Source organism: Bradyrhizobium sp. Rc3b, from assembly GCF_900114915.1.
GTDB lineage: Bacteria > Pseudomonadota > Alphaproteobacteria > Rhizobiales > Xanthobacteraceae > Bradyrhizobium.
In genome coordinates this window covers 229,570-287,240 of sequence record NZ_FOUS01000006.1, presented here as the reverse complement: position 1 = coordinate 287,240, position 57,671 = coordinate 229,570, and the positions used below count along the sequence as shown (strand labels likewise).

42 protein-coding genes (1 of these 42 running past the window's edge) are annotated in these 57,671 nt (G+C 65.5%); 21 read left to right on the top strand and 21 right to left on the bottom strand.

What is annotated here, in order from left to right; all coding sequences use genetic code 11:
* The 3 genes from BM190_RS16270 to BM190_RS16260 form a co-directional block, all read left to right on the top strand.
* On the top strand, positions 1-24 hold the end of the coding sequence (locus tag BM190_RS16270; RefSeq protein WP_177237104.1) for an alpha/beta fold hydrolase. It extends 936 nt beyond the left edge of the window; the window shows 24 of its 960 coding nt (coding positions 937-960); its start codon lies beyond the left edge, outside the window; it ends in the stop codon at positions 22-24.
* A gap of 251 nt (positions 25-275) precedes the next feature.
* On the top strand, positions 276-1,232 hold the full coding sequence (locus BM190_RS16265) for an ABC transporter substrate-binding protein (RefSeq protein WP_161499992.1): 957 nt from the start codon (positions 276-278) through the stop codon (positions 1,230-1,232).
* A gap of 245 nt (positions 1,233-1,477) precedes the next feature.
* Complete coding sequence (locus BM190_RS16260; RefSeq protein ID WP_092256520.1) at positions 1,478-2,458, top strand: ABC transporter substrate-binding protein; 981 nt, start codon at positions 1,478-1,480, stop codon at positions 2,456-2,458.
* 216 nt (positions 2,459-2,674) lie between these two features.
* On the opposite strand, the gene BM190_RS16255 is transcribed toward BM190_RS16260, so the two are convergent.
* Genes BM190_RS16255 through BM190_RS16245 form a run of 3 tightly spaced genes read right to left on the bottom strand, consistent with a single transcriptional unit; the run spans position 2,675 to position 6,132 of the window.
* Entirely contained in the window at positions 2,675-3,259 is a 585-nt protein-coding gene (locus BM190_RS16255; protein ID WP_092256516.1) for a DUF1254 domain-containing protein, read from the bottom strand.
* On the bottom strand, positions 3,256-3,834 hold the full coding sequence (locus BM190_RS16250) for a DUF1214 domain-containing protein (RefSeq protein WP_018315808.1): 579 nt from the start codon (positions 3,832-3,834) through the stop codon (positions 3,256-3,258). Before BM190_RS16250 ends, BM190_RS16255 begins: the two co-directional genes overlap by 4 nt.
* 9 nt (positions 3,835-3,843) lie before the next feature.
* Positions 3,844-6,132 (bottom strand): transglycosylase domain-containing protein, encoded by a 2,289-nt coding sequence (locus tag BM190_RS16245; protein ID WP_092256514.1) that lies wholly within the window; start codon positions 6,130-6,132, stop codon positions 3,844-3,846.
* Positions 6,133-6,426: 294 nt separating this feature from the next.
* Between BM190_RS16245 and BM190_RS16240 the strand changes: the two genes are divergently transcribed.
* Entirely contained in the window at positions 6,427-6,942 is a 516-nt protein-coding gene (locus BM190_RS16240; RefSeq protein WP_018315810.1) for a YcgN family cysteine cluster protein, read from the top strand.
* 163 nt (positions 6,943-7,105) lie between these two features.
* Positions 7,106-8,689, top strand: a complete 1,584-nt coding sequence (locus BM190_RS16235; RefSeq protein WP_092256511.1) for an MDR family MFS transporter — start codon at positions 7,106-7,108, stop codon at positions 8,687-8,689.
* 105 nt (positions 8,690-8,794) lie between these two features.
* Here the strand turns inward: BM190_RS16235 and BM190_RS16230 are convergent, their stop codons facing one another.
* The 3 genes from BM190_RS16230 to BM190_RS16220 form a co-directional block, all read right to left on the bottom strand.
* Positions 8,795-10,495, bottom strand: a complete 1,701-nt coding sequence (locus BM190_RS16230) for an alpha/beta hydrolase (protein ID WP_177237103.1) — start codon at positions 10,493-10,495, stop codon at positions 8,795-8,797.
* A gap of 27 nt (positions 10,496-10,522) precedes the next feature.
* Positions 10,523-14,083: a GAF domain-containing protein gene (locus BM190_RS16225; protein WP_092256508.1), complete on the bottom strand. Its 3,561-nt coding sequence runs from the start codon at positions 14,081-14,083 to the stop codon at positions 10,523-10,525.
* A gap of 86 nt (positions 14,084-14,169) precedes the next feature.
* The gene (locus tag BM190_RS16220; RefSeq protein ID WP_283806121.1) at positions 14,170-15,846 is read right to left on the bottom strand and encodes a thiamine pyrophosphate-requiring protein; all 1,677 of its coding nucleotides are present in this window, start codon (positions 15,844-15,846) and stop codon (positions 14,170-14,172) included.
* 481 nt (positions 15,847-16,327) lie between these two features.
* Here BM190_RS16220 and BM190_RS16215 point away from each other — a divergent pair, with 481 nt between their 5' ends.
* Positions 16,328-16,999 (top strand): type 1 glutamine amidotransferase domain-containing protein, encoded by a 672-nt coding sequence (locus BM190_RS16215; protein ID WP_092256502.1) that lies wholly within the window; start codon positions 16,328-16,330, stop codon positions 16,997-16,999.
* A 620-nt stretch (positions 17,000-17,619) separates the two neighbouring features.
* On the opposite strand, the gene BM190_RS16205 is transcribed toward BM190_RS16215, so the two are convergent.
* From BM190_RS16205 to ku, 6 genes are all read right to left on the bottom strand, one after another.
* Entirely contained in the window at positions 17,620-20,373 is a 2,754-nt protein-coding gene (locus BM190_RS16205) for a beta strand repeat-containing protein (protein ID WP_092256496.1), read from the bottom strand.
* A gap of 1,255 nt (positions 20,374-21,628) precedes the next feature.
* On the bottom strand, positions 21,629-23,224 hold the full coding sequence (locus BM190_RS16200) for an MBL fold metallo-hydrolase (protein WP_092256492.1): 1,596 nt from the start codon (positions 23,222-23,224) through the stop codon (positions 21,629-21,631).
* Positions 23,221-24,780 (bottom strand): thymidine phosphorylase family protein, encoded by a 1,560-nt coding sequence (locus BM190_RS16195; RefSeq protein ID WP_092256489.1) that lies wholly within the window; start codon positions 24,778-24,780, stop codon positions 23,221-23,223. Before BM190_RS16195 ends, BM190_RS16200 begins: the two co-directional genes overlap by 4 nt.
* A gap of 215 nt (positions 24,781-24,995) precedes the next feature.
* Positions 24,996-25,160: a Flp family type IVb pilin gene (locus tag BM190_RS16190; protein ID WP_018315817.1), complete on the bottom strand. Its 165-nt coding sequence runs from the start codon at positions 25,158-25,160 to the stop codon at positions 24,996-24,998.
* Positions 25,161-25,449: 289 nt separating this feature from the next.
* Complete coding sequence (locus tag BM190_RS16185; RefSeq protein ID WP_018315818.1) at positions 25,450-25,686, bottom strand: hypothetical protein; 237 nt, start codon at positions 25,684-25,686, stop codon at positions 25,450-25,452.
* A 57-nt stretch (positions 25,687-25,743) separates the two neighbouring features.
* Positions 25,744-26,739, bottom strand: coding sequence for a non-homologous end joining protein Ku (gene ku, locus BM190_RS16180; RefSeq protein ID WP_092256486.1), 996 nt, complete (start codon positions 26,737-26,739; stop codon positions 25,744-25,746).
* A 236-nt stretch (positions 26,740-26,975) separates the two neighbouring features.
* Here ku and BM190_RS40440 point away from each other — a divergent pair, with 236 nt between their 5' ends.
* From BM190_RS40440 to BM190_RS16115, 14 genes are all read left to right on the top strand, one after another.
* Entirely contained in the window at positions 26,976-27,131 is a 156-nt protein-coding gene (locus BM190_RS40440; protein ID WP_018315820.1) for a hypothetical protein, read from the top strand.
* Positions 27,132-27,361: 230 nt separating this feature from the next.
* A complete protein-coding gene (locus tag BM190_RS16175; RefSeq protein ID WP_018315821.1) occupies positions 27,362-28,027 on the top strand; it encodes a response regulator transcription factor in 666 nt (221 codons plus the stop codon).
* Between the two features lie 94 nt (positions 28,028-28,121).
* Positions 28,122-29,498, top strand: a complete 1,377-nt coding sequence (locus tag BM190_RS16170; RefSeq protein ID WP_018315822.1) for an ATP-binding protein — start codon at positions 28,122-28,124, stop codon at positions 29,496-29,498.
* Between the two features lie 160 nt (positions 29,499-29,658).
* Positions 29,659-31,059, top strand: a complete 1,401-nt coding sequence (locus BM190_RS16165; RefSeq protein WP_092256484.1) for a hypothetical protein — start codon at positions 29,659-29,661, stop codon at positions 31,057-31,059.
* A 100-nt stretch (positions 31,060-31,159) separates the two neighbouring features.
* The gene (locus BM190_RS16160; RefSeq protein WP_028143006.1) at positions 31,160-31,429 is read left to right on the top strand and encodes a hypothetical protein; all 270 of its coding nucleotides are present in this window, start codon (positions 31,160-31,162) and stop codon (positions 31,427-31,429) included.
* Between the two features lie 131 nt (positions 31,430-31,560).
* Positions 31,561-32,670 (top strand): c-type cytochrome biogenesis protein CcmI, encoded by a 1,110-nt coding sequence (gene ccmI / locus BM190_RS16155; protein ID WP_092256895.1) that lies wholly within the window; start codon positions 31,561-31,563, stop codon positions 32,668-32,670.
* 37 nt (positions 32,671-32,707) lie between these two features.
* The gene (gene ccmE, locus BM190_RS16150) at positions 32,708-33,235 is read left to right on the top strand and encodes a cytochrome c maturation protein CcmE (RefSeq protein WP_028143008.1); all 528 of its coding nucleotides are present in this window, start codon (positions 32,708-32,710) and stop codon (positions 33,233-33,235) included.
* Positions 33,232-35,214 (top strand): heme lyase CcmF/NrfE family subunit, encoded by a 1,983-nt coding sequence (locus BM190_RS16145; RefSeq protein ID WP_018315827.1) that lies wholly within the window; start codon positions 33,232-33,234, stop codon positions 35,212-35,214. The genes ccmE and BM190_RS16145 overlap by 4 nt, the downstream gene beginning before the upstream one ends.
* A 4-nt stretch (positions 35,215-35,218) precedes the next feature.
* Positions 35,219-35,701, top strand: a complete 483-nt coding sequence (locus tag BM190_RS16140) for a cytochrome c-type biogenesis protein (protein ID WP_092256481.1) — start codon at positions 35,219-35,221, stop codon at positions 35,699-35,701.
* Between the two features lie 105 nt (positions 35,702-35,806).
* Complete coding sequence (locus BM190_RS16135) at positions 35,807-37,150, top strand: methyl-accepting chemotaxis protein (RefSeq protein WP_092256479.1); 1,344 nt, start codon at positions 35,807-35,809, stop codon at positions 37,148-37,150.
* Positions 37,151-37,371: 221 nt separating this feature from the next.
* Positions 37,372-38,949 carry a Do family serine endopeptidase gene (locus tag BM190_RS16130; RefSeq protein WP_092256476.1) on the top strand — a complete coding sequence of 526 codons (1,578 nt, stop codon included), beginning with the start codon at positions 37,372-37,374 and terminating at the stop codon, positions 38,947-38,949.
* A gap of 274 nt (positions 38,950-39,223) precedes the next feature.
* Positions 39,224-39,904 carry a response regulator transcription factor gene (locus BM190_RS16125; protein ID WP_038947105.1) on the top strand — a complete coding sequence of 227 codons (681 nt, stop codon included), beginning with the start codon at positions 39,224-39,226 and terminating at the stop codon, positions 39,902-39,904.
* A complete protein-coding gene (locus BM190_RS16120; protein WP_092256474.1) occupies positions 39,888-41,348 on the top strand; it encodes a sensor histidine kinase in 1,461 nt (486 codons plus the stop codon). Before BM190_RS16125 ends, BM190_RS16120 begins: the two co-directional genes overlap by 17 nt.
* Positions 41,345-44,329, top strand: coding sequence for a bifunctional [glutamine synthetase] adenylyltransferase/[glutamine synthetase]-adenylyl-L-tyrosine phosphorylase (locus BM190_RS16115; RefSeq protein WP_092256471.1), 2,985 nt, complete (start codon positions 41,345-41,347; stop codon positions 44,327-44,329). Before BM190_RS16120 ends, BM190_RS16115 begins: the two co-directional genes overlap by 4 nt.
* Here the strand turns inward: BM190_RS16115 and BM190_RS16110 are convergent.
* From BM190_RS16110 to BM190_RS16090, 5 genes are read right to left on the bottom strand one after another with little or no spacing between them, the layout of a single operon-like run.
* On the bottom strand, positions 44,289-44,519 hold the full coding sequence (locus tag BM190_RS16110; RefSeq protein WP_018315834.1) for a formate dehydrogenase subunit delta: 231 nt from the start codon (positions 44,517-44,519) through the stop codon (positions 44,289-44,291). The two genes, BM190_RS16115 and BM190_RS16110, sit on opposite strands and share 41 nt — an antisense overlap.
* Positions 44,509-45,336 (bottom strand): formate dehydrogenase accessory sulfurtransferase FdhD, encoded by an 828-nt coding sequence (fdhD, locus tag BM190_RS16105; protein ID WP_018315835.1) that lies wholly within the window; start codon positions 45,334-45,336, stop codon positions 44,509-44,511. Before fdhD ends, BM190_RS16110 begins: the two co-directional genes overlap by 11 nt.
* A 4-nt stretch (positions 45,337-45,340) precedes the next feature.
* On the bottom strand, positions 45,341-48,226 hold the full coding sequence (fdhF, locus tag BM190_RS16100; RefSeq protein WP_092256468.1) for a formate dehydrogenase subunit alpha: 2,886 nt from the start codon (positions 48,224-48,226) through the stop codon (positions 45,341-45,343).
* A 10-nt stretch (positions 48,227-48,236) separates the two neighbouring features.
* Positions 48,237-49,793, bottom strand: coding sequence for a formate dehydrogenase beta subunit (locus BM190_RS16095; protein ID WP_092256465.1), 1,557 nt, complete (start codon positions 49,791-49,793; stop codon positions 48,237-48,239).
* Positions 49,790-50,266, bottom strand: coding sequence for a formate dehydrogenase subunit gamma (locus BM190_RS16090; RefSeq protein WP_018315838.1), 477 nt, complete (start codon positions 50,264-50,266; stop codon positions 49,790-49,792). The genes BM190_RS16095 and BM190_RS16090 overlap by 4 nt, the downstream gene beginning before the upstream one ends.
* Before the next feature lie 225 nt (positions 50,267-50,491).
* Between BM190_RS16090 and BM190_RS16085 the strand changes: the two genes are divergently transcribed.
* On the top strand, positions 50,492-51,385 hold the full coding sequence (locus BM190_RS16085) for a LysR family transcriptional regulator (RefSeq protein WP_018315839.1): 894 nt from the start codon (positions 50,492-50,494) through the stop codon (positions 51,383-51,385).
* A gap of 3 nt (positions 51,386-51,388) precedes the next feature.
* On the opposite strand, the gene BM190_RS16080 is transcribed toward BM190_RS16085, so the two are convergent.
* From BM190_RS16080 to BM190_RS16065, 4 genes are all read right to left on the bottom strand, one after another.
* A complete protein-coding gene (locus BM190_RS16080) occupies positions 51,389-53,719 on the bottom strand; it encodes a PAS domain-containing sensor histidine kinase (protein ID WP_092256462.1) in 2,331 nt (776 codons plus the stop codon).
* A gap of 226 nt (positions 53,720-53,945) precedes the next feature.
* Positions 53,946-55,319 (bottom strand): cation-efflux pump, encoded by a 1,374-nt coding sequence (locus BM190_RS16075; protein ID WP_092256459.1) that lies wholly within the window; start codon positions 55,317-55,319, stop codon positions 53,946-53,948.
* Between the two features lie 205 nt (positions 55,320-55,524).
* Positions 55,525-56,496 (bottom strand): quinone oxidoreductase family protein, encoded by a 972-nt coding sequence (locus BM190_RS16070; RefSeq protein WP_092256456.1) that lies wholly within the window; start codon positions 56,494-56,496, stop codon positions 55,525-55,527.
* A gap of 25 nt (positions 56,497-56,521) precedes the next feature.
* The gene (locus tag BM190_RS16065; RefSeq protein WP_092256453.1) at positions 56,522-57,517 is read right to left on the bottom strand and encodes an NAD(P)H-dependent flavin oxidoreductase; all 996 of its coding nucleotides are present in this window, start codon (positions 57,515-57,517) and stop codon (positions 56,522-56,524) included.
* Positions 57,518-57,671: the final 154 nt, after the last annotated feature.

Sequence of the window (57,671 nt, the reverse complement as noted above, 5' to 3'; positions counted from 1 at the left end):
ACCGCGCCGCTGAGGACCGCATAGCGTATCCTGTTGCAATGCGGGCGTCCCGGAAGTGGCCCTCAACCGCACAAGGCTGAGGCCATTGTGGTGTCGGCTATCCGCGGCAGACCGGACGCGGGGCCATGCCCACTTCGAACTGGTGACCCACACCAGACATCACCAACGTTTCAATCCACCATTTCAACGGCTATGATGGCAAGCGCGCGCGCTGCCGAAATTGGAAATGCACCATCAGAGCGATCATGAGTGGGCGCCGGTGTTTTATAGCTTTAATGGGAGCGGCCATCCTCGTCGCGCCGCTCTCGACACGCGCGCAACAGCCGGCCACACCGGTCATTGGATTCCTCAACAACTTGTCGCCTGGTGCGATCGCCCGCCCCGTAGCCGCGTTCCGCGAGGGCCTGAAGGAAGCCGGCTTTATCGAAGGCCACAACCTCGTGATCGAATATCGCTGGGCCGAGAATCACAATGATCGTTTGCCCGCGTTGGCTGCCGATCTGGTCCGGCGCCAGGTTGCGGTGGTTGTTGCGACCGGCGGTGGCGCCTCGGCGCTAGCCGCGAAGGCTGCGACCACCACAATTCCGACCGTGTTTTCCTCAGCCACTGATCCTGTCGAGCTGGGCCTCGTTGTCAGCCTAAACCGACCCGGCGGAAACGCCACCGGCGTTTATGTGATGACCAACTCTTTGGAAGCCAAGCGGCTGGGCCTGCTGCACGAACTGGTGCCAAACGCCGCGACCATCGCCATGCTGGTCAATCCGGGCACTCCCGGCGCCGACAGCCAGTTGACGGAAGCAAAGACGGCTGCGCAAACCCTCGCGCGGGAGATTCACGTTCTAAGGGCACACAACGAGCCGGAGCTCGACAGGGCCTTCGCGATCCTGGCCGAGCACCATACCGACGCTCTCCTCGTCGCGGCCGATCCGTTCTTCAACGCTCACCGCCAGCAGATCGTCACAATGGCAGCCCGCTACGCCGTTCCCGCAATCTACGAGTTCCGGGAGTTTGTGGTGGCCGGCGGCCTGATGAGCTACGGGATCAGCCTGGCCGACGCGTACCGGCAGATTGGACTTTATACCGGCAAAATTCTTCAGGGCGCCAAGGCCGCTGACTTGCCGGTTATGCAGCCGACCAAATTCGAATTGGTCATCAATCTCAAGGCCGCGAAGGCGCTGGGCATCACTGTCCCGCCGATGCTGCTCGCCCGCGCCGACGAGGTGATCGATTAGGGGAGTTGTTGCTGCGGTGCACGAGTCAGCTTGTGGCCGTTGCTGATCTCAGCCCAGAGCTGCGTCGATGTCCGCTTCATAGAGGTGACCCGACCAAGGTCTTCTGGCTGCCGAAGGCAGCCTTTGACCCATTGCGGGCATATCTTCGCGCCGCTTTGCGATGCAATATTGCACTCACCAAGTGCCACCTCTGTCGAGAACTGATATACTGCACCGCGTCGTCCTCAAGTTGTGATGAGGGTCGAATGAAGCGGCGGGAGTTCATAGCGGCCGCTGCGGCGTTACTCGTTTCGTCACGGGGTTTGCGGGCGCAGAGCAGACGCTATCGACTTGGCTTTCTCGCTGTAGGTGACGGAAGCGCGCGGACGCTCAATCAAACCGAACTGGCGTTGTTTGATGGGCTGCGAAACCACGGTTGGATAGACGGAAGAAATCTGATTATCGATTATCGTTTTTCCCAACCTCCGGATCGACTGCCCGCTTCAGTTGCCGATCTGATTGCCCTCAGTCCCGATGTGCTCATCGTCGCGGCACCGCAGGCAACCAAGGCCCTGAAATCGGCAACTGCTACCATTCCCATCGTATTCGTAGCTGTGGCTGACCCTGTGGGACTTGGCCTCGTGCAAAGCCTAGCGCGTCCCGGCGGCAACATAACGGGACTTGCGACTTACGTGCCGGGGGATTTTGTCGCAAAACGAATAGAAATCCTGCGGGAACTGGTGCCTGGTGCCTCGCGGTTTGCAATCCTGGCCAATCCAGGCAACCCGATGCATAGGCTGTTGTTAGCCGACGAGGTACCCAGTACGGCCCGCAACCTGGGTGTGGCTCTGCCGATAGTTCAGGCGATCACGGCCGAGGAGCTTGATGTGGCCTTTGCCTCGGCTGCCGCCCAGCGCGCTGATGCTATCATTGTTTTTGGTGATACTCTGACCGTTGTCGAGGCCCCCCGAGTCGTCGCGCTCGCGGCGAAACATCATCTGCCTGCTGTTCATTTCTCCCGACAATTCGCCAATGGGGGATTGATCGTCTACGGGCCCGATATCGCCGATCTGTTCCGCCGTGCAGGCGGCTACGTCGATAGGATACTTAAAGGCGCCAAACCGTCCGATCTGCCGGTAGAGCAGCCGACTAAATTCGAGTTCGTGATCAACATGAAGACTGCCAGAGCACTCGGCCTCAGCGTGCCGACCTCATTACTGCTTCGCGCTGATGAGGTGATCGAATAGAGATCCTATTTGCTGCGATGCACGAGTTTCTTGTTGGCCCCAAAAGCGAAGTTCAGTCGCGGCCACTTTCGCGCCGCTGTTGGACGCTGAGCCGACATTTGGGCGCCGGGCGCGCTTAGGAGCCCACGCACAAGCCCAATGATCTCAACGTCCCCGCTACTGTGCATGGGGTTGTTTTTCAGCTTTTTGTTTTGAGGGCCACCTAACCAGCCGCGCTCAGCGCCGGCCGCGCGGGGCCTCGGCCTTGGCGGGCTGTTCGGTCTGCGGGCCGCAGCTCGCGGCTGCAAGCGTCGCCTGCGCTTGCGGCATCAGGCCGGGCTCGGGGGCGAGCGCTTTCATCACGATCAGGCCGGTTGTGCTGGGGGAGTCGATGATCAGGCGGTCGGCCGCAGTGACCTCTTCGTCCTCGGGCAGCTCGTTGTGCTGCGCTTCCGTCATCAGGTCGAGCTCGATCACCTTGCGGCCGGCCGAGCGGTCGTTGATGGCGTAATAGGCGATCTCGTTGCGGGTGTAGAACGACACCGAGGTGTAGGCCTGGCTCACCGGCACCGTCAGCTTGATCGGCCCGCTTGTGAGGTCGTAGCGGCAGATCGCCAGCGCGAAGGCCGGGTCCATGAACGGCATCGGTGAAGTGTTGGGATCGGCGAGGGGAAGCTGGCTGACGCCGTTGAGCTTCGTCATCGGCGTCAGCCGCGAATAGGCATCCTGCGTCGCGATCCGCGGCAGCGCCAGCACGCTGACGAGGTGGACCACGAGGCCCAGCACCACGCCGGCAACGACGGTGAACAAGAGGCGGATCATGAGCAGCCCACCGTCGAAATCGTCGGCATCGGCGCATCGCGCTGGGTGCGCGTCGCAACGCCGACCGGGGTGTCGTAGAGGCGCAGCATCAGCGCGTAGCGCTCGATGCCGCCGGTCGGCAGCCAGTTGCCGGCGCGCGAGCGCGAAGCGATGCGGATCTCGAACGAGCCGTCGGACTGGCGCACGATCTCCTGGCTGGTGAAGCCGTAGCGGGCCAGCGAGTTGGCGACGAGGTGGCCTTTGCGGTCGTACAGCGTCAGCGTCCAGAACCGCGCCGGCGGCGTCACGCCGGAGACGATTACGTCGCAGCGGCCGTCGAGCGCCTTCTTCTTGTCGTCGGTGGTCGCGGTGAAGGCGACGCCGTCGCCGGTGCCGATCGGCAGCTCGCCGTTGCGCACGATGGTGGCACGCGAATAGGGATCGACGTCGGCGGTGCCGGTGCGCGGCCGCGCGGTCCAGGCGCCGATGGTCAGCGCGCCGATCTCGGTGCCGCGCGTCGTCGTCATCCAGGTTGCGCCGAGGCCCACCACCGTCGCGAGCAGAAGGGCCGTCAATGTGATCAGGATCAGCCGCACTTGTTTCGATCAGTTCTTGCGCGGGGCGGAGGCGTTGGCATTCTCTTCCGCATAGTTCTGCGGGAAGGCGAGCGCGCTCGTCGCCGAGGGCGGCCTGGCCGCCTTGGTGTCGGCATCCGCCGATTTCTTTGCCGTCTTGGCGGCGTCATCCAGCAGCTTCTCGACCCGCACCAAAATGTCGGCGCCGCGCTTGGTCAGCACCGGCGGAGGACCCGGCTTGGTCTCCAGCACCTTCGGCGCCGCATTGGCCTGCGCGTTGCTCACGTGCTGCGGCGGCAGCTTCTGGCCCATGCCGATGCCGGGGATTTCCCGGACCTCGACGCCCTGATGCGCCGCGAGCATGATGTCGTGCCAGGTCTGCGCCGGCAGCGAGCCGCCGGTCATGCGGTTGGTCGGCGAGTAGTCGTCGTTGCCGTACCAGACCGCGCAGGTGAAATTACCAGTGTAGCCGACGAACCAGGCGTCGCGATACGCATTGGTCGTGCCGGTCTTGCCCGCGGTCGGAATGCCGTCGAGCGCGGCGCGGCGCGCGGTGCCTTCGCTGACGACGTGGCTCATCATGCCGGCCATGTCGGCGGCAACGGAGGCGGGGATCGCCTGCCGCGGCTTCGGGCCGTCGCGGTCCCAGCGCCAGACGAGGTCGCCGGCGCCGGTGCGCACTTCGAGCACCGAATGCGGCGTCACCGCCTTGCCGCGGTTGGGGAAGGTCGCGTAGGCGACCGCGTGCTCGAGCACGGTGACTTCGTCCGAGCCGATCGGCAGCGACGGCGTGTCGGGCAGCGGCGCCTTGAGGCCGAAGCGGCGCGCGACCTCGACGATCTTGGCGCGGCCGATCTTGGCCGGGTTCGGCGCCTTCGGCTGCTCCTTCTGGCCGATCGCGATCGACAGCTTCACCGGCACCACGTTGATCGAGCGCGTGATCGCCTGCGTCAGCGTCACCGAGCCGGAATACGAATGGCCATAGTTCTGAGGGCACCAATTGCCGATGCAGACCGGGCCGTCGACCACGATCGAGTTCGGCGTGAACCCGTTCAGCAGCGCGGTGGTGTAGACGTAGGGCTTGAACGAGGAGCCCGGTTGGCGATAGGCGTCGGTGGCGCGGTTGAACTGGCTGGCGCCGTAGTCGCGGCCACCGACCATGGCACGAATGCCGCCGTCGAGATCGGACACCACGGTCGCCGCTTGCGTCGCGTGATAATCGCGGCCGAACTGGCGCAGCTGGTTCTCGACCGCGTCTTCGGCGGCCTTCTGCACGTTGGTGTCGATGGCGAGGCGCACCACGAAGACGCGCTCGGTGTACGACTTCGGGAAGGTCTCGACCAGCTTGCGCATCTCGTCGAAGGCGTAGTCGAGATAGTAGTTCGGCGAGGCCTCGTCGCGGCGATCGACCGCGAAGGCCGGATTGCGGCGGGCGCCGAACACCTGGCCCTCGGTCATGAAGCCGGCATCGACGAGGTTGTCGAGCACGACGTTGGCGCGGGCGCGGGCGGCGGGCAGGTTGATGTGCGGTGCGTATTTCGTCGGGGCCTTGAACAGGCCGGCGAGCATCGCGGCTTCGGCCAGCGTCACGTCGCGCGCGGATTTGTTGAAGTAGAAATGCGCCGCGCCGTCGACGCCGAAGGTGCCGCCGCCCATATAGGCGCGATCGAGATAGAGCTTGAGGATCTCGTTTTTGGTCAGGCGCCATTCCAGCCAGACCGCGAGGAAGGCCTCGTTGACCTTGCGCTCGATGGTGCGCTCGTTGCTGAGGAACAGGTTCTTGGCGAGCTGCTGGGTAATCGACGAGCCGCCCTGGCGGACGCCGCCGGCTTGCGCGTTGGTGACGAGTGCGCGCGCGGTGCCGGCGATATCGATGCCGAAATGCTCGTAGAAGCGGCGGTCCTCGGTCGCCAGCGTCGCTTTGATCAGCACGTCCGGAAAGTCTTCCAGCGGGATCGAGTCGTTGTGCTTGATGCCGCGGCTGCCGATCGGGTTGCCGTAGCGGTCGAGGAAGCTCACGGCGAGATCGGATTTCTTCAGCCAGTCCTCGTCCGCGGTCTCGCGGAAGGCGGGGATGGCGAGGGTGAGCATCACCACCAGGCCGCCGAGGCCGAGGGTTGCTGCCTCCGACAGCGGCTCGATGAACACCCAGCGCTTCCAGCGTCCGACATAGAAGCGGTCCATGAAGGTCGAGTAGCGCTCGTAGAGCTCGCGGATGCCCTTGGCCGAGGAGAACAGCGAGGAGTCGATGCGCGCATCAAGGTCCAGGAAGAAATTCCGGACCTTCTGCTTCCAATGCGGTGGTATGATCTGGCGCACCTAGAACCCTTGAGGCTTGGTTCGAAAGCGTTCAAGCACCCGGCCGGGGGCGGCATCGAGACGTCTTGAGGGAATGTTGCGGCAAACCCAAGGCGCCCGGCCAGCATCCGAGGGACTTGCTGTTCCTTCTAGCCGAGCGGGGCCCATAAACCAATGGTCAGGCTCGCGATTTTGAACAACAGGCCTAATTGACCCCGGGTCATTACGGGCCTCAAAGGCGCCTTGCTTGCACCACCCCGGCCGCACGCCCTAGATGGCTTAAGCCGTAGCTCTTTCGAACCTTTGTTGAGGCGCATGACCGCAGTTCCCAAACGACCTTCAGGCCAGGAAGGATTCTTCTGGAAAACCAAGACGTTGGAAGAGATGTCGGCGGGCGAATGGGAAAGCCTGTGCGACGGCTGCGGGCGCTGCTGCCTGAACAAGCTCGAGGACGAGGACACCGGGCAGATCTATTTCACCCATATCGGCTGCAAGCTGCTCGATGGGATGAGCTGTGCCTGCAAGGACTATCCGAATCGCTCCGACAAGGTTCCTGACTGCGTCCGCCTAACCCCGGCCAATGTCCGCACCCTGAACTGGCTGCCGCCGAGCTGCGGCTACAAGCTCGTCGCCGAGGGGCGCGATCTCTATTGGTGGCATCCGCTGGTCTCCGGTGATCCCAACACCGTGCATGACGCCGGCGTCTCCGTGCGCGGCCGGGTCGAAGGCAGCGAGGACGAGATCCCGGACGAGGAGCTCGAGGACCACATCGTGCAATGGCCGGCCCTGCTGCCGAAACGGGCCCGCCTGAAGCGACGTCCGAAGGACTGAACCGTCGTCAGGTCTTGCGCGGTGATCACGTCTTCGGGATGGCCCGGGGGCGGGATGCACCCATGCGCCGCGGCGTCTGCCTGGGACAAACTTTGCTGTCTACATTGGGCTGCATAGAACGAATCCTTTGCGGCGTTGCGCCGCCCCACGACGTCCGAGCGAGATGAACAAGTTCGACCGGCAGAGCAGTTCTGCCGACATCCAGACTTTGCCTGACGATATCGCCGAGGAGCTGTCCCGGCTTCCGAGCGAAGTCATCAGCGTCGATGACGCGCCCTCCATCGCGCCGCCGGTGCCGCTGTCGCAGGACGAGGTCCGCACCATCGTCATCAGCTTGATGCTGACGATGTTCCTGGCGGCGCTCGACCAGACCATCGTGGCGACCGCGCTGCCGACCATCGGGCGCCAGTTCCAGGACGTCTCCAATCTCTCCTGGGTCATCACCGCGTATCTGCTCGCTTCAACGGCGGTGGCGCCGGTGTTCGGCACGCTCAGCGACATCTACGGCCGCCGCGTCATGATCATCATCTCGCTCAGCCTGTTCGTGGCGGGCTCGGTGCTGTGCGCGATCGCACCGAACATGCCGATGCTGATCCTGGCGCGCGGCCTTCAGGGGCTCGGCGGCGGCGGCATCATGCCGGTCGTGCAGACCGTGATCTCGGACGTCGTCTCCCCGCGCGAGCGCGGCCAGTACCAGGCCTATTTCTCCAGCGTCTGGATGGTTGGCGGCATTTTGGGCCCGGTCATCGGCGGCGTGTTCGCCGAGCATCTGCACTGGTCGATGATCTTCTGGATCAACCTGCCGCTCGCGGCTGCGGCGATCGTGATGCTGCTGCCGAAGATGAAGAAGATCCCGGTGTTCCACCGCAAGCGCAAGGTCGACTGGCTTGGCGGCGTGCTGTTGATGGCCTCCGCCGTCGTCTTCATGCTGGTGCTGACCTGGGGCGGTTCGCGCTACCCCTGGCTGTCGCCGACCGTGCTGGCGATGGTGGGCGGCGCCGTCGCGCTCGCGGTCAGCTTCGTCTGGCACGCCCGGCGGGCCGACGAGCCGTTCCTGCCATTGAAGCTGCTGACTGGATCGGTGGCGCCGTTCGCGCTGACCGCCGGCGGCTGCGGGCTCGGGGCGATCACCGGCCTCACCGTGCAGCTGCCGCTGTATTACGAGTCGGTCTACCATTTGAGCGCAAGCGAGGCCGGCCTCGCGCTGATCCCGCTCGCGGCGGTCTCGACCGTCGGCGCGGCCGTCGCCGGCCGCACCATGGCCCGTGCCAAGCACTACAAGCGCGTCGCGATCATCGGCACCTCCTGGGCCGCGCTGTGCGGCCTCGGCCTCACGCTCACCACCCTGCCGCTGTGGGGCTTGCTGACACTGATGGCGGCATTCGCGCTCGGGCTCGGCACCACCTTCCCGGTGTGCGTCGTCTCGCTGCAGAACTCGGTGGCGCGCCCGCAGGTCGGCACCATCACCGGCGCGATGAACTTCTTCCGCTCGCTGATGTCCTCGTTCACGGTCGCCGCGTTCGCCGCGATCCTGCTGATCGCGCTCGGCATCGACGTGCCGCTCGCCGGCGAGCACCACGCCGCAGGCGCCGTCGCTATCCCCGCTGACGACATGCGCCACGCCTTCCGCTACGTGTTCGGCGCCGCCACGGCGTTGATGACCATCGCCGCGCTGTGCCTGATCGCGATGGAGGAGCGGCCGCTGGCCGGTCCCGCCACGGCGCAGCCGGTGGAGATGGCGGAGTAGGCGCCTAAAGCGCGATGCGATGAGGATGAATCGTCATCGCGCTTTAGGTTGTTGTTTAAGCATGATCTCTTCGGAAAACCGCTGCGCACTTTTCCGGATCATGCTCTAGCCGCCGCGATCGGGATCGTCGTCGGCATTGCCCGCGCCCGTCTTCCGCGCTTTCGCCGCAAGCTGCTCTTTGAGCTGCGCCAGCGCGCCGGCGGACCAGTCATGGACATCGGTCACTGCGATCCAGGCATCGACATAATGCTCGGGCGCGTAGACATGGCCAAAGCCCATCGGCGTGTTGGTCGCAACCGCCATGTCGAGGGCGAGCTGGAGCATCGTCACGATCGGATACCAACGCAGCTCCGGTGACACGTCCGGCCCGCGCGGCGCGCTCATCCAGGCCGGGGCCTGGTAGGCATCGCGATAAGCGAAGAACGTGATCGCGTCGCTGGCATATTGCAGGTAGACGACGCGCATCGGACCCCACGGCGCGTCTGCGGGGACCGTCGGTCCGTTCTGGTTCATGAAGCGCACGAAGCGGTTGTCGCGGAATTCCGGCAGCCACGCCGGCGATCCCGGATTGCGGTTCGCAGTGATCGAGCGCCAGAAGCGGCTCTCGAACGGCGCCCCGCTCCATAGCGCGCCGGCGATGGGATCGCCGATCATCTCGAACAGCTCCGCGGATTTCTCCGAATTCATGGCCCCAAGGCTGAGCCCGTGCAGATACAGTTTCGGCCGCCTGTCCTTCGGCAGCGTCGTCCAGTAGCCGTAGATCTCCGCGAACAGCGCGCGCGCCGCCTCCGCGCCGTATTCGGGCTGAAACAACAGCGACATCGGGCTGTTGAGATAGGAGTACTGCATTGCGACGCTGGCGACGTCGCCATGGTGGAGATATTCGACGGTGTCCATCGCAGCAGGGTCGATCCAGCCGGTGCCGGTCGGCGTGACGACGATCAGGATCTTGCGATCAAAACCGTGCTGGCGCTTGAGCTCCTCGAGTGCAAGCCTGGCACGCGCCTGCGCGGTGGCGCCGCCGGCGAGGCCCACATAGACCCGGATCGGGTCCTGCGCCGGCCTTCCGCTGACGGCGCTGATCTCGGTTGCGTTCGGACCCGAGGCAATGAAGCGGCGCCCCATGCGCCCGAGCTCTTGCCACTTCACCAGTGATGCCAGGCTTCCGGTCCGACCGGGATCAGTCGGCTGCGGCCGCTCGGGCTCGAGCAGGACGTCGAGTTCGCGGAAGGAGGAGTCGAGTGCGCGAAACGCCGCGTTGATCAGGACATTGCTGGCGATCGACCAGAACAGCAGGCCCGCGGCGAGCACGCCGATGACGTTGGCGAGCTTCCGCGGAATGACGCGCCTCGTATGCTCGGCGAGGAAGCGGGCGAGGAGCGTGAACAGCCGCCCCAGCACCAGCAGCACGACGAAGGTTATCAGGGCGATGATGCAGACCTTGAGCGGATGCGCGGTCTCGACCGGCGCCATCTTCATCACGGCGCGGATCGAGTTCTGCCATTCGGCTGCTCGCCACAGAAAGACGATGACGACGAGCAGGCAGGCGGCTGCCGCCAGCGCATTCGCAATCGATCTGGCGCGCGCCGACGGCTCAGGCAGCTCGAGATAGTGCCACAGCCGCCGCCACAGCACGCCGGCGAAATAGCCGATCGCAAAGCAGCCGCCGGCGAGGACGCCTTGGGTGAGATAGCTCCTGGGGATCAGCGTCGGCGTCAGTGCAGCCGCGAAGGACAGCGCGCCAAGCATGAGGCCGACGCCGGATAGCGAGAGGAGTTGCCGCCGAATGAACCGCGCCAGATTCATCAAAACGCCTCCCGGGCGAACTTGTCCTCAGGGCTTGTCTGAAAAGCTGCTCTTGCGCGGCAGCACGATCGTGAATTCGGTGAACTCGCCGGGCGCGGTCGCGACGTCGATCGTGCCGCCATGCTGCTTCACCACGATGTCGTGGCTCATCGACAGCCCGAGGCCGGTGCCTTCACCGGCCGGCTTGGTGGTGAAGAACGGATTGAACATCTTCTCCTTCACCTCGTCCGGGATGCCGGTGCCGTTGTCGCGGATGCGGATCTCGACGTGCTCGCCGCGGTCACGGGTGGCGGCGGTCACGACCGGCTCGTAACCGGCCGCCTCGGTCTCCGCCTTGCGCTTGGCGACCGCATGGAATCCGTTTCCGATCAGGTTCAGCAGCACCCTCGTGATCTCCTGCGGGAACACGTCGGCCGAGCCTGCCGCCGGATCGAGCTCGCGTTTGAGCGTCACGTCGAACTGCGGCTTCTCGGCCCGTGCGCCGTGATAGGCGAGGTTGAGGCTCTCCTCGACCACGGCGTTGACGTCGCTCAACCGATGTTCGCCGCCGCCCTCGCGCGAATGCAGCAGCATGTTCTTGACGATGGAGTCGGCGCGCCGTCCGTGCTGGACGATTTTCCCGAGATTGTCCTTGAGAAGCCCGGTGAGCTCGTCGACTTCGCCGCGGATATCGTCCGCGAGCGTCACGGGCGCGAGCACCTCGTTCAGCTCGTCGGTCAATTCGGCGGACAGCGAGGCAAAATTGTTGACGAAGTTGAGCGGGTTCTTGATCTCGTGCGCGATGCCGGCGGTGAGCTGGCCGAGGGAAGCCAGCTTCTCGGTCTGGATCAGGCGATCCTGCGCCGCGCGCAAATCGTCGAGCGACTTCGCAAGCTCCCGGGTGCGGTCCTGCACTTCGTCGAAGAGGCGCACATTCTCGATCGCGATGACGGCTTGGTCGGCGAAACTGGTAACGAGTTCGATTTGCTTTTCGCTAAACGGCCGGATCGCGCGACGTGCGAGAACAATAGCGCCAACGGTGCTGCCTTCGCGCAGTAGGGGCACACCCAGGAAGCTACGCGGATTGCCGCTCAATTCCTGGCCTTCAAAGGAGTAATCGGGATCCTCGAGCACATCGGTGACATGAACAACCTTGTCGCCGAGCAGGGTCCTGCCCGTGATGGTGCGCCTATCCGGCCGGACCGGAAGGTCTCTTACATATTCGACGAATTTGGCTGGAAAGCCGTAGGAGCCCGCCCGGAAATAGGAGCTGCCGGATTTGCGGGTAATCGCCGCCATATCGGCTTCGCATAGTCGCGCCGCCGATTCGACCAGCGTATCGAGCACGGCCTGCAAGTCGAACGCCGAGCGGCTGATAACCTTGAGCACGTCGGCAGTCGCCGTTTGTTGTTGCAGCGACTCGGTCAAATTCTCGGTGCGCTGACGCAATTCACTGAGTAGCCGCGCGTTCTCGATGGCGATCACGGCTTGCGCCGCGAACTGGTTCAGCAGGGTGATCTGCTTCTCCGAGAACCGTCGGCTCTCCTGCCTGAAGATCATGACGTTGCCGACCACGCGCTCATCCTGAAGCAACGGCACCGCGAGCAGGCAGCGGGCGCCGCCGAGATCGACCAGCGCCCGACCATTCGGCTCGCCGCTGCGATAGACGTCTGACTCCAGCAGGTCGACAATTTCGACGAACGGTTCGCCCTTCAAAAGCCGCGCGGGCGCGGTGGCCGAACCATAGTTGAGGGGCGCCTTGCGCCTGTATTCATCGTAAGCAGGGGGCAGTCCGTAAGTGGCGGCTGTGCGGAACTGCGTGCCGTCGTAGGTGTTGAGCACGCCGAAACTGGCGCCGCAGAGCTGCATTGCCTTGCTGAGCATCGCCTCGAATACCGGCGCGAGATCCCCGGCCGATCTGCTGATGACGCTGAGCACCTCCGATGTTGCAGTCTGCTGCTCCAGTGACTCTGCGAGTTCGTGCGTCCGCGCCTGCACCTCGTTGAACAGGCGCGTGTTCTCGATCGCGATCACGGCCTGGTCGGCAAAGGTCTTGAGCAGGTTGATGGCCTTGTCCGGGAATTGGCCGGCTTGCGGCCGCGTCACGGCGATGGTGCCGATTGCGACGCCGTCGCGCAGCATCGGCACCGCGAGGATGCTGCGATAGCCCCGCGTCCGCGCCAGCTCCTTCATGGCCTCGGTGAGATCAGGCTCGTTCTGCATGTCGCTGCGGAAGGCATATTCTCCGCTTCGAGCCACCCGGCTGTGAATGCCCGGCGACGACAGCGGTGCGGGGAACGAGCTGAGCAGATCGGCATTGCCGGCTGCATTATCCGTGGTGAAGGCGGCCAGATGCAGCTTGCCGTCGACCACGCGGGTGACGGTGGACGAATGTCCGCCGATCAGCGTCTTGGCGCTGTCGGAGATGGCCTGGAACACCGGCGTGACGTCGGCAGGCGAAGCCGCGATCACCTTGAGGATGTCGGCGGTCGCGGTCTGACGCTCCAGCGCCTCCCGCGTCGCATTGAACAGGCTGACATTCTTGATGGCGATCACCGCCTGGTCGGCGAAGGTCTGCAGCAGCCGCACATGATGTTCAGTGAAGGCGCCGGTCGCACGGCGCGTCGCGATGATGACGCCGATCGCTTCGCCCTCGCTCATCAGCGGCGCGAACAGCATGCTGCGATAGCCGCGGGCGCGGGCGATGTCGCGCGCGGCCGGCTCGAGCTCGGTGTCGGGCAGTTGCGCCGCTGCACCCTTGGCCACGAGCTGGTAGGGCGGGAACTGCGCGAACGGCACCGGGAACGAGGCCTGCAGCACGTGATCGCCGGCCGGATCGGTCGGCGTGAACGCGGCAAGGTGCGCAGCGCCGTCGACATAGCGCAGCACGGCCGTGGAGAAGCCGCCGATCAGCCGGTTGGCGTTGGCCGCAATGGCCTCGAACACCGGCTGCTCGTCCGACGGCGAGGCCGCCATCACCTTCAAAATGTCCGCCGTGGCGGTCTGGCGCTCCAGTGCCTCGCGCGTCGTGTTGAACAGCCGTGCATTCTCGATCGCAATCACGGCCTGGTCGGCAAGGGTCTGGAGCAGCTGCACGAGGTCGGGTGCGAACGCGCCAGGCTCGGCGCGGGTGACGCTGATCATGCCGACCGGCGTGCCCCGGTTCATCAGCGGCATGAACAGCACGCTGCGGAAGCCGCGCAGCCGCGCCAGATCGCGGTTCAGCTGCGGCACGTCGGCGGCTTCGCTGTCGGGAAACTGGATCGTCTCGCCGCCGCGTACCAGCGCAAAGGTCGGAAACTCCGTGATCTTGCGCGGGAACGACGACTTGAGCCCTTCGTCGGCCTCCGGGCTGGTCGGCGTGTAGGCCACGAGGTGCAGCTCGTCGCCGATGAACTGGAGCACGGTGGCGGAGAAACCGTCCAGCAAACGCTTGGAACTCGACGCGATCGCCTCGAACACCGGCCGGGCATCGGAGGGCGAGGCCGCGATGGTCCGCAGGATCTCCGCGCTGGCGCTTTGGCGATCCCGCGCAGTTGCCAGCGCGTTGCGCAGTTGCGCATTCTCGGCTGCGAGCTCATCGGCGATGTCATGGGAAAGGTTGGTCATTTGCAATCCGGCTTGATGCCGCGACAGGCGCGGCACCGAGGCGGATTATCACATTCCCTGCGGCCGGAGCCAGCGTCTGGCTTGCCTCACGTGCCCGGCCGCGACACCTCCGTCTCCTTGCTGGTGATGAACTCCAGCAGCACCGGGATGCCTTCCTTCGTCTTCTCGATGCCGCGCTTGATCGCGGGGATGATGTCCTCCGGCCTCGTCACCCGCTCGCCATAGCCGCCGAAGGCGCGCGCCATTGCGGCGTAGTCGCCGGAAATGTCGGTCGAGCGATATTTTTCGGTCGAGACCGGCATCACCTTCAATTCGATCGCCATGGAGAAATTGTTGAGCAGGATCGACATGATCGGGATGCGCTCGCGCACCGCGGTCTCGAAATCCATGCCGGTGAAGCCGATCGCCGCATCGCCCCAGACGTTGATGCAGAGCTTGTCGGGCTTTGCCAGTTTCGCCCCCATCGCCAGGCCGAGGCCGTAGCCGAGCTGCGTCGTCTTTCCCCAGCCGAGATAGGTGAGGGGTTTTACCGATTTCCAGAACGGCGAGAGCTGGTCGCGCGGACTGCCGGCATCATGCGTGATGACAGTGTTCTCGATGTCGACGGTGTGCTGGAGATCCCACAGCACGCGATACGGGCTGAGCGGCGCGTCATTGCTGGTGAGCTTCGGCATCCATTTCGCCAGCCACTCCTTGTGCGAGGCCGCGATCTCGGCCGCGACCGCTGACGCATCGCGATCAGCAGTGACGGTCTTGCCGATCTCCTCCAGCAGCGCGTCGAGCACGAGGCCGGCGTCGCCGACCAGGCCGATCTTCGCCTCTACATCCTTGTTGAGATGGTTGGGATCGAGCGTGGAATGGATGATGGTCTTGCCCTTCGGCATCGCGATGCCGAAGTTCGTTTCCGTGAAGGAGCAGCCGATGCCGAAGATGATGTCGGCCTCGGCGAGGAATTTTGGCACTGCGCGCGGCACCGCAAGTCCGCCGGAGCCGAGCGAGAGCGGATGCGTTTCCGGGAACGACGATTTTCCGCCTAGGCTGGTGGTGACGGGGATCGCCAGCCGCTCCGCGAGCCGCTTCAACTGCGGCCAGGCCCGCGCGTAATGCACGCCCTGGCCGGCATAGATCACCGCACGCTTGGCGTTGACGAGCAGGGCTGCCGCCTCCTTCACATGCACGGGGTCGGCGCCGTAGCGGGTGCGCAGCACCGGCCTGTAGTCGAGCGGCTCCGGCACCTCCTCGTTCCACATGTCCGAGGGGATTTCGACGATCACGGGACCGCCGCGGCCGTTCTTCAGCTTGGTGAAGGCGCGGCGGAAGATGTTGGCGACCTCGGCGGCCAGAATGATCGGCTCCGACGATTTCGAAAACGGCTTCATCGCCTCGCTGGAATTGAAGTTCGGCTCGACATGCGCAAGCCTGCGCTGATAACCCATCGGCAGCACCAGCACGGGCACGGATTCGCCAAAGCACTGCGCGACGCCGCCCATCGCATTCTCCGCGCCGGGTCCATGCTGCATGCAGAACGCGCCGATGCTGTGCCCCGAGGTCACGCGCGAGATCGCATCCGCCATGTGGATGCCGACGCGCTCCTGCCGCACCATCACCGGGCGGATCTCGGCCTTGGCCGCATGCTCGATCAGATGGTTGACCGGATAGCCGCAGAGGATCTCGATTCCCTCGCGCCTCATGATTTCCGCAATGGCGGTGCCGAGCTTCATGGCGTCTCTCTCCCTTGAGGCTTGACCGGTTGATCCGGCGATTACGGGGAGAGGATCAGGAAATTCAGGAGGCGTAAAGCACGGTGGATCACACCGGCGGGTAGGTCAGCCATGCAGAACGCGCGCGCAGGACGGGGCGCCATCGTGACGTTGAGATTCGCCGCGCCGTCTCACCATTGATCAGAATGTCGCGACGAGACGTACTCATGCGCTGCGCTGCTGTCGCAATAGGGAACTCACCGCATCCGGCTTGCTTCCGAATTGGCATCTGTAATCGTTGCCGTGCGAATTTGAAACCGCGCACCGATGCAAAGGGGATTCGGTTTGACAGTCACGGATGCTCGAAGCACGCTGCGTCGACATTGCGAAGGGGGGCATATCGACATGATCGAGCTCAGGGTGAACGGGATCAACCGCAGCGTCGACGTTGTTCCCGAGATAGCCGGGCAGCCTTGTCCGAACTGATGCGTTCCCCGCGTCGCACCAGCGCGACCCCACACGGCGTCATCGAAAGGAAGGAAACGTGACCCAGCATGTCCTCTTCATCGTCACCAACGCAGCCGTGATCGGTCCGCATAGCCGCAAGACCGGATTCTTTTTCGCCGAGATCGCCCATCCTTTCGAAGTGCTTGACAAGGCCGGGGTCGCGGTCGAGTTCGCATCCCCGGCCGGGGGATGGACGCCCTACGATGCGTATGACGAGAAAGATCCCGCCCAGAGAGATTTTCTCGCGAGCAAGGCCTTTCGTCGCCTGAATCACAGTCGCAGACTGTCCGAGGTGGACGCTGCCGACTACGACGCCATCCTGGTGCCCGGCGGTCTTGGGCCCATGGTGGACATCCAGCGCAATGCAACGGTCCAGAGTGCCGTCGTGCGCGCCTGGACCACCGGCAAGCTCGTCGCCGCTGTTTGTCACGGGCCGTGCGCGCTGCTCGGCGTCAACCTCGGTGATGGCACCCCGTTCGTGCGCGGCAAGAAGCTCACGTCCTTCTCGAGGAAGGAAGAATACGACTACGCCCGCGATGATGTGCCTTACGAGCTCGAGGACGCGTTGAGGGCCGAGGGCGCCGACTACTCGTCGGCCGCCAATTGGCAACCTCACGTCGTCGTCGATGGCCGGCTCATCACGGGGCAGAACCCCGCTTCGGCCGGACCGTTGGGAAAAGAGTTGCTGTCCGCCCTTAAGGATCGGTGACGTCCTATCTGCAGCCCTGGCAGATCATCAGCTTTCGCTTTAACGCCCCATCTTCCTGATCGGGGCCATCCGCATCCGCGTGGGACCCGGTGTTCTTTGCGGCGCGTGACTTCATTGGCGGCGTCGCCTGGTGCGGGGCGTCATTGTCATCGACGGTGCCGATGCTGAAGCCGTCGTAGTCGGCGGCCGGATTCGGTATCGCTTGAGGCCGGCCTATCGTGGGTGTCGAAGTCTCTCTGCCGGACGCCGCCGGCGGAGCCCTGTTTGTCGTCACGCGTGCCGGCTTGGTGGCACCCGGACGCGGCGACGCATCGGGCGCAGCAAGCGAAACCGGCGGGGCGACCGAAGTCTGGCTTCTCGCGTTCTGGTGCGGCCATGCGACGACAAACATGAGGCCGAGAGCCAGGAGCGTCACGCGTCTCATCCGCATCCTTTCGGCAGCTCAGGTTCAACGATCGATGGCATGGCCCGCCGAACCACGACGCGGACAGAGTATCAGGACCAGCCTTGCCGTCAAAGCGTCATGGCCCGGACAGCGCGCTGCGCCATCCGGGCGGTATTCGGCTGCATGGCCCGACAGGCAAGACCTGCCGGCGCCGGGCGAAGCGCGCCTCGTCGGCTCAGATCAGCGTGCCCGCATGGAAGCTTGCTTGGGCGAGCAGCGATTGAATCACGACATTGTCGCCGGGACCGCCATCCAGCACGTCGAGGCCGCCGCCGCCGATCAGCACATCGTCGCCGACCCCGCCGAGCAGCGTGTCGTTGCCGGCGCTGCCGATGAGCACGTCGTCGCCGCCACCGCCGTCGAAGACCAGATGCGGCCCGCCGGGGCCGGCGCCCGACGCCTCGATCACGTCGTCCCCGCTGAGGCCGTTGATGGTGATGGTGTCGTTGAAGTCGAAATTCTCGATCACCATTTGGCTTGCCAGGCCGTCGATCACCAGCGCGCCGTTGCTGTTGAGCGACAGCGTGATGACGTCGTCGCCGGTGGTGCCGTTGATCACGATGTTGTCGGCCGCTTCGTCGCCGCCGGGAGTGCCGGGGACGCCGCCAAGGTCGATCTTCACCTGCGTCACGTCGGTGCCGCTCATGTCGCCGACAATGATCTTGTCGGCGCCGCCGCGGGCATTGAACGCGATCGTCTCGACGCCGCCCGTGTCCATCGTGATTGAGCCGACGTCGCGCGTCAGCTCGGCGCGGGAGCCGCTCGCGAAGATGTTGATGGTTTCCGCGATGTTGGCGCCGTTGAACAGCAGGGTGTCGCTGCCGGCCTGGCCCTCGATCGTGTCGTTGTCGTCGCCCGGATTCCAGACGAAGGTGTCATTGCCCGCGCCCATCAGCGCGACATCGTTGCCGTCGCCGCCGTTGATCAGGTCGTCGCCCTGGCTGCCAATGATGGTGTCGTTACCGATGCCGCCGTTGATCGTCAGCTGCAGCACGCCGGCGGCGAGCCCGCTGGCGTCGATGGTGTCGTCGCCGGCAAGGCCATTGAGCGTCAGCTGATCGGTTGCGTCCATTGCGGTCAGGTGGCTGGCCGCGTGCAGGCCGAACACCGTGACGCCGGCGGCATTGCCGCTGACGCCGAACGTATCGGCCCCCTGGGTCGCATCGACCGCGACGGTATCGACGGCGCCGTCGGGCGTTCCGGCCGAACCGCCGAGGTCGATGTTCACCCGCGTCACGTCGGTGCCGGTCAGATCACCGACCGTGACATGATCGCTCCCGCCCAGCGCGTGGATATCGACCTGCTCGACCCCGTGCAGGTCCATCGTGATGTTTGCGACATCGCGCGTCAGCAGCGCGCGATCGCCGTTGGCGGCAATGGCGATGTTCTCGGCAATGTTGGCGCCGAAGAACCGCAGCGCGTCGACGCCGGTGCCGCCCTCGACGGTGTCGCTGCCGTCGCCCGGATTCCATTGGACGATATCGTTGCCGGCGCCCAGCAGGGCGACGTCGTTACCCTGGTTGCCGTCGATGAAATCATTGCCGTCGCCGCCGATCAGCGTGTCGTTGCCGGCGCTGCCGAGGATCGTATCGTTGCCGGCGCCGCCATCGATCGTCAGGTGCACGATCCCTGCGACCAATGCCGCCGCCGAGATCGTGTCGTTGCCGCCGAGGCCTTGGATGAGAAGCGCATCGTTCGCGCCTTCCGCACTGGTGATGGCGACAGCGGCCGGCAATCCCGTGATCGCAACCGAATTGCCGGAGCCGGACACCTCGATGGTATCGGCGCTGCGGGCGCCTTCGAGCGTCACGGTATCGGCCGCCCCGTCTCCGGTGCCGCCTGATCCGAGATCGATATTGACCTGCCTGACGTCGGTTCTCGTCAGGTCGCTGACGACGATGTTGTCGCTGCCGCCCTGCGCGTTGATGGTGACGGTTTCGATGCCGTCGAGGTCCATCGTGATGTTGCCGACATTGCGGGTCAGCAGCGTGCGTCCGTCATGGGCAGCGGACAGGGTGATCTCCTCACCGATGTTCGAGCCGTTGAACAACAGGGTGTCGGTGCCGGCCTGTCCTTCGACCTTGTCGCTGCCGTCGCCGGGATCCCACTGGAAGGTATCGTTGCCGGCGCCGAGCAGGGCGGTGTCGTTGCCTTGATTGCCGTCGATGAAGTCGTTGCCATCGCCGCCCAGCAGGCGGTCCGCGCCGTTGCCGCCGAGGATCGTGTCGTTGCCGGCCCCGCCGTCGATCGTCAGATTGATCAGTGCGGCGAGATTGCCAGTTGCGGTGACGACGTCGTCGCCGCCGCCGGCCTTGAGCACGAGGTTCTCGGTGGTGCCGATGTCCAGCGAGAACGGGGCCACATCGACCCGGTCGAAGCGCACGCGCGTCCCGTTGGCCATGATGGCGAAGGTCTCGCCGCCGTTGCCGCCGTTCACCTCGGCGGTGTCGATGCCTTCGCCGCCTTCCATCAGGTCGCTGTCGTCGCCGGGGTTCCAGATCATGCGGTCGTTGCCCGCTTCGCCGAACATCTGGTCGTTACCGTCGCCGCCGATCAGCACGTCATTGCCGGAGCCGCCGAACAGCAAATCGTTGCCGCCCTTGCCGAACAGCGTGTCGTGACCGGACTGGCCGAACAGCATGTCGCCAGCGGATCCGCCGGTCAGCGTATCGTTGCCCGCGCCGCCGAACAGGTTCGCCGCAGGCATCGCGCCGTTGCTCTCGTCTATCGTGATGATGTCGTTGCCGTCGAGGCCGAAGGCCTGGATCAATTTGGTGTTGGCGACCGTCGCGGGGCCACCCTTGATTGCGACCGCGCCATGGTTGACGACGATCGTCCCGGCTGGGTTGCGGCCCAACAAGACCGTGTTGTTGTGGCCGTTGCCAAAGACGCTGAGGATTCCGGCAGAAAAATTTGCTGTGACAGCCATATGCACTCGCTTTGCGTGATCGAAATGGGCCGTGCGGCGGTATTGCCGGGGCGAACGGCAGACGATCTCATCTGTAGGTCGGGATGCCGGTTCCGGCTTGACGAAGCTCTTCCGAGGGCCTCCTGTTTTTCTTGAGAACAGCTTGATTTTCGGGGGGACGGCCTGAGCGCGCGCCTCGTCCTTCGAGACGACCGCTTCGCGGTCTCCTCAGGATGAGGCTAACCGGCGCCGGTGCCATTGAGACTGCGTCCGCAGACTCAGTCCTCATCCTGAGGAGCCCGCCTAAAGCGGGCGTCTCGAAGGATGGCCGCAGATAAGACCTTGTCCAAGGCCGGACACGAATGGATCGGGTCTCGGAAGAGTTCATCCACCCCAACCACCATCCGTTGTGTTGCCCGACGGGCAAAGCACACCAGCGGTGGGTCCACCCCCGCGCGCCAAAATATTCGTATTTACAGAAATTCCGTTTTCCCGTATAAGCCGAAACATCCCGCCCGCCACAAGGGGCGTTTCGCGATCGTCACGGGACGCGGGCCGGGATGCGGTGGCCGCGACGGCGTCGGCGCGTCATGTTGGTTGCAGGGCGGGGAAACCCGTGAGCGGCGACAGGCGCGATACGACACGGCGCTGACAGCGTCTCTGTCCAGTCTCGATGGCGAGCGCACGCCAGCAATCGGGAATGCGGATGGGGATGTGCGCGGACGGAGAAGTCGTGTGGTCCTGACGCCCGGGGGCTGTGCGTCAAGTCCTGCGGTGATGTCGCGCCAACCGGCGCGCATCGATCATTCCCGCAAGGCGACGGGGGCAATAGTGCATCGCTCCCCGAGGAGAGCACGAAGGACACCGTGAAAACCATCGCGCAGGGAAGGCCGGGCGACCGGCACACCTGTCGTCCACCCCGTGCGCGCTTCTTGAGCACACGCGGGACTTCGGGTGCCAGCCGGCGCCCGGCCTTCCCTGCGCCCTTGCTTTTGACGAGGGCGGAAGAAGACAGCAAAGCTCGGGCGAAACCAGCCGCGAGGATGAGCAGCCATGTCTATCGTCTATCGCAAAAAAATCGGTCTCGTGCCCCGGACGCAGCGCAACGCGCCGCGTCTTCGCGGCGTGGTGCGCTGCATAGCCGGGGCCCATGCATCAAAGAACGCTGCAGCGCGTCCGGGACACGAGACAGACGCACTATGGCCGCACGCTCGCTTCCGCACTCCGCAACGACGAGTCTGCGACGCTTTGCGGTCAAACGTCATTCAGCCTCCCGCTACGCCTTCTCCTCCAGCGCGCGGCGCAGCCTTCGGATGATGACGCCGCGGGCGCGGTCGTCGGCGGCTGCCCCAACCCTGTCGTTGATGTCGAGCATGAGCTCCGACATCTCGTTGTGCCAGTCGAGACGGGTCACGGCCTCCGGTGCGAGCCGTCGGCGGTGATCGACGTCGAGCACGCGCGGTTCGGCAGCGGCGAGCTCGTAGATATCGTCGAGCATCGGCTGGTAGACCCTGGCCGCCGGAACGATGCGCTCGGCGACGCGTTCGGCGAGGCCCGCGATCGCGTCTTCCTCGCCATGGACCAGGAACAGCCCGCGGGCGATGGGCCGGCGCGCCGCGATCCAGCTGGCGATGCCGGCGCCGTCGGCATGGCCCGAATATTCGTCGATCATGCGGATGCGGGCCGCGACCTTGATCTCCTCGCCCTGGATCCGCACGGCCTTGGCTCCGTTCTGGAGAAAGCGGCCGAGCGTGCCGTTGGCCTGGAAGCCGGCGAGCAGCACGGTCGCGCGCTCGTTCCACAGCCAGCGCTTCAGATGATGGCGAATGCGGCCGGCGTCGCACATGCCGCTCGCGGCGATGATGATATGGAATCCGGACAGGCGCATGATCGCCTTGCTCTCGTCCGCGGTCTCGGTGAATTTGAGATGCGGCGAGTTGAGCAGGCGCGCAGCGTCGACGGATGGGTCGAGGCTCTCGGCATGGCGGCGGAACACTTCGGTGGCGCGGATCGCAAGCGGAGAGTCGAGGAAGATCGGTGCGGTCGGAATCTCGCCGTGCTCCATCAGGTCGACGAGGTCGACGATCAACTCCTGGGTGCGCTCGACCGCGAAGGCAGGCACCAACAGCGCGCCGCCGGCCGTCGCGGCATCGCGCACCTCGGCCGCGAGGTGCTTGCGGCGGAGATCAGGTGTGGTGGCCTCGCGCAGCCGGTCGCCGTAGGTTGCTTCCGAGATGACGTAGTCGAAATCGGCCGGCGCTTCGGGATCGGGCTGCAGCAGCTTGGCCTCCGGCCCGACATCGCCGGACAGCAGCACGCGCAGCGGACGTGGCGCGCCCCGTTCGGCGATTTCGAGCTCGATCGAGGCCGAGCCGAGCAGATGGCCGGCGTTCCAGTAGCGCGCACGGACGCCAGGGATCACGTCGGTCCAGCGTTCATAGTCGACGGCGCGAAACGATTGCAGCGATGCGATGGCGTCGGCCTGCGTGTAGATCGGCTGAACCTCCTTGCGCCCGCGCGAGGCATTGCGACGGTTGAGCTGCGTGACTTCCGATTCCTGGATGCTGCCGGCGTCTGGCAACATGTAGGAGCAGAGGTCGATCGTGCCGCGCGTTGCCAGGATCGGTCCGTCGAATCCTGCGCGCACGAGCTTCGGCAACAGGCCGCTATGGTCGATATGGGCGTGCGTGAGCAGCACGGCATCGATATCGGCGGGGCGGAACGGAAAGGCGCCGTAGTTGAGCTCCTTCAGCGTCTTCTGGCCCTGGAACAGGCCGCAATCGACCAGGAAGCGGCCGGTCGCGGTCTGGAACAGATAGCTCGAACCGGTCACGGTGCGGGCGGCGCCGCAAAATCGAACGGTGATGCTCATGGCGTCGTCTCCGGCGAATGCGCCAACTTGCCTTGCGGGGTCTCATGACCATTGACGACGAACCCGGTCTCCTCAGTGGCGGCATCGGCGGCCAGATCGTGCTCAGGGCGGTCGAACGTGTAGACGCGATAGAGTGGCTCGCCCTGCTCGACGCGATCGCCGATCTTCTTGAACAGGCGGATGCCGGCGCCCTTGTCGAGCGGCGCGCCGGCGGTGCGGGCGAGGCGGTTCAGACGCAGGCAGTCGATCGCGGACACGGTGCCGTCATGCGCCGCCTTGACGTCGAAGCTGAGCGATCCGAGCTCGCTGCTGCATGTCGACGGACCCTGGGCGTCGATGATCTTCTGCATCTGCTTCAGCGCCGCGCCGCTGTCGAGCAGTTCGCGCGCCCTCGCATAGCCGGCGCCGCCGCGCAGCTTCGGATCGTATTCCAGCAGATGGGCGGCGAGCCGGAGCGATTTCTCGCGCAGGTCGCGCGGCGCGTCTTTGTCGTTGCCGAGCACGGCCATGACGTCATTGGCCTCGAGCACCGGCCCGATGCCGTTGCCGATCGGCTGGCTTCCGTCGGTCGTGATCACCTCGACCGTGCGGCCGAAACGGTCGCCGACGAATTCGAACAGCTTGCGCAGCCTCATCGCCTCGACGCCATTGGTGACCTTCGCGGTCGGGCCGACCGGAATGTCGATCAACAGATGCGTCGAGCCTGCCGCGATCTTCTTGGACATGATGGAGGCGACCATCTGCTCGCGGGTATCGAGGCACAGCGGACGCTCGACCGAGATCAGGACGTCGTCGGCCGGCGACAGGTTCACGTGCCCGCCCCAGATCAGGCAGCCGTTGCAGGCCGAGACGATCGCCTTCATCTCCTCGACGCCGACATTCACCCGCGCCAGGACCTCCATGGTGTCGGCGGTGCCGGCAGGCGAAGTGATGGCGCGCGACGAAGTCTTCGGGATCGGCAGGCCATGGGCGGCGACGATCGGCACCACGACCATCGAGGTGCGATTGCCGGGAATGCCGCCGATGCAATGCTTGTCGACGACGACAGGCGTCGGCCAAACCAACTGCGTGCCGGCCTGGGCCATCGCCCCGGTGAGGGCGAGCAGCTCGTCGCTGGTGATGAAGCTTGCCGAACCGATCAGGAAGGCGGCGATCTCCATGTCCGAGTAGCGATAATGCGCGAGGTCGTTGATGATCGCGCCGATTTCGGCCTGGCTCAGGGTTCGCCCGCGGATCTTCGCGCGCACCGCTTCCAGGCTCTCCGGCGGCGCGGCGGGCCTGACCGTGACCAGCGTGCCGGCGCCTTGCGCGAAGCGCCGCAACGCGGGTTCAGAGAGTCCGATCTCGTCCGGGGCCACCAGCGTATCGTCGTCCGTGATCAGCAACGTCGCGAGCAAGACCTTGCTGCCCTGACGCAGCTCGACGCGGCTGAAGCCGCGGAAGATCTCGGCGCGCAGCGCCTTCGACTGCCTGGAGACGACGACCACGTTCTCGCGGCCGGTATCGAGCCGGACGCGGCGGATCTTCAGTTGGGAGTGCGGAAGGTCTGGATGCATGAACAGGCCGGCAGGGAGGAAACACGGCCTCCATGCTTAGACATCGCCGTTCTGATGCTGTTGACCCAGATCATGGCTCGCGCGAGGGACATGGGTGGGCTGTTGCGGGCCGTCACGCAGGCGCGCTGCTGCAGGCGCGTCGGTCTGGAAATGACAGGGGAAGCCGAATGCCGTGGCGATATCGCCGATGTTGGCCGGCCAAATCGTGGATCGGGCTACTTTATCCCGGTGCTGATCGCGACAAACTTGTTGTTGAGGAGGGCGCCGCCCATGGTGTTCACGGCCGTTATGATCGCCAGCGCGATGCCTGCGGCAATGAGGCCGTACTCGATCGCGGTTGCACCATTCTCATCGGCAAGGAAGGACCTAAGCAAACGCATTGCCAACTCCCGTTCATCCGATCCAACGTATGGTCGCGTCGTTATCGGACTTGCAAAAGGATCGAATAAGTATTCATGCGCGCCAAAAGAATTAAGCCCCGGCGAACGCGTTCCTGCTCATACGACGGCATTCATTAAATTAAGGTTCTATCGATCCGTCCAAATGGATTCATACCGGCAGGGCTCCGCCGGGCTGCGCGGGCGCAGCGCCCGTCAGGCCGCGATCGTGCGGCCGCTTAACCGATTGTTGAGCCTGTTCGTCAACGGGCCGGCAAGGACACCATGGCGCTCATCCGCGCCGGTCGTCCGCATTCAACGCCCGCAACATGGCGATGCGGGCGAACATCACCCAGCCGCCGCCCGTCTCGGCCGCATTGATCAAGGTCTCGATGGCGGTCTGCCAGCGCGGCTCGTGCTGGACGTCCTCGGGCAGCCGCATGATGTAGTCGGCCGCCTCCTGAAGCGTCAGCAGCTGGCGCTTGTTGCTCACGCGAACGGGGTCGTCGAACGCCGTCGACCAGGGCATGTCAGGCCGCCTGATCGGCGAGGGGTGGCATCACGGCGCAATCGCGGGGGGATGCGGCTAGCCGGCCTTCTTCGCCCGAGCAGGCGCGCGCACCGGCTTGTCGGCCTTCTTCGAAGTTTCCCTGGTCGCTTCCCTGGTCGCCGTCTTCGCAGCAGCGTCCTTGCCGCCTTTGCCGGCGATCGGCAGCAGCATCTCGCGCTGGCCTGCGACGCGCTTCTTCGGCTTCTTGGATTTGGCTGCTTCCTTGGCGACCTTCGCCGCAGGCGCGGCGTCCTTCTCGTTCGCGATGCTCTTCTTCAGCGCGTCCATCAGGTTGATGACGTTGCCGCCGCTCTTCGGCGCGGCCTTGGCGGTGATCGGGGCGCCGCTGCGCTTCTTGTTGATGAGATCGATCAGCGCGGTCTCGTAATGGTCCTCGAACAGCTCAGGCTCGAACGCGCCGGATTTCTTCTCGACGATGTGCTTGGCGAGGTCGAGCATGTCCCTGGTCAGCTTCACGTCTTGGATGTCGTCGAAATATTCGGTCTCGCTGCGGACCTCGTAGGGATAGCGCAGCAGCGTGCCCATCAGCCCGCTCTCGAGCGGCTCGAGTGCGATGATATGCTCGCGGTTGGTCAGCACCACGCGGCCGATCGCGACCTTGTCCATGCTGCGGATGGTCTCGCGGATCACTGCATAGGCGTCATGGCCGACCTTGCCGTCGGGCACGAGATAATAGGGGCGGATCAGATAGCGGTTGTCGATGTCGGCCTTCGGCACGAACTCGTCGATATCGATCGTGTGGGTCGAGTCGAGCGCGATGTCGTCGAGCTCGTCCTTGGTGACCTCGATATAGGTGTCGGTGTCGACCTTGTAGCCCTTGACGATGTCCTCAGAGGTCACCTCGTCGCCGGTCTCGGCGTCGACCTTGAGGTACTTGATCCGGTGGCCGGTCTTGCGGTTGATCTGGTTGAAGGAGACCTTCTCGGTATCCGAAGTGGCCGGATAGAGCGCGACCGGGCAGGTCACGAGCGACAAACGCAGAAAACCCTTCCAATTGGCGCGGGGGGCCATGGGCTACTCCAAACGCAACAAGGACAGACTTACGAGGATACCATCGGGCAACAGCGAATCATAGCAAGGGCGGGCGTTGATCTTGCAACTGCGTTAACCGGCCATAGGGCGTGGGGTTGCTGTCCCGATCGGGTGGCAGAAGCCGGAACATCACATCGGATCGGGCGTTGGCTCCGCATGCACGGCTGCGAGGAGGTCGCGGTCATCGGAGGCGACACGCAGAGATTGAGGGCATCATGGCAACCACGCGAGAGCAGCGTCAGATCGTCGAAACACCAACCGAGGCGCGTCAGGGCGAACCTGGGCCGTCAGTTGCCGCATTGCTCGCCATCTCGACCGGGCTTGCGATCCTGATCCTCGCCGTCATCTGGTTCGTGTTCTTCCGGACCTGACGGCCGAAAACACGGGAAGGGCGGACCTTCCGACCTGCCGCGGCACGCGGCACGTTGCGCCCGCCATGTTGCCGGCTCGTCCGGTCGCATGGCGGGCGCAGTCGCATCGGCTGCTGACCTATCGTATATGACCAAAAAGTAACGCGCCCGGTTCCCCGCGTTCATATTCAGTTCACGCCGGAATTGCTCATCTGGTGTGGTGTTGATGCGGCCTATGTCTGGAGAGAAGCGTGCGCCTGCTCGTTGTTGAGGACGACCCCGATCTCAATCGCCAGCTCACCAAGGCGTTGACCGACGCCGGCTATGTCGTCGATCGCGCCTTCGACGGAGAGGAGGGGCACTATCTCGGCGACAACGAGCCGTATGACGCCGTCGTGCTCGACATCGGCCTGCCGAAGAAGGACGGCATCTCGGTGCTGGAGGCCTGGCGCCGCAACGGCCGCACCATGCCGGTCCTGATCCTCACCGCACGCGACCGCTGGAGCGACAAGGTGCAGGGCTTCGATGCCGGCGCCGACGACTATGTCGCAAAGCCGTTCCATCTGGAGGAGGTGCTGGCGCGCATCCGCGCGCTGCTGCGCCGCTCGACCGGCCATGCCCAGAGCGAGCTGAGCTGCGGTCCCGTCACGCTAGACACCAGGACCGGCCGCGTCAGCGTCTCCGGCAATCCGGTCAAGATGACCTCGCACGAATATCGGCTTCTGGCCTACCTGATGCACCATTCCGGGCGCGTGGTCTCGCGCACCGAGCTGGTCGAGCACCTCTACGATCAGGATTTCGACCGCGACTCCAATACGATCGAGGTGTTCGTCGGCCGCATCCGCAAGAAGCTCGACGTCGACATCATCCAGACCGTCCGCGGCCTCGGCTATCTCCTGACCCCGCCGGCCGCCTGACGCGTTCCGGGGCTTGACGGGCAGCCCGGCAGGGGCCTTGGTCCGGTCATGAGCTCTGACGCCCCGCCATCCTGCGCCTCCCGGGATCATTCCGATGGCCGCTAGTTCGCTTGCGACCCGCCTGTTCCTGTCGGCGACCGCCTGGCTCGTGGTGATCCTGGCCATCACCGGCGTGGTGCTGTCGTCGGTCTACAAGAACGCCACCGAGCGCGCCTTCGACAGGCGGCTCAATCTCTATCTCCGCACCCTCATCGCCGAGGTCGCAACTCCCGACGAGCCGCCCGACCGCCAGTTCCAGTCGCTGGGCGAGCCGCTGTTCGAGCTGCCGCTGTCCGGCTGGTACTGGCAGATCACGCGGACCGACACCGAAAAGCCGGAGGTGCGCTCCTCGCGCTCGCTCTGGGACAAGAAGCTGCCGAAGCTGGAAGAGCAGGGCGCCGAGCTCACCGCCGCCGGCATCCGGCTGGCCTATGTCGACGGGCCCGAAGGCCAGAATCTGCGCATGGTGGAACGGCCGGTCGATCTCGGCGCCGACGGCAAGTTTCTGGTCAGCGTCGCCGGCGACGACACCGAGATCTTCGACGAGACGCGCAGCTTCGACTATTATCTCGGCGGCACCTTCACCGCGCTCGGCATCGTGCTGCTGCTGACGACCGTGTTCCAGGTCCGCTTCGGCCTCGCACCGCTCAAGCGCATCTCGGAATCGATCGCCGACATCCGTTCCGGGCGGGCGGAGCGGCTGGAGGGCGAATTTCCGGTCGAGATCGCGCCGCTGGCGCGCGAGACCAACGCGCTGATCGATGCCAATCGGGAGATCGTCGAGCGCGCGCGCACCCATGTCGGCAATCTCGCCCACGCGATCAAGACGCCGCTCTCGGTCATCGTCAACGAGGCCGGCGCCCACATCACCGATCCCTTCGCGGCCAAGGTGATGGAGCAGGCGGATGTGATGCGCGACCAGGTCGCTCATCACCTGGAGCGCGCGCGTATCGCGGCGCGAGTCTCGGTGGTCGCGACCGTGACGGAAGTGGCGCCGGCCATCGAGGCATTGCGGCGGACCATGGAGAAAATCCATCGTGACCGCGGCATCGTGGTCGAAGCCAAGGCCGATCCGTCGGCAAAATTTCGCGGCGAGAGGCAGGATCTGGAGGAGATGGTCGGCAATCTCGTCGACAATGCCTGCAAATGGGCGGCCTTGCGCGTCTTCATCGAGGTCCTCGTGGAGCCGCCGCACCAGGCGGGGGTGGGCCCGCGGCTGCGGATCATCGTCGATGACGACGGCCGTGGCCTCTCGGAAGCCGAGCGGGCGCAGGTCTCCCGGCGCGGCCAGCGGCTCGACGAATCCAAGCCGGGCTCGGGTCTGGGACTGTCGATCGTGACCGACCTCGCCGCACTTTATGGCGGCAGCCTCTCGCTCGGTGGTGCGCCGACCGGCGGCCTGCGCGCCGAACTGGTCCTTCCCGGCATGTAATCCATTGTTCCGACGAGGTTATTCGTCCTCGTCGATGCCCGGCCGCAGCAAACTGGCGGGATTCGGTCCGACGTCCTAAACGGCTTCTTAAGTGGGGGCCTCCTATGATCGCGCCGGACCCATCCCATGTCCGCCATTTTACCGTGCATTACCCGGGCGCATGAGCCAGACATCGATCGAGCGGCTGAGGGAATATCTCGCGCAGCTCCCGCCGCAGGCGCAGGCGCTGCTGATGCGGGAGTTCGAGCGCGCGCTGGAGCGCGGCCAGGACACGGCTGTCGCGACCCTGGTGCTCGAGCAGTTGCGCAAGATCGTCCGCAAGTCCGAAGCCGATGAAGCCCCGCCGCCGCGCACGGACGATCTGTCGCGGCTGCTGTTCCAAGCGTTGGAACCGTTCCTGATCGAGGCTGGCGTCCCGCTGCGAGTCGGCCAGATCCGCCGCACCTCGCTCCAGCCGATCTGGCAATGGCTCGGCCGCGACGGCGCACCGGGCAAGGTGAACGAATTCGAGGCCGCGCTGGCGCGGATGCCCCCCGATAGTGCGGGGCAGGTCGAGGCCCTCGCGCAGAAGCTCCAGGGGGTGGCTGCGGATGCCATTTTCGAGCTGACCGGTCCCGGCGGCGGCGACAAGTCGCGCGCGCTGGCCCGGGTCGGCGCGCCCAACGTGATCGAGGACCTCTATTCGATCGGAGCGGTGCTTCAGGTCCGGGAGGCCATCGCCGGCTTGAACGAGAAGCTGCCGCGCACCTTGCGCGCTTTCGGCGATCCCCAGATCGCCTCGGTGACGTCGGCGCTCAACATTCCGGTACTGCAGACCCCGCAGATGCTGCCCTTCGCGCTGTCGATCGTGGTGCAGCGGATGACGGCCCCGTGGCAGATCATCCGCCTCGCCATCAAGATTGCCGCGTCCGACGACGAGATCCGCGTCGCGGCGACGCCTTACGGCGTTGCCGTCACGATTGCGCTGCACGACCTGTCCTGTGTTGCCGCCACCCTGCGCATGGACATCAAGCGCAGCCATTTCGACAATGTTGCCGGCAACCTCAAGGCGTTGCACGACGGCGTGCGCGGCCTGCGCACCGAGCTCGACCTGCGCAACGATTCCGCCTGGGGCAAGCAACTGACCTCGATCCGGGCCGACATCTCCAATGCGCTGCAATCCGAGATCGACAGCGTTCCCGGCCGCGTTCGCCGCATCCTGCGCCAGCGCCCCGAGAAAGACATTCCGCCGGGTGCGCGGATCGACAGCACCGAGGTGGAGGAAACGGCGGCGCTGATCGATTTCGTCGCGACCTGCCGCAATTATGCGAGCGAGCTTGCGATCAACGAGGTGACGCTGCGCACCTATTCCGACCTCCAGCAATATGTCGAACGTTCGACCGAGCAGCTGGTGCAGTCGCTGCGCGCCGCCGATCACAAGGTCCGCACCTATCGGCAGCAGCAGGTGCAGGCCGCGATTCGCTTCTGCCAGGTGCTGTTTGGCGATGATTACGCCTCGTTGATGAGCCGGGCCGCGGAGAACGCAGCGACCGGCGAGCGCAAATCGTCGCGCGCGAGCTAACCTAAGCGCATATTTTCGTGATCACAATTTGTGGTTGACGGTACCGGTGGTGCGCCGTACGGTCCCCGTGCAAGTCCGGGGAACTTCTATTTGTGGGCGCATGAAACCCGTTATCAGCTCCATCGAAATCGAGAACCGCATCATTGTTGCCAAGTATCAGAGACTGATGGTCGGTGCCAAAGTGGTGCTGGTCGAGAAGGCAAGCGGTCGGCAACTCTCCGAGACAATCACGAGGGTTGCATCCCCGGTTCCGGTCGGAGCGCTGCGCATCAGATTGCCGGACGCAGTCAAGCCGGGAACATACTTCCTGAGGGCCTTCAACGGCCACGGTGAGGACGCCGCGCAAAGTACGGACTTCGAGATCGGCTAAGCCGTTGGATTTTCACCGTTTCGAGACCGCGCGCGGTCGCGCCAAATTGACAATTGTCAATTGCCGCATCGTCCGGCCGTGGTGTAAAGCCACCTATGGGCGCGGTTCGTGCGCTGCCGGAAGCTTGCCAGATGACGCTATGGTTCGTGTTCGCGCTGATGACGGTCGCGGCGATTTTCGCCGTGCTCTGGCCGCTTGGCCGCAATGGACGCGCGCAAGACCAGGGCAGCGAGGTCGCGGTTTACAAGGACCAATTGGCCGAGATCGAGCGTGATCTCGCCGCAGGCTTGATTCCCGCGCCGGACGCCGAGGCTGCGCGCGTCGAGATCAGCCGCAGGCTGCTCGCTGCGGCCGCCAGCGAGCCAGCCATGGCGCCGAAATCGAATCTCAAATGGCGCCGCGCGGCGGCCGTGCTGGCGCTCGCGGGCCTGCCGCTCGTTGCGATCGGCATTTATATGCCACTCGGCTCGCCCCGGCTTCAGGACTTTCCCCTGGCGCAGCGCGAGCGCGGATCCGGGTCCGGCGTTGCGCAGTCGCTCGAGAATCTCGTCGTGCAGGTCCAGCAGCATCTGGAGAAGAATCCGACCGACGGGCGCGGCTGGAATGTGCTCGCGCCGGTGCTGGAGCGGCTCGGCCGTTTCGACGATGCGGTGCGTGCCTATCGCAACTCGCTCACCTATAATGGCGAGAGCGCGGAGCGCCGGTCCGATCTCGGCGAAGCGATCTCGGCTGCCGCCGGCGGTGTAGTGACCGTCGAGGCCAAGGCGGAGTTCGAGCGTGCGCAGGCCCTGAACGCGGACGATCCCAAGGCGAACTACTTCCTGGGCCTTGCCGCCGAGCAGGATGGTCGCAAGGGCGATGCAGCCACGATCTGGCGCGCGCTGCTTGTGAAAGCGCCCGCGGATGCGCCGTGGCGTGCCCTGGTGCAATCCTCGCTGGCGCGGGTCGGTGGCGGGACGATGCCGGCTCTGTCGGACGAGACGATCGCCGCTTCCAAGGATATGGCCGAAGGCGATCGCAACGCGATGGTGCGCGGCATGGTCGATCGTCTGGCTACCCGGTTGAAGCAGAACGGCGACGACGTCGATGGATGGTTGCGCCTGGTGCGTGCCTATCTCGTGATGGGCGAGCGGGACAAAGCCATGGGGGCATCGGCCGATGCCCGGCAGGCGGTTGCCAGCGACGCCGAGCGGCTGCGCCAGCTCAACGAAGGCCTCAGGACTCTCGGGCTCGGCGGATGACGATGTCGGGACGAGCGAAGCGGAGAACGGATACGCCATGACGCGCAAGCAGCGACGTATGACCATCATCGGCGGCTCGCTCGCCGTGCTCGCGCTCGCGGCCGCGCTGGTGCTCAACGCACTTCGCGACTCCATCGTGTTCTTCTCGACGCCGACCATGGTCGCCGAGAAGCACGTCGAGCCAGGCAAGCGGTTTCGCCTCGGTGGACTGGTGCAGCCCGGCTCGCTCCAGCGCGGCGACAATCTCGCGGTGACCTTCGAGGTTGCCGACGGCAATGCCAAGCTGCCGGTCGCCTACAAGGGCATCCTGCCCGACCTGTTCCGCGAGGGGCAGGGCGTCGTCGCTGAAGGCGCGCTCGACGCCCATGGCGTGTTCAAGGCCGATACGGTGCTTGCCAAGCACGACGAGACCTACATGCCCAAGGACGTCGCCGACGCCCTGAAGAAGCAGGGGCACTGGAAGGACGATTACGGCGGCAAGCCGTCTGACAGCGGCAAGACGTCTGACGCGGGCAAGCCCGCGGCGACGACCGCGCAGGGCAACCCGCAGGGAGCAATGCGGTGATCGCAGAATCCGGACATTACGCGCTAGTGCTGGCGCTTGGGCTCGCATTGATCCAGTCGATTGTGCCGCTGATCGGCGCACGCCTGAACGATGTCGCGCTGATGAATGTGGCGCGCTCCACGGCGCTGGCGCAGCTGCTGTTCGTCGGTGCCTCGTTCGTCGCTCTCGTGATGCTGCACGTGAACTCGGACTTCTCCGTCGCCAACGTCTACGAGAATTCCCACTCGATGAAGCCGCTGCTCTACAAGATCACCGGCGTGTGGGGAAACCATGAAGGCTCGATGCTGTTGTGGGTGTCGATCCTCGCGCTGTTCGGCGGACTGGTCGCCGCGTTCGGCAACAATCTGCCGCTGTCGCTGCGCGCGCACGTGCTCGCCGTGCAGGCGTGGGTCGCCAGCGCCTTCTACCTCTTCATCCTCGTGACATCGAACCCGTTCCTGCGCATCGCCACCCCGCCGGTCGAGGGCCGCGATCTCAATCCGGTGCTCCAGGACATCGGGCTCGCCGTGCATCCGCCGATGCTCTATCTCGGTTATGTCGGCTTTTCGATCTCGTTCTCCTTCGCAATCGCGGCGCTGATGGAGGGCCGGATCGATGCGGCCTGGGCGCGCTGGGTGCGTCCGTGGACGCTGGTCGCCTGGATATTCCTGACGCTCGGCATCGCCATGGGCTCGTACTGGGCCTATTACGAGCTCGGCTGGGGCGGCTGGTGGTTCTGGGATCCGGTCGAGAACGCCTCGCTGATGCCGTGGCTCTCCGGTACCGCGCTGCTGCATTCGGCCCTGGTGATGGAGAAGCGCAACGCGCTGAAGGTCTGGACCATCCTGCTCTCGATCCTGACCTTCTCGCTGTCACTGCTCGGCACCTTCCTGGTGCGCTCGGGCGTCATCACCTCGGTGCACGCCTTCGCCACCGATCCCACCCGTGGCGTGTTCATCCTGCTGATCCTCTGCCTGTTCATCGGCGGCAGCCTGGCCCTGTTCGCGGGCCGCGCCACGTCGTTGAAGCAGGGCGGCCTGTTCGCGCCGATCTCGCGCGAGGGTGCGCTGGTGCTGAACAATTTGCTGCTCACGGTCGCCTGCGCGGTCGTGCTGTTCGGCACGCTCTATCCGCTCGCGATGGAAATGCTCGCCGACTTCAAGATGTCGGTCGGTGCGCCCTTCTACAATCTCACCTTCGCGCCGCTGTTTACCCTGTTGCTGCTTGCCGTGCCGTTCGGGCCGATGCTGGCGTGGAAGCGCGGCGATCTGCTCGGCGTGACGCAGCGCCTGCTAGCTGCGGGCGTTGCCGGGCTCGTCGCCGTCGCCATCGCCTGGGGCTGGGCCAGCGGGGGCAGCACGCTGGCGCCGCTCGCGATCGGGCTTGGCATCTTCGTCATCGGCGGCGCGGTCACCGACATCGTCGAACGGACCGGCTTCGTGCGGCTGCCGTTCGCAACGGTGCTGCACCGGGCGCGCGGCATGCCGCGCTCGGCCTGGGGCACGGCGTTCGCGCATGCCGGCCTCGGCGTCGCGCTGATCGGGATCGTCTGCGAAACCACCTGGAATAGCGAATATATCGCGACCATGAAGCAGAACGACGTCGCCCACATCGCCGGCTTCGACGTGAAGCTCGACGGATTGCTGCAGCGTCAGGGCCCGAATTACCGCGAGATGATCGCCGAGTTCAACGTCGGCCTCGATGGCAAGCCGCTCAGCGTCATGACGCCCTCCAAGCGCAGCTTCACCACCCGCGGCTCCTCGACCACCGAGGCCGCGCTACTGACGCGCGGCGCGAGCCAGCTCTACATTTCGCTCGGCGAGGCCAATGCCGAGGGCGCCATCGCCGTGCGGATCTATCACAAGCCGCTGGTGCTGCTGATCTGGTGGGGGCCGGTGCTGATGGCGTTCGGTGGCGTGCTGTCGCTGTCCGACCGGCGGCTGCGGGTCGGCGCGCCGAAGCCGGCGCGGGCCAAGCAGCGCCTCCAGCCGGCGGAGTGATCCGATGCGCCGGATGATGGCCGCGTTCGTCCTGCTGATGCTGCTGGCCTTGCCGGCGGCCTACGCCGTGCAGCCCGACGAGATCATGCCGGATCCCGCCAAGGAAGCCCGCGCGCGGGAGCTGTCGCGCGAGCTGCGCTGCATGGTCTGCCAGAACCAGTCGATCGATGATTCCGATGCGCCGCTGGCGCGCGACCTGCGGCTCCTGGTGCGCGAGCGCATCGGCGCCGGCGACAGCAACTCGCAGGTGCTCGACTTCCTGGTCGCGCGCTATGGCGAGTTCGTGCTGCTGAAACCACGCTTCGAACGTCAGACCCTGCTGCTGTGGCTGCTCGGGCCGCTGCTGCTGATCGGCGGCGGCGTGGCGCTTTGGCTGCAAATCCGGCGTCGTGCGCGCAGTGGTGCAGACGTACCTGCTCCGCCGCTCACTGCCGACGAACAGGCGCGGCTCGCCGCGTTGATGTCCGATGATGCGAAGTCGTCCTAGGCTACGTAATGATACTTAGGCCGCTTGGCGCAGCTTGTTTCATGCTCTGTTGACCTTTGTCTGGAAGCTTGTCGCAAGATTCGATTCCAGCCTTTGAGTCCCCCGATGTTCGCGAACAGCAATCTGACGATCCGCTTCCTGGTCGGCGCCGTCCTCGCTGCATTATTGTTTCTGCTGGGCATCGGCGGCGGCACCGGCTTCATCGCGGTGCTCTATCTCAACAACGAGATCACCAGCCTGTCGGCGGACTTCGCCGCGCTGAGCGGCCCCGCGCGCGACCACGCCATGCAGATCTACCAGCAGGCGCAGACTGCGTTCTCCTATTTCCTGATGGCCTGCGGCGTGATCGCCGTCGTCGCCGTCGCGATCTGCTTCACCACCTGGTTCGCCGTGCGCAACGGCATCCTCAGTCCGCTGGCCGCGATCGTGCACGCCATGCGCGAGGTCGCCGACCAGAAATTCCAGACATCGGTTCCGGGGCTTGGCCGCACCAACGAGATCGGCTTGCTCGCCGGTGCGCTGGAGGTCTTCAAGACCAACGGGCTCGAGCGGCGCCATCTCACCGAGCAGCAGCTGCGCGAAGCCCAGCACCAGGCCGAGCGATCGAAATTCCTGGACGACCGGATCAAGCGCTTCAACGATCTCGTCGCCAGCGTCGTCGACAGCGTGGCCTCATCGGCCGTGCATCTGAAGAGCAACGCCGAGACGCTGTCGCGGACCGCCAACGACACCAGCACCAAGGCCAATGCAGTCGCGAGCGCGGCGAGCCAGGCCAGCGCCAGCGTGCAGACGGTCGCAGGTTCTGCCGAGGAAATGACGAACTCGATCGGCACGATCAGCCGCCGCGTCACCGACGCGACCCAGCGCGCCGAGGGCGCGGCGTCCCAGGCGGAGAAGAGCCGCGACACCATCCACACGCTGTCGGATGCCGCCGACAAGATCGGCGAGGTCGTGCAGCTCGTGCAGGCGATCGCATCGCAGACCAATCTGCTGGCGCTGAACGCCACCATCGAGGCGGCGCGGGCAGGGGAGGCCGGCAAGGGGTTTGCGGTGGTCGCCTCCGAGGTGAAGAATCTGGCGCACCAGACCAGCAAGGCGACGGAGGAGATCACCTCTCATGTCGCCAGCATTCAGGGCATCACCGCGGAGACGCGCGGCGCGATCGACGGCATTTCCAAGACGCTGTCGGAGATCTCGTCCATCATGTCCGGCATCGAGGTCGATACCGCCCAGCAGCGCAACGCCACGCAGGAGATCACGCGCAGCGCCCAGAACGCCGCGCACGGAACCCTCGACGTCTCCAACCATATCGTCCAGATCACCTCGACCTCCGCACAGACCGGCCGCATGGCCGCCGAGGCGCGGGATTCCGCGGTCGACCTGTCGCAGCAGGCCGCGACCCTGAAGCGCGAGGTCGACGAGTTCATCGTCAGCGTCAGGGCAAGCTGAGCGCGCCAAAACGCGCTTGCGACGCCATCACGGGAACTCGGTTAAGTTCCTGTGAGGCCACAATTTTCGGTCTGCGCTGAACTGCCGCATCGGACCTGGCCCTTCATTACAAAAGTTTAACCCCGCCGCCAGCGCACGGTAAGGCGGGAGCCCCCATCTTCAGGACCGTAAGGTGCCGCCATCGGGCACCAAATGGATTTCAAGGCCCTGGAGATCTCCGCATGACCGACCGTCCCGACCTCTCGAACCTTCCGTCCTACCGGCAGCCGCGCCGGTCGGTGTTTTCCGCGCGCAAGTTCGCGCTGATGGCCTCGGTCGTCGCCGGTCTCGGCGCGGCCGTCTATGGCTTCAGCCCCTCGACCTCGCCGGCCGACCTGTTCTCGACCCCGGCGCATGCGCAGGTCAACAACGAGGTCCGCAAGGTCGAACGCCCGGTCGGTTTCGCCGACATCGTCGAGCGTGTGAAGCCGTCGGTGATCTCGGTGAAGGTCAACATCAAGGAGAAGACCGCGAGCAACGACGACGGCGATGATTCCTCCTCGCCGTTCCAGCCGGGCTCGCCGATGGAGCGCTTCTTCCGCCGCTTCGGCGGTCCGGATGGTTTCCCGGGCCTGAAGGGCGGCCGTGGCCGCGTCGTGCAGGGTCAGGGCTCGGGCTTCTTCATCTCGGCTGACGGCTTTGCCGTGACCAACAACCACGTGGTCGACGGCGCCGACAAGGTCGAGGTCACCACCGATGACGGCAAGACCTACACCGCCAAGGTGATCGGCACCGACCAGCGCACCGACCTCGCTTTGATCAAGGTCGAGGGCAGCTCGAACTTCCCGTTCGCCAAGCTCGCCGACGCCAAGCCGCGGATCGGCGACTGGGTGCTCGCGGTCGGCAATCCGTTCGGCCTCGGTGGCACCGTGACCGCGGGCATCGTCTCGGCGAGCGGCCGCGACATCGGCAACGGTCCGTACGACGATTTCATCCAGATCGACGCGCCCGTGAACAAGGGCAATTCCGGCGGTCCCGCTTTCGACACCAACGGCGAAGTGATGGGCGTCAACACCGCCATCTACTCGCCCTCGGGCGGCAGCGTCGGCATCGCGTTCTCGATTCCCGCGAGCACGGTGAAGAGCGTGGTCGCCCAGCTCAAGGACAAGGGCTCAGTCAGCCGCGGCTGGATCGGCGTGCAGATTCAGCCTGTCACCTCCGACATCGCCGAGAGCCTCGGCATGAAGAAGGCCGAAGGCGCGCTGGTGGCGGAGCCTCAAGCGAACGGTCCGGCCGCGAAGGCCGGCATCGAGTCCGGCGACGTGATCACGGCGGTCAATGGCGAGTCGGTCAAGGACGCCCGCGAGCTTGCCCGCACCATCGGCGGCATGGCACCCGGTGCGACCGTGAAGCTCAACGTGCTGCACAAGGGCCAGGACAAGGTCGTGAACATGACGCTCGGCCAATTGCCGAACACGGTCGAGGCCAAGGCCGATAACGACAATGACAGCGGCAAGGGTGCGAGCAAGGGCACCGACGTGCCCAAGCTCGGCATGACCGTTGCCCCCGCCAATTCGGTGGCCGGCGCCGGCAAGGAAGGCGTCGTGGTCACCGAAGTCGATCCGAAGAGCGCCGCGGCCGAGCGCGGCTTCAAGGAAGGCGACGTGATTCTCGAAGTCGGCGGCAAGAGCGTGGCCACCGCCGGCGAAGTTCGCGATGCCATCAACATGGCGCGGACCGACAACAAGAACAGCGTCCTGATGCGCGTGAAGAGCGGCGGCCAGTCGCGCTTCGTCGCGGTACCCCTCGCCAAGGGCTGAGGCTTCAGGAGGCCTACGAGATGAAGGGTGTCGCCGGCATCAGTCGCCCCCGCCGACGGCGCTCTTCTGGGAAGCAGCGCAACGTTCGCTTCCCCTGTCTACCTTCCGGTGGAATTACGCCCCCCTCCGTCGGAAGGCCTAGGGCGGTGAAGTCCCCCCAGCTTCACCGCCCGCCTTTTTCTCGATGCCAGAGTCTCCCCCTCGGCTTGCATGCGATTGCCGCTCGCGCCATGTTTAGAGAAGGTTGACCTCCTTGACCGCCGCCGAACGCACGATGCGCCTCCTCATCATTGAAGACGACCGCGAATCCGCCGACTACCTCGTGAAGGCGTTTCGCGAAGTCGGACACATTGCCGACCACGCCGCCGACGGCGAGGAAGGCCTCGCCATGGCTGAGAACGGCGATTACGACGTGCTGGTGGTCGACCGCATGCTGCCCAAGCGCGACGGCCTGTCGCTGATCGGTGCGCTGCGCGACCAGGACAACACGACGCCGGTGCTGATTCTCTCCGCGCTCGGACAGGTCGACGACCGCATCAAGGGCCTGCGCGCCGGCGGCGACGACTATCTACCAAAACCCTATTCCTTCGCCGAGCTGCTGGCCCGCGTCGAGGTGCTGTCGCGCCGCCGCGGGGGGCCTGCCGAGGACACGCTCTACCGCGTCGGCGATCTCGAGCTCGACCGGCTCTCCCACCGCGTCGCCCGCGGCAAGGACGAGCTGACGCTGCAGCCGCGCGAATTCCGCCTGCTCGAATATCTGATGAAGCATGCCGGCCAGGTGGTGACGCGCACCATGCTGCTCGAGAACGTCTGGGACTATCATTTCGATCCGCAGACCAACGTGATCGACGTGCACATTTCGCGGCTGCGCTCCAAGATCGACAAGGGCTTCGAGCGGCCGCTGCTGCATACGATCCGCGGCGCCGGGTACATGATCCGTGACGGCATTCGGTAAACTCGTCCGCACCACGGCGTTCCGGCTGACGCTGGTCTATCTGCTGCTGTTCGCGATGTTCGCGGCTTCGCTGCTGGCCTATTTCGCCTGGAATACGCGGCGGCTGATCACCGAGGAAATCACGCAGACGGTCAATGCCGAGACCTCGGAAATCAACGAGATCTACGGCCGCGGCGGCATGTTTCGCCTGGTGCGCACGATCGAATACCGCGCGCTGCGCCCGGGCGCCAACCTCTATCTCGTGACGACGCCGACGGGGCAGGCGATCGCCGGCAATGTCGGCTCGCTGGCGCCCGGCGTGATGGCGACGCGGGGCTGGTCGGAGACGGCCTACCGGCGGATCGAGGACGCCGACGACCGCGACCATCGCGCGCTCGTGCGCGTCACCGAACTGGAAAACGGCTTCCGGCTTCTGATCGGCCGCGACCTCGCCGAACGGCGTCGCCTGTTCGGCATCGTCGCCAAGGCGGCGCAATGGTCGATCCTGATCGTCGTCGTGCTCGGTCTCGGCGGCGGCATCTTCGTCGCGCGCCGCGTGCTGAGGCGCATCGACGCGATGACCGGGACCGCGCAGCGCATCATGACCGGCGATCTCAGCGGGCGTCTCCCGGTGGGACGCAGCGGCGACGAGCTCGACCGCCTCGCGGAAAATCTCAATGCCATGCTGGAGCGGATCGAGGCGCTGATGGCCGGCTTGAAGGAAGTCTCCGACAACATCGCCCACGACCTCAAGACGCCGCTGACGCGCTTGCGCAACCGCGCCGAGGAGGCGCTGGCGAAATCGGGCTGCGAAGCCGATTACCGCGCGGCGCTGGAGCGGACCATCGAGGAATCCGACGGATTGATCCGCACCTTCAACGCGCTGCTGATGATCGCGCGCGCGGAGTCAGGGCAGGCGCGCGGCAACATGGATGATTTCGACGCCGCCGAGGTCGCCAACGGCATCCACGAGCTCTACGAGCCACTCGCCGAAGACGACGGCATGACCTTGAAGGTCAAGGCCGAGCCGACGCCGGTTCACGCCAATCGCGAGTTGATCAGCCAGGCGCTCGCCAATCTGGTCGAGAATGCGATCAAATACGGCAAGCCGGTCGGGCAGGCCGGCGGAACCGTGGTCAGTATGGACGCGAGGCCGATCACCATCGAGGCCCGACGCGACGGCGACAAGGTGCTGCTCAGCGTCACCGATCGCGGTCCCGGCATCCCCGAAGCCGACCGCGCACATGCCGTCGAACGATTCGTTCGCCTGGAAGCGAGCCGCACGCTGCCGGGCTCCGGCCTCGGTCTCAGCCTCGCTTCTGCGGTTGCGACATTGCACGGCGGCGAGTTGAGGCTGGGCGACGCCCAACCCGGTCTCGTTGCAACGCTGGCGCTGCCCGCGCGCGCCGGGGCCGGCGACAGGGTTGCTCCGCCAATACCGGATGTGCCACAGAAGGTGGCATGAACCACTCCGCGCCGGGAAACGCGGACAAGCATGGTGAGAGGCTGGCCGCGCGCTTCGCGGAGGCTCCCCATATTGCCGCTTCCACAACCGACGAACGACGTCTTGAAAGCTGGCTGTCCGAGCTCGAGCCGACCCAATCGGCGCGTCTCGAAACGCTGCTGACACATCCCTTCGCCCGGAACATCCTGGCCGGCATCGCGGAATTCTCGCCCTATCTGTTCGATCTGGTGCGCGCCGATGCCTTGCGCCTGATCCGGTTGCTCGAATGCGATCCGGATGCGCATCTGACGGCGCTCATCGCGGAGGCGAGGGGGGCGGTGCTCGCGGCCCCTGACGAGGCCGAGGTGATGCGACTGCTCCGCCGCATGAAGGCTGAGGCCGCGCTCCTGACCGCCTTGTGCGACATCGGCGGGGTCTGGCCGGTGATGCGAGTGACGGCGGCGCTGACCGATGTCGCGGTGTCCTCGGTGCAGGCGGCGCTCCAATACCTGCTGCGGCAGGAAGCCGCACGTGGCAAGATCTCGCCGCCCAATCCCGAGGCGCCCGAGGAGGGCTGCGGCCTGATCGTGCTCGCGATGGGCAAGATGGGGGCAGGCGAGCTGAACTATTCCAGCGATATAGATCTCATCGTGTTCTTCGATCCCGACGAGACAACGCTGGCAGCGGACATCGAGCCGCAGCCGTTCTTTGTCCGGGTCACGCAGGGGATGGCGCGCATCCTGCAGCAGCGCACCTATGACGGCTATGTGTTCCGCGTCGACCTGCGCCTGCGTCCCGATCCATCCTCGACCCAGGTCGCGATCTCCCGTGACGCCGCGCTGAATTATTACGAGCGGGAAGGGCGCACCTGGGAGCGCGCCGCGATGATCAAGGCGCGTGCCTGCGCCGGTGATGCCAGGGCGGGCGAGGCATTGCTCGCCGAGATCGCGCCCTTCGTCTGGCGCAAGCATCTCGATTTCGCCGCCCTCGCCGACGTCCACGACATGAAGCGGCAGATGCAGACCTATCGCGGCCAGAGCGAGGTCGCGGTGGAAGGGCACAACGTCAAGGTCGGCCGCGGTGGCATCCGCGAGATCGAGTTCTTCGCGCAGACCCAGCAATTGATCGCCGGCGGCCGCCATCCGGAATTGCGGGTGCGGCCGACACTCAAGGCGCTCGACATTCTCGCCTCCAGCAATTGGATCACCGTTGCGGCGCGTGACGAGCTGACCATTGCGTACGAATTCCTGCGCCGGGTCGAGCATCGTCTCCAGATGATCGCCGACGAGCAGACCCACGCATTGCCTGAGGACAAGGACGCGGTCGAGCGCTTTGCGCGCTTCTTCGGTTATGCGGATCGCGAGGCCTTCGCGGGCGAGCTGCTGCGACAGCTCAAGATCGTGCAGGGGCACTACGAAAAACTGTTCGAAGGCGACGATCCGACCGGCACGGCAAAGCTGCCGACGCTCGACTACCGTGTGGGTCCCGAGGATCCGCGCCTGCTCCAGCACCTCGCGACGCTCGGATTCAAGAAGCCTGCCGCGGTCGCGCAGACGGTACGCGACTGGATCACCGGCGACTATCGTGTGTTCCGCAATGAGGCGACGCGCAGCGCCTTCGTCGAGTTCGTGCCGGCTCTGATCGACGGCCTTGCCCATGCCGAGGAGCCGGATCGCGCCGTCGTGGCGTTCGATCAATTCCTTGGGGCGCTCCAGCGCGGCGGCCGGCTGATCACCCTGCTCGGCCAGAACCGCGAGCTCGTCGCGCTGGTCGCGCTGGTGCTCGGTGCGGCGCCGCGGCTCGGCGAGATGCTGGCGCGGCAGCCGCAGCTGATGGATGGCCTGATCGATCCGCGCTTCTTCGGCGCCATGCCGGACAGGCAGGAATTGTCGGGACGGTTGGCTGCGACCGTGCAGGACGCCGGCTCATACGAAGAGTTCCTCGATCGGCTGCGCCTGTTCGGGCAGGAGAGCCTGTTCCTGATCGGCACGCGCATTCTCTCCGGCACCGTCTCGGCGCAGCAGGCGAGCACGGCCTTTGCCGACGTCGCCGAAGGAATCGTCCACACCGTGCATGGCCTCGTTGCCGACCGCTTCGCGGCCCAGCATGGCCGGATCAAGGGGCAGGAGACCGCGATCATCGCGATGGGCCGGCTCGGCAGCCGCGAGATGACGGCCTCGTCCGATCTCGACCTGATCCTGCTCTACGATTTCGACAGCGACAATCCGGACTCCGATGGGCCGAAATCGCTGCAGGGCGCGCATTATTTTGCGCGGCTGACCCAGCGCCTGATCAGCGCATTCACGACGCGCACCAATTATGGCGTGCTCTACGAGATCGACATGCGGCTGCGTCCTTCAGGGCGCGCCGGCCCCGTGGCCTCGAGCCTCGTCTCATTCGCGGATTACCAGGCCAACGAGGCCTGGACCTGGGAGCACATGGCGCTGACGCGCGCGCGCGTGGTGTCGGCTTCGCCCGAATTCCGGATGCGGATCGAACGCGTCATCGGCGGCGTCCTGACCCGCCGCCGCGATTCCGCAATCACCGCCAACGACGTCGCCGACATGCGACGCGCGATCGCCCAGGAGAAGGGCGAGGCCGATTGCTGGGATCTCAAACATGCCGCTGGCGGCATGGTCGACATCGATTTCATCGCGCAATATCTCCAGCTCGTGCACGCGCACGATAAGCCGGAGATCCTCGACGTCAGCACGTTGCAGGTGCTCGACAATGCATGCAGGCTCGGCGTCCTCCCGCAATCGGAGACCGAGATATTGCGTGCGGCCGCACGGCTCTATCACGACCTCACGCAGATCCTGCGGCTGTGCGTCAGCGACCGCTTCAAGCCGGAAACCGCGGGCACCGATCTGCAACGCGTGATGGCGCGGGCCGGCGACGCGCCGGATTTCTCGTCGCTGGAGGCGCGCGTGAAGGAGACGCAGAGCGAGGTGAGGCGCGTGTTCAGGGCGCTGCTGGAAGGGACGTTGCCTTCAACGAGCTGAGCGCCTCGCGGACGTCAGGCTCGAGCCCCGCGCCGCCGGCATCGAGATGGGCGAAGATCGCGCGCTTCATCCTGGGATCCCAGAACTTCTTGATGTGCTCGGCAATTCCCGGCACGGCCTTGCCGTGGCCCTGGCTCTCGAAGAACTTGCCGATCTGGTTGGCCATGTAGATCAGGCGGTCAGGCGACATCGGCAACCTCCGTGGCATGGCGACCGACGATCCGGTCACCATGCGAAAACACCTCGAACCCATCCTGGCGGGCAATGGCGATCAGCGTGATGCCTGCGGCTTCCGCGGTACGCACCGCGAGCGCGGTGGGCGCGGACACCGCGATCATCACCGGCGCGCCGATCGCCGCAGTCTTCTGCACCATCTCGACCGAAACACGGCTCGTCAGCAGCACCATGCCGGCGCCTGCGTCGGTGCGGCTGCGCGCGAGGGCGCCTGCGAGCTTGTCCAGCGCGTTGTGGCGGCCGACATCCTCACGCAGCGCGACGATGTGGCCGGCAGGGGACCAGAACGCGGCGGCATGAACCGCGCGGGTCTGCAGATTGATCGATTGCAGCGGCGCGATCGCCTGCATCGCCGTCATGATTTCTTCCGGCGTGAAGCTCTGCCCCTGCGGCACGACCGCAGCGGGTCGCACGGCTTCGGCAATGGACTCGATACCGCAGATGCCGCAGCCGGTGGGACCGGCGACGTGGCGGCGGCGCTCGCTGATGAGTGCCGCGTCATCCGACGCCAGCCACATCCGCAGCTCAATGCCGTCGTCGAGGCGAACAATTTCGAGCGAGCGGATGTCGTCGACCGATTTAACGATGCCTTCGCTCAGGCTGAAGCCGACCGCAAAATCTTCCAGGTTCTGCGGCGTTCCCATCATGACGGCGTAAGTGCCGCCATTATAGGTCAGAGCCAGCGGCGTCTCCTCCGGAATGAACCGCGTTCCTTCGGACGCGACGCCGTTGCGCCAGATTCCGCGATCGATCGCCTGGACAGCTACATGCATGCGGTTACTCCGCGGCCTCGGCCGGCGCGATGCGGCGGGATTGGCGCGCCTGGGCGTCATAGGCCTTCTGCCAGTCGGACGGGCCGTTCGAGGGCGAGACCTCGACCGCCGTCACCTTGTATTCGGGGCAGTTGGTCGCCCAGTCCGAATAGTCGGTCGTGATGACGTTGGCCTGCGTGTCCGGATGGTGGAAGGTGGTGTAGACGACGCCGGGCGCCACGCGATCGGTGATCTCCGCACGCAGCGTGGTCTCGCCGGCGCGGCTCTTCAGCCGCACCCAGTCGCCGTCGCGCACGCCGCGCTGTTCGGCATCGTGCGGATGAATCTCCAACCGGTCCTCGGCATGCCAAACCACGTTCTCGGTGCGCCTCGTCTGCGCGCCGACATTGTACTGGCTGAGGATGCGGCCGGTCGTGAGCAGCAGCGGATAACGCGGGCCGGTGCGCTCGTCGGTCGCGACATATTCGGTGACGACGAACTTGCCCTTGCCGCGGACGAAGCCGTCGATATGCATCACCGGCGTGCCCTCCGGCGCCTTCTCGTTGCAGGGCCACTGCACCGAGCCGAGCTCGTCGAGCTTGGCGTAGGAGACGCCGGAGAAGGTCGGCGTCAGCGCCGCGATCTCGTCCATGATCTCGGAAGGATGGCTGTAGTTCATCTCGAAACCCATCGCCTTGGCAAGGCCGATGGTGACCTCCCAGTCGGCCATGCCGTTCTTCGGGGTCATCACCTTGCGCACGCGCTGGATGCGGCGCTCAGCATTGGTGAAGGTGCCGTCCTTCTCGAGGAAGCTCGAGCCGGGCAGGAAGACATGGGCGTAGTTCGCGGTCTCGTTGAGGAAGAGGTCGTGGACGATGACGCATTCCATCGCGGACAGTGCAGCCACCACGTGCTTGGTGTTGGGATCGGACTGCAGAATGTCCTCGCCCTGCACGTAGATCCCCATGAAGGTGCCCTCGACCGCGGCATCGAACATGTTGGGAATGCGCAGGCCGGGCTCGGGGTTGAGCTTGACGTTCCACAGCGCCTCGAACTGATCGCGCACTGCGTCGCCGGAGATGTGGCGATAGCCGGGCAGCTCGTGCGGGAACGAGCCCATGTCGCAGGAGCCCTGCACGTTGTTCTGGCCGCGTAGCGGGTTCACGCCGACGCCGGGACGGCCGATATTGCCCGTGACCATCGCAAGGTTCGCGATCGCGATCACCGTGGTCGAGCCCTGGCTGTGCTCGGTGACGCCGAGGCCGTAATAGATCGCGCCGTTGCCGCCGGTGGCGTAGGTGCGGGCGGCTTCGCGCAGATCCTTCGGATTGACGCCGGTGAGGATGGCGGTGGCTTCCGGGCTGTTCTTGGGCTGCGCGACAAAGGCCGCCCATTCCTCGAACTCGCTCCAGTCGCAACGCTCGCGCACGAAGGCTTCGTTGACGAGGCCCTCGGTGACGATGACATGCGCCAGCGCGGTCATGACTGCGACGTTGGTGCCGGGCATCAGGGGCAGGTGCAGCGCCTTCACATGCGGCGATTCCACCATCTCGGTGCGGCGCGGATCGATCACGATCAGCTTGGCACCCTGGCGCAGCCGCTTCTTCAGGCGGGACGCGAACACCGGATGAGCGGAGGCCGGATTGGCACCGATCACAAGGACGACGTCGGTGTCCTCGACCGAGTCGAAATCCTGCGTGCCTGCGGAAGTGCCGAAGGTGGTGGCAAGGCCATAGCCGGTCGGCGAGTGGCAGACGCGGGCGCAGGTGTCGACATTGTTGTTGCCGAAGCCGGCGCGGATCAGCTTCTGCACCAGATAGGTCTCTTCATTGGTGCAGCGGGATGAGGTAATGCCGCCGATGGCATCGCGGCCGTATGTCTTCTGGATGCCGCGCATCTTGGCGGCCGCGAACGAGAACGCCTCGCCCCAGGACACTTCGCGCCAGGGATCCTCGATCCGTTCACGGATCATCGGATTGAGGATGCGTTCGCCGTGGTTGGTGTAGCCCCAGGCGAAGCGGCCCTTGACGCAGGAATGGCCGCGATTGGCCTTGCCGTCCTTGTACGGCACCATGCGCACGACTTCCTCGCCGCGCATCTCGGCCTTGAAGGTGCAGCCGACGCCGCAATAGGCGCAGGTGGTGACGACGGAGTGCTCGGGCTGGCCGATTTCGATCACCGACTTTTCGGTCAGCGTTGCGGTCGGGCAGGCCTGCACGCAGGCGCCGCAGGAGACGCATTCCGAGCCGAGGAAGCTTTCGCTCATGCCCGGCGAGACGCGGCTGTCGAAGCCACGGCCGGAGATGGTCAGCGCGAAGGTGCCTTGCACCTCCTCGCAAGCGCGGACGCAGCGCGAGCAGACGATGCACTTGGAGGGATCATAGGTGAAATAGGGATTGGACTCGTCCTTCGGCATCCAATGGTCGTTGTCGCAGCCGTGGCTTTTGCCAGGTGTCTTGGCGAAGACGTGGTTTTCGCCCTCATAGCCGTAGCGCACGTCGCGTAGGCCCACGGCGCCGGCCATGTCCTGCAACTCGCAATCGCCATTGGCACCGCAGGTGAGGCAATCGAGCGGATGGTCGGAGATGTAGAGCTCCATCACACCCTTGCGAAGCTTCTTCAGCCGCTCGCTCTGGGTATGGACGACGAGGCCGGGCATCACCGGCGTGGTGCAGGATGCCGGCGTGCCGGCGCGGCCCTCGATCTCGACGAGGCAGAGACGGCAGGAGCCGAACGCGTCGACCATGTCGGTGGCGCAGAGTTTTGGGATCTGGTGGCCCGCGTCCATCGCGGCCCGCATGATCGAAGTGCCCTCGGGCACCGTGACCTCATTGCCGTCGATGGTCAGCGTTACCATCGTTTCCGATTTGGAAGCCGGCGTGCCGAAGTCGATTTCTTCGATCAGAGACATTGTCGTTCTCCTATTCCGCGGCCTGAAGCGTGGTCGGCGCCGGAATGAAATCCTCCCGGAAGTGCTTCAATGCGCTGAGCACGGGGTAGGGCGTGAAGCCGCCGAGTGCGCAGAGCGAGCCGAATTTCATGGTGTTGCAGAGGTCCTCGACCAGCGCGATGTTTTCATGGACGCGCTCGCCGTTGATGATCTTCTCGATGGTCTCGACGCCGCGGGTCGAGCCGATCCGGCACGGCGTGCACTTGCCGCAGGATTCGACGGCGCAGAATTCCATGGCAAAGCGCGCCTGCCTGCGCATGTCGACGCTGTCGTCGAACACGACGATGCCGCCATGGCCGATCAGGCCATCGCGCGCTGCGAAGGCCTCGTAGTCGAACGGCGTGTCGAACAGGGCACGGGGGAAATAGGCCCCTAACGGACCGCCGACCTGCACGGCGCGGACCGGCCGGCCCGTGAACGTGCCGCCACCGATGTCGTCGACGAGCTCGCCGAGCGTCACGCCGAAAGCGGTTTCATACAGCCCGCCATAGCGGATGTTGCCGGCGAGCTGGATCGGCATCGTGCCGCGCGAGCGGCCCATGCCGAAATCCGCATAGGCATTGGCACCCTCGGCGAGGATGAAGGGGACGGCCGCGAACGACAGCACGTTGTTGATGACGGTCGGCTTGCCGAACAGGCCGTGATGCGCCGGCAGCGGCGGCTTGGCCCGCACGATGCCGCGGCGGCCTTCGAGGCTCTCCAGCAGCGAAGTTTCCTCGCCGCAGACGTAAGCACCGGCGCCGACCCGGACTTCGAGGTCGAAGCTGTGGGTGGATCCGCCGATCTTGTCGCCGAGATAACCGCCGCGCTTGGCAGCCCGGATCGCAGCGTTCATCGCTTCGACCGCATGCGGATATTCGCTGCGGATGTAGATGTAGCCCTTGGTCGCGCCGACGGTGATGCCGGCGATGGTCATGCCCTCGATCACCAGGAAGGGATCGCCTTCCATGATCATGCGGTCGGCGAAAGTGCCGCTGTCGCCTTCGTCGGCGTTGCAGACGATGAACTTACGGTCGGCCTTGGCCTGCGTGACCGTCTTCCATTTGATGCCGGTCGGGAAGCCGGCGCCACCGCGGCCGCGCAGGCCCGAGGCCGTGACTTCGTTGAGGATCGCATCCGAGCCGAGTGACAGCGCGCGCTCCAGCCCCTTGTAGCCGCCATGGGCGCGGTAGTCGTCGAGCGAACGCGGGTCGATCACGCCGCAACGGGCGAAGGTGAGGCGGGTCTGGCGCTTCAACCAAGGAATCTCGTCGGTCGCCCCCAACCGCAGCAGATGTGGCGTGTTGCTCGCGAGCGCGTCGAGCAGGGAGGGCACATCGGCTTCAGTAACCGGGCCGAAAGCGATCCGGCCCTGTGGCGTCGCCACCTCGACCAGCGGCTCCAGCCAGTACATGCCGCGCGAGCCGGTCCTGACGATCTCGACTGCAATTCCGCGCCCGGCTGCTGCCTGCTCAAGCGCCAGCGCAACCTGATCAGCACCAACGGCGATCGCGCCGGCGTCGCGTGAGACGAACAGACGCAAGCTCATCGCTGTGCCTCCACAATCAACGCATCAAGGCGCTTCTGATCGAGCCTGCCGATGAGGCGGCCGTCGAGCATTGCGGACGGGGCGGTGGCGCACAGGCCGAGGCAGTAGATCGGCTCCAGCGTGACACGATCGTCGGCCGTCGTGTTGCCGAGCGACACGCCGAGTTTTGCTTCGGCGCGCGCCGCCAAGGCATCGCCGCCCGCGGCCTGGCAAGCCTCCGCGCGGCAGAGCTTCAGCACGTGGCGGCCGGCCGGCTTGTGGCGGAAATCATGATAGAACGTGAATACGCCGTGGACTTCGGCGCGCGACAGGTTGAGCGCCTGCGCGACCATGGGAATGGCGGCCTCCGGCACGTAGCCGAACGCCTCCTGCAGCGCGTGCAAGATGACGAGCGTCGCGCCCTCCTGGTTGGCGTGCTCGGCGATGATTTCGGCGCCGCGCGTCTCGTTCCAAGGCTCAAAAACCGCTGTCATTCTTCGTTCTCAACCAGAGCGTTTCCTTGGGCGCAAACTAGTTGGAATCATTCGAAGATCAATAAAGCTGTCCCGTGCTGCGATTGCGAATTCGGATCGATTTGCAACCGCAATCGACCGATACGAATTGGTAATGGAAGTTGGATCGGCTGCCGGTTTTTGCGTGTTGGCGCAGGCCCGGCGTGCTAGCTTGCATGCCACGATGGAATTCGAGGGGACGGCCGGTTGATCGACAAACTTGAACTATTGCTGGCGCTGGCGAAGGAGCGGCATTTCGGACGCGCGGCGGAGGTCTGCGGCGTGACGCAACCGACGATGTCGACCGGGCTCAAGCAGCTCGAGGAGATTCTCGGCGTGATGCTGGTGCAGCGCGGCTCCCGTTTCCAGGGGTTCACCCCGGAAGGCGAGCGGGCGCTCGACTGGGCGCGGCGGATCGTGGGTGATGCCCGCGCGATGCGTGACGAGATCAACGGGCTGAAGCATCAGCTCTCCGGCGAGATCCGCATCGCGGCGATCCCGACCGTGCTCGGCATGGTCGCCGCGCTGACGACGCCATTTCGCGCAAGGCATCCCGAGGTGCGTTTCAGCATCCGCTCAACGACCTCATCGGAGGTGCTGGGATTGCTCGAAAATCTCGAGGTCGATGCGGGGCTGACCTATATCGAGAACGAGCCGATCGGCAAGGTGCGGACCATTCCGCTCTACAACGAGAGCTATCGTTTGCTGACGTCGCCGGACGGAATGTTTGGCGATCGCGAGACGGTAACCTGGAAGGAGGTCGGGCAGGTGCCGCTATGCTTGCTGACGCCCGACATGCAGAACCGCCGCATCATCGACCGCGCGCTGCGTTCGGTCGGCGCGGAGGCGACGCCGACGCTGACCTCGAATTCGCTGCTGGTGCTGTTCACGCATGTGAAGACGGGGCGCTGGGCGAGCGTGATGCCGGCCAAGCTCGCCGAGACGCTCGGCCTGTCCGACACGGTGCGCTCGATCCCGATCACCGATCCCGACGTCAATTACAGCATCGGCATGGTGATCCCGCAGCGCGATCCGATGACGCCGCTGATCGCAGCGCTGGTCAATGTCGCGCGGGAAGTCGCGCCGTCGCTGCAGCTGTAGGGATCACGCCGCCGCCGAAATCCCAGACGCCGCCTTGATCGCGTCGCGCGGCAGGGTCACGCGGACGACGGTGCCGACCTCGATCTTGGAGCGCAGCCGCATCGAGCCGCCGTGGAGCTGCGCCAGCGAGCGGGCGATCGCAAGGCCGAGGCCCGAGCCGTGATAGGTCTTGGTGAGCTGGCTCTCCACCTGCTCGAACGGGCGGCCAAGCCGCGCCAGCGAATGCGGCGCGATGCCGATGCCGGTGTCGGCGATCATCAGCACGATCCGGTCGTCGAGTTGCCGGCTGCGCACCACGACGCGTCCGCCGTCCGGCGTGAATTTCACGGCGTTGGAGAGCAGGTTGACGATGATCTGCTTGGTGGCGCGGCGGTCGGCAACGACGGAGATGGATTTTGCGATGTCGGCATCGAGCGTAATGTGCTTGTCCTGAGCCCGGCCGGTGACGACCCGTAAGGATTCCGCCAGCGTCCGCGACAGGTCGAGCTCTTCCATGTCGAGCTTCATGCGACCCGCCTCGATCTTGGACATGTCGAGGATGTCGTTGATGACCTCGAGCAGATAGTGGCCGCTGGTCAGAATGTCCTGGCAGTATTCCTGGTACTTTTCGCTGCCGAGCTCGCCGAACATGCCCGAGCCCATGATCTCGGAGAAGCCGATGATGGCGTTGAGCGGCGTGCGCAGCTCGTGGCTCATATTGGCGAGGAATTTCGACTTGGTCTGGTTGGCTTCCTCGGCGCGGGTCTTCTCGCGTTGGTACTTCTCGGCGAGGTCGGCAAGCTCGACCGCCTGGCGCTCCAGGGCCGCCTGCGAGCGCTTCAGGTCGATGACGGTGGCGCGCAGGCGCAGATCGTTGTCGACCAGCTTCTGCTCGTGCTCCTTGATGCGGGTGATGTCGGTGCCGACCGAGACGTAGCCGCCGTCCTTGGTGCGGCGCTCGCTGATGTGCAGCCAGCTGCCATCGTCGAGCTGCGCCTCGAAGGTGCGCGCGCCGGGGCCTTGGGCAGCGGTCTCGTTGTGGCGGGTGCGCACCTCCGGCATGCGGCCGACCTCGAGCACGGTCTCGTAGGAGGTGCCGGGGATCACGGCGGTGTCGGGCAGCTTGTGCAGGCGCTGGAAGTGCGAGTTGCAGAGCACGAGGCGGTCGCTCGCGTCCCACAGCACGAAGGCTTCCGGGATGGTCTCGATCGCGTCGCGCAGACGGAGGTCGGCTTCCACGGTCCTCTCGGCGAGGCTCTTCTGTTCGGTGATGTCGACGGCGATCCCGATCAGGTGCACGCTGGAATCGGTCGCCCCGCGCGTCTTCTCGCAGCGGACGCGGAGCCAGATCCAGTGGCCGTCGACATGCTGCATCCGGAAGGTCTGGTCGATGTGGTCGATCTTCTCGGAGATGAGCTGGTCGGCGATCGCGAACAGGTCGATGTCGTCGGACTTCACCAGCGCGTTGACCTCGCCGAAGGTGAGGAGCTCGTTGCGGCCATCGAGGCCCAGCATCGAGAACATCGACTGCGACCAGAAGATCCGGCCGCGCGACAGGTCCCAGTCCCACAGGCCGCAACGGCCGCGGTTGAGCGCGGTGTCGATCCGGCCGCGCACGGCGTCGTTGATGAGGTCGCCTTCGCGGGCGCGGGTGGACTGCCAGTGGAAGGCGAAGCCCAGGATCAGGACGACGAATCCGGTGGTCGCCGACAGCGTCACCGAGAGCGCGGCGTCCGAGCCCCAGATCGGCTCGTTGCGCTCCTGGATCACGGTGACGAAGCCGGGCAGCGACTTGATCTGCCGCGAGGTCGCCATCGCGGCATTGCCGCTCGGCAGCGTCATGTCGGAGACGTTGCCGTCGCGCGTCGGCGCTGCGAGCAATTGTGCGGTCGTGATGGCATCGAGCAGGCGGTCGTTGCCGGAAGGGTCACTGTCGACCGGAACGCGGGCGAGGAGACGGCGATCGACGCCGGCCGAGGTGACGATGACGTGGCGGCCCGAGGCCGTGCCCCAGGACGGGATCATATCCGGCAACAGCGCCGGCAGGCTCTCGATGTTCTTGAGCCGCTCCTGACGGGCGGAGGTCAGGCGGTCGATGCGTTCGGCGAGCAGGTCGGCCAGCGCCGAGATGTCGTGCCGGATCACCAGCCGCTTCTGACGCGTCTGATCGACGACCTGCACGAACGCGCCGAGGCAGATCGTGATCAGGAACGCGATGATGAGCGTCGGCACGGCGCGACGAAGCGCCGGCTCTGCAATCAAGAGCCGATGATAGGCAGGTTTCGCGATCGATTGCGCCAATCCCTTGATCGAATCGGATTGGACGCACGCGTTCGCGGCGTCTGCACGCGACATGCCTTCGGCCCCCTAAAAACCTGCTTGCAACTGAAGTTCGGAGGCAGCCCCACATCGCTTCCGAATCACAGCGATTTGAATCCAGTTTTCGCGGGGTGTCGAGAGTCAATGAATCGTTAACGCGAAATTATTCTTATCCCACGCGCAGTTTGCGCATCGCGCGTCCGCAAACGCACGGGCGCGAGGAGTCCGAAACGAGAACGTGTGACTCCTCGCACGCTCTCCGTCACGCACGCGGCGGTTCGGCGTGGCTGATCACGCGCTTCACGCTCGGGAACGCGCGCCGCAGCGCGCGCTCGATGGCGTCGACGTGCTCGTGCACCTTGATCACGCTCATCGACGGCGCGGCGCGGCAGTGGAAATTGACGATCTCGCCGGCGTCGGTGTTGCGGACGCGCACATTATGGATGTCGTGGATCTCGCCGCCGGCGGCATATTCGGTCAGCGCGGCGGCGATGGCCTGGACGCGTTCCGGCGCGGCATCGACCCCGAACGGCAGTTCCGGTTCCAGCGGCTCGATGTGGACGTCGACCTCGACGTCCTCGCCGAACTCCTCCTGGATGTTGCGCTCCAGCGTGTTGGCGACTTCGTGGGCGGCCTCTAACTGCATCCCGGCGTCGACCTCGAGGTCGATGCTGACGATCAGCTTGGCGCCGAGATCGTGCACCGTGACGTGGTGGACGGCGAGGCCCGAATTGCGCGCGATGACCATGATGCGGTCGCGCACGGTCTCGTTGTCGCGTGCGACGGGAACGGCGGTGAAGGAGAGGTCGGTGTCGCCGAACGCCTTGGCGACGGCGGCTTGCGCGTTGTGCTTGATGTCCTCGACGCGGTCGATCGGATAGGTCCGCGGCACCTTGACGATGGTGTCGATGAACGTGGTCGCCCCGACCATGCGCACCCGCAGCCGCTCCACGTCGATCACGCCCGGGACGCTTCGGATCGCGGCCGTAGCCTTCTCCTGCGCGCCCTCCGGGGCGCGGTCGACCAGCGTCTGCACGGTCGAGCCGGCCATGCGCAGGCCGAGAGCTGCGATCATCACGGCGACCGCGGCGGCCGCCGCGGCATCGCCCCACCAGAAGCCGAGGGCGGCGAGGATCAGGCCGATGATCACGGCGAAGGAGCCCATCACGTCGGAGGCGAAATGCAGCGCGTCGGCGGCGAGCGCCTGGCTCCTGGTCTCGCGCGCGGCGCGATGCAGGGCGCGGGCGCGCCAGAGATTGACGACGATGTCGATCACCAGCACGACGAAGGGCACGGCCGAAATGGTCGGCGGCGGTGTTCCCTCGCGCAGCCGGCTGTAGGCCTCGACCAGGATGCCGCCGGCGAGCACGTAGAGCAGGGCAGTAACGCCGAGCGCAGAGACGCTCTCCAGCTTGCCGTGGCCGTAATGGTGCTCCTCATCGGCCGGCTTGTCCGACACCCGCACCACCGCCCAGGTGATGATGGTCGCGACCAGGTCGATCGAGGAGTGCAGCGCCTCGGAGATCAGCGCGAGGGAGCCGATCGCGATGCCGACCGCGAACTTGGCCGCCGCCATGCCGCCGCTGGCGAAGATCGAGATCGCGGCGACCGAGGTTTTGTTGTGCTGGGAGGTCATGGCGGGGATTTAGCAGCCCGGGGGTGAACATCAAGCGGCGATCCACAGCTGTTGTCGCTAGTGATTTGCAGGAGCGATCCGGTCTTGCTCCGGCCTCGTAGGGTGGGCAAAGGCGCGTTGGCGCCGTGCCCACCATTCGTCCGTGATGGATACAGATCGTGGGCACGCTTCGCTTTGCCCACCCTACGGGACCGCTGTCGGCGCTCTACGGCACCGTCACCACGATCTTCCCCAAATGCTTGTTCGCCTCCATGTGCTCGAACGCCTGGTCGATGTCGTCGAATGCGAACACCCGGTCGATCGGCAGCTGCAGTTTTCGCGACTCCACCGCGCCCCAGATGTCCTTCCTGACCTCCTCGAAGATCTCGCGGACCTCCTCGATGGTGCGGGTGCGGAAGGTGACGCCGACATAGTCGATGCGGCGCGCGGCGTGCAGGTCGAAGTTGAAATCGGCATGGGTGCCGCCGAGCCGGCCGACATTGACGATGCGGCCCTTCACTTTGGTCGCCGCAAGGTTCTGGCTCGCGACCTTGCCCGAGACCTGGTCGACGATGAGGTCGACGCCTTCACCGTTCGTCGCCTTCAGCACCTCGTCGACCCATTTCGGATCGGAGCTGTCGACGGCGAGGTCGGCGCCGTACTCCTTCAGCCGGCCGCGGCGCGTGGCGTCGGTCGACGAGCCGATCACGAGCTTTGCGCCCTTGAGTTTTGCAATCTGCATCGCCATCAGGCCGACACCGGAGCTGGCGCCCTGGATCAGCACGCTCTGGCCCGCCTGCACGCCACCGACGGTGACGACGGCGTTGTGCATGGTCGCGAGCGCGACGGGCAGGGTGGCGGCTTCCTCGAAGTTCATGTTCGAGGGCGCGCGGAACAGCCGGCCGTGATCGGCGAGTGTGTACTCGGCAAATGCCGCGCCGCCCGAGCCCATGATGCGGTCGCCGATCTTGACGCCCTTGGCATCCGGCCCGAGCTCGGCGACCTCGCCGGCCCATTCCATGCCGAGCACGGTGCCGGCGCCGCCGGCCGCGCCGTGGGCGTGCCCCTTGCGCATGCCGGTGTCGGCGCGGTTGAGCCCGCAGGCGCGGACGCGCACCAGCACCTGCGTGCCTTTCGGCTTTGGTTGAGCGACGTCGGAAATCCTAGCGCCCTCAGGGCCGTAGACGTAAGCCTTCATGGATTGCTCTCGCTTCTTGCGGTGATTATTCGGCGGCTTCGCGTTGCGGCTGAACGATCATGCCCTCGAGCCGGCTACGGATGATCGCTTCCGCCTCGCGCACGATGCGGGAGATGAGCTCGGCGCAGGTCGGGATGTCCTGGATCAGGCCCTGCACCTGGCCGGCCGACCAGATGCCTTCGTCGGAATTCCCGGTCGCATAGACCATCTTGCCGCGGGCACCGGCGACGAGGTCGCGGATGTCCTCGAACTTGGCGCCTTCCTTCTCCATCGCGACGACCTTGGTCGAGATCTCGTTCTTGGCGACGCGCGAGGTGTTGCGCATGGTGCGGAAGATCAGCTCGGTCTCGCGCTCGTCATTGGCGACGATTCTCTCCTTGATGAGCTGGTGGATCGGGCTTTCGCTGGTCGCCATGAAGCGCGTGCCCATGTTGATGCCGTCGGCGCCCAGCGCCAGCGCGGCGACGAGGCCGCGGGCGTCGGCAAAGCCACCCGAGGCGATCATCGGGATCTTGATCCTGTTGGCGGCGGCGGGGATCAGGATCAGGCCGGGCGTATCATCCTCGCCGGGATGGCCGGCGCATTCGAAGCCGTCGATCGAGATGGCGTCCACGCCCATGCGCTCGGCCGAGAGCGCATGGCGGACGCTGGTGCATTTGTGCACGACCTTGACGCCGTGCTTCCTGAACTCGTCGACATGCTCCTGCGGCTTGTTGCCGGCGGTCTCGACCACCTTGATGCCGCTCTCGATGATGGCGGCGCGGTATTCGGCATAGGGCGGCGGCTTGATCGCGGGCAGGATGGTGAGGTTGACGCCGAACGGCTTGTCGGTGAGGTCGCGGCAACGCGCGATCTCCTTGGTCAGATCCTCCGGCGTCGGCTGGGTCAGCGCCGTGATGAAGCCGAGCGCGCCGGCATTGGCAACGGCGGCGACCAGCTCGGCGCGGCCGACCCATTGCATGCCGCCCTGGACGATCGGGTGCTCGACGCCGACGAGTTTCGTGAACCGTGTCTGCAACATGACGTGTGTGTCCCCCTGGGATGGCCCGCAGGCTCTGTTGTCGGTTGATGGCGCAAGGATGCCGCCCGGGTCGGGAAATGTCTATTGCGCGGGCGTGCGGTGGGGGCGGGGCGATCATGCGGGCGGTGGGGATGATTCCGCGGGGCGGATAATT

Coding starts and splice junctions, on each gene's coding strand:
- BM190_RS16090 (WP_018315838.1), bottom strand. CDS start 50,266: ATGACAGCGGTTTTTGAGCCTTGGAACGAGACGCGCGGCGCCGAAATC.
- BM190_RS16225 (WP_092256508.1), bottom strand. CDS start 14,083: ATGACCAACCTTTCCCATGACATCGCCGATGAGCTCGCAGCCGAGAAT.
- BM190_RS16075 (WP_092256459.1), bottom strand. CDS start 55,319: ATGACCTCCCAGCACAACAAAACCTCGGTCGCCGCGATCTCGATCTTC.
- ccmE (WP_028143008.1), top strand. CDS start 32,708: ATGACGCGCAAGCAGCGACGTATGACCATCATCGGCGGCTCGCTCGCC.
- BM190_RS16195 (WP_092256489.1), bottom strand. CDS start 24,780: ATGCATCCAGACCTTCCGCACTCCCAACTGAAGATCCGCCGCGTCCGG.
- BM190_RS16240 (WP_018315810.1), top strand. CDS start 6,427: ATGACCGCAGTTCCCAAACGACCTTCAGGCCAGGAAGGATTCTTCTGG.
- BM190_RS16130 (WP_092256476.1), top strand. CDS start 37,372: ATGACCGACCGTCCCGACCTCTCGAACCTTCCGTCCTACCGGCAGCCG.
- BM190_RS16135 (WP_092256479.1), top strand. CDS start 35,807: ATGTTCGCGAACAGCAATCTGACGATCCGCTTCCTGGTCGGCGCCGTC.
- BM190_RS16160 (WP_028143006.1), top strand. CDS start 31,160: ATGAAACCCGTTATCAGCTCCATCGAAATCGAGAACCGCATCATTGTT.
- BM190_RS16200 (WP_092256492.1), bottom strand. CDS start 23,224: ATGAGCATCACCGTTCGATTTTGCGGCGCCGCCCGCACCGTGACCGGT.
- BM190_RS16080 (WP_092256462.1), bottom strand. CDS start 53,719: ATGTCGCGTGCAGACGCCGCGAACGCGTGCGTCCAATCCGATTCGATC.
- BM190_RS40440 (WP_018315820.1), top strand. CDS start 26,976: ATGGCAACCACGCGAGAGCAGCGTCAGATCGTCGAAACACCAACCGAG.
- BM190_RS16165 (WP_092256484.1), top strand. CDS start 29,659: ATGAGCCAGACATCGATCGAGCGGCTGAGGGAATATCTCGCGCAGCTC.
- fdhD (WP_018315835.1), bottom strand. CDS start 45,336: ATGCATGTAGCTGTCCAGGCGATCGATCGCGGAATCTGGCGCAACGGC.
- BM190_RS16190 (WP_018315817.1), bottom strand. CDS start 25,160: ATGCGTTTGCTTAGGTCCTTCCTTGCCGATGAGAATGGTGCAACCGCG.
- BM190_RS16115 (WP_092256471.1), top strand. CDS start 41,345: ATGAACCACTCCGCGCCGGGAAACGCGGACAAGCATGGTGAGAGGCTG.
- BM190_RS16235 (WP_092256511.1), top strand. CDS start 7,106: ATGAACAAGTTCGACCGGCAGAGCAGTTCTGCCGACATCCAGACTTTG.
- BM190_RS16230 (WP_177237103.1), bottom strand. CDS start 10,495: ATGAATCTGGCGCGGTTCATTCGGCGGCAACTCCTCTCGCTATCCGGC.
- BM190_RS16265 (WP_161499992.1), top strand. CDS start 276: ATGGGAGCGGCCATCCTCGTCGCGCCGCTCTCGACACGCGCGCAACAG.
- BM190_RS16185 (WP_018315818.1), bottom strand. CDS start 25,686: ATGCCCTGGTCGACGGCGTTCGACGACCCCGTTCGCGTGAGCAACAAG.
- BM190_RS16205 (WP_092256496.1), bottom strand. CDS start 20,373: ATGGCTGTCACAGCAAATTTTTCTGCCGGAATCCTCAGCGTCTTTGGC.
- BM190_RS16125 (WP_038947105.1), top strand. CDS start 39,224: ATGCGCCTCCTCATCATTGAAGACGACCGCGAATCCGCCGACTACCTC.
- ccmI (WP_092256895.1), top strand. CDS start 31,561: ATGACGCTATGGTTCGTGTTCGCGCTGATGACGGTCGCGGCGATTTTC.
- BM190_RS16095 (WP_092256465.1), bottom strand. CDS start 49,793: ATGAGCTTGCGTCTGTTCGTCTCACGCGACGCCGGCGCGATCGCCGTT.
- BM190_RS16140 (WP_092256481.1), top strand. CDS start 35,219: ATGCGCCGGATGATGGCCGCGTTCGTCCTGCTGATGCTGCTGGCCTTG.
- BM190_RS16255 (WP_092256516.1), bottom strand. CDS start 3,259: ATGATCCGCCTCTTGTTCACCGTCGTTGCCGGCGTGGTGCTGGGCCTC.
- BM190_RS16260 (WP_092256520.1), top strand. CDS start 1,478: ATGAAGCGGCGGGAGTTCATAGCGGCCGCTGCGGCGTTACTCGTTTCG.
- BM190_RS16170 (WP_018315822.1), top strand. CDS start 28,122: ATGGCCGCTAGTTCGCTTGCGACCCGCCTGTTCCTGTCGGCGACCGCC.
- BM190_RS16110 (WP_018315834.1), bottom strand. CDS start 44,519: ATGTCGCCTGACCGCCTGATCTACATGGCCAACCAGATCGGCAAGTTC.
- ku (WP_092256486.1), bottom strand. CDS start 26,739: ATGGCCCCCCGCGCCAATTGGAAGGGTTTTCTGCGTTTGTCGCTCGTG.
- fdhF (WP_092256468.1), bottom strand. CDS start 48,226: ATGTCTCTGATCGAAGAAATCGACTTCGGCACGCCGGCTTCCAAATCG.
- BM190_RS16065 (WP_092256453.1), bottom strand. CDS start 57,517: ATGTTGCAGACACGGTTCACGAAACTCGTCGGCGTCGAGCACCCGATC.
- BM190_RS16070 (WP_092256456.1), bottom strand. CDS start 56,496: ATGAAGGCTTACGTCTACGGCCCTGAGGGCGCTAGGATTTCCGACGTC.